The organism is Winogradskyella sp., from assembly GCF_045105575.1.
In the GTDB taxonomy this organism is placed as follows: Bacteria; Bacteroidota; Bacteroidia; order Flavobacteriales; family Flavobacteriaceae; genus Winogradskyella.
Window position 1 is genome coordinate 57672 of record NZ_JBGCDQ010000006.1, and the last position, 57671, is coordinate 115342.

Consider the following 57671-nt stretch of genomic DNA (forward strand, 5'->3'; position numbering starts at 1 on the left):
AACAATTGGTTAGATGTTAGAGACTTTATAAAAACAGATAATTATTACAGACGCTCTAACGTCAATTGGGAACAGACACAAGCAAATGTATCTTCAAAATTTAATCCATCAATTCTTAATATTACGCAAGGCTTCTTGGGAAGTGACGCTAATAATTTCACCACAACCTTAGGAAGAGAGGGGAGTGATTATACGGCTGCAATTTTTGGTTATTGCCTTAACGCAAATAGTGTTACGATTTGGAAAGATGTACCAGGAGTACTCAACGCAGATCCGCGTTATTTTGAAAATGCCCAACTCTTACATCAAATATCTTATAGAGAAGCGATAGAATTAGCATTTTATGGTGCTTCTGTAATTCACCCAAAAACATTACAACCCTTACAACAAAAAGAAATTCCGTTGTATGTGAAATCTTTTTTAGATCCTGAAGGCAATGGTACATGTGTGAGTAAAGGCAAAGCATTAGTGCCAGAAATTCCTTGTTTTATTGTAAAGAAGCATCAAACTTTAATTTCATTATCCTCACTCGATTTTTCATACATCATGGAAGAGAATATCAGCGAGATTTTTAGTTTACTTCATCTGTATAAAATGAAGGTGGATGTCATTCAGAATTCTGCAATTAGTTTTTCAGTTTGTATTGATAACCTTTTCGATAATCTCGAAAAATTACTTCAACATTTAAAAGCAAAATTTAATGTAACATGTCATAAAAATGTCAGTCTATATACCATAAGGCATTATAATGACGTTGCCATACAAGAGCTTGAAAAAGACAAAACCGTTTTATTAAAGCAATTAACGCAAGGCACGGTGCAAATTGTTGTGCAATAATAGGATTTAAACACATTATAGTTATTACTTAAATAGGGCTTAGCAACTTCAAAACGTGCATAGCACGTAAAAGTTATTATATTTGTTTCATGGGTAAATCATCTGATACTGGTTTAGTAACCGCAAAAGAGATCGCTAAAGCAATCCACGCTGATAAGTATGGAATTTTTGGGACGTTTTTTGGTTGGATACTCATGAAGGTTCTTAAAATTTCTACTATAAATAAGTTTTACAAGCGCAATAAACATTTGAGTGATGTTGCCTTTTTAGATGCGATTTTAGAGGAATTTCAGATAAAGTTTGAAATTCCTGAAGAAGATATAAAGCGTCTCCCAAAAGAAGGGCCTTACATTACGGTTTCTAACCATCCTTTAGGAGGAGTTGATGGCATTCTTTTGCTTAAATTAATGATAGAACAGCGCAGCGATTTTAAGATTATTGCTAACTTTTTACTACATCGCATAGAGCCATTAAAGCCCTATATTATGCCTGTAAATCCTTTTGAAGAGCGAAAAGATGCAGCAAGCAGTATCGCAGGATTTAAAAATGCCATTTTACATTTAAGAGCAGGTCATCCTTTAGGAGTTTTCCCAGCAGGAGAAGTTTCCACCTATAGAGATGGCAAATTAGTAGTAGATAAAGAATGGGAAGTGTCTGCCATGAAGCTTATTCAAAAGGCGAAAGTACCTGTGGTGCCTATTTATTTTCATGCTAAAAATAGCCGCTTATTTTACAGACTTTCAAAACTAAGTGATACCCTAAGAACGGCAAAATTACCTTCGGAAGTATTAAGTCAAAAACGTCGAGTCATTAAAGTAAGGGTTGGTAAACCTATTTCGGTAAAAGACCAAAATGAACATGAAACGCTTCCTGAGTTTTCAGAATTTTTAAGACGAAAAACCTATATGTTATCTAAAACCTTTGAGGATAAACCTAAGATTTTAGATAATTTACAGTCGCAATTAAAAGTATCAAAACCACCAAAACGTATTGTGACTCCAATCGCACCAAAAGTGATGATTGCTGAGGTTGATGCCCTTAGAATTGGAGATAGCAGGCTTCTGGAAAGTAAAAATTACGAAGTGTTTTTGGCGTCGCCCAATGATATTCCTAATATTTTGAGAGAGATTGGCCGACTGAGAGAAATTACATTTAGAGAAGTCGGAGAAGGAACCAACGAGGCGATCGACTTAGATAAATTTGATACCTATTACCACCATATGTTTTTATGGGATAATGAAAACAATGTTATTGCAGGAGCTTATAGAATGGGCTTAGGATCTCAAATTTTTGAGCGTTTTGGAATTAATGGTTTTTATCTGCAAGATTTGTTTCGTTTTGAACCCGAATTATACAAAATGATGAGCCAGTCTATAGAGATGGGTCGTGCATTTATTATAAAAGAATATCAGCAAAAACCAATGCCTCTATTTTTACTTTGGAAAGGCATTGTGCACACAACATTGCGTTTCCCGGAACATAAATATTTAATTGGCGGAGTCAGTATTAGTAATCAGTTTTCTAACTTTTCTAAAAGTTTGATGATTGAGTTTATGAAATCTCATTATTACGATCCTTATGTAGCGCAATATGTCCATCCTAAAAAAGAATTTAAGGTAAAGCTACAAGATGCAGATAAGGATTTTGTGTTTGATGCTACAGAAGCCGATTTAAATAAATTTGATAAAATTATAGACGAAGTAGAGCCAGGCGCATTAAGGTTACCTGTATTACTTAAAAAATATATTAAGCAGAATGCAAAACTTGTAGCATTCAATGTGGATCCTTTATTTAACAATGCGGTTGATGGTTTAATGTATATTAAAATTGCAGACTTACCAGAAAGTACCGTAAGACCTGTAATGGAAGAGTTTCAGGCGGAACTAGAACGTAAATTTATAGATAACCATGATAAGTAGAATTGGATTATTATGCTTTTTAATTCTCCCCCTCTTTTGTGTGTCACAAACCCTTACTGGCCGTATTATAGATAAAGCCACACAACAACCTATTGAAACAGTTGCGGTTTATTTTGATAACACAACTATTGGAACCACTACCAACGAAAAGGGTGAATTTTCAATTACGTATACCGATGCCACGCAGTCAACCTTAGTCATTTCTTATCTCGGTTATGAAAAGGTGTTTATTTTAGATTATAGAAGTAAAAAGACCCTAAACATTGAATTGGTTGAAGCCGAAAATACACTCGATGAGGTCTATCTCGATTACGATGATGGCTTAACAAGGCGACAAAAATTACGCTTATTTAGAAAAGAGTTTTTAGGCAGTTCAAAGTTTGGTAAGTCTTGTAAAATCTTAAATGAAGATGATTTGTTTTTGCGTTATGATAAAAAAAACAAAACGATGTCTGCAAGTTCTAAAGCGCCTGTAATGGTCATTAATAAAGCGCTACAATACGAAGTTGCTTTTGATATTAAGGATTTTGAAATTAAGTTTAGATATGTTGAACCTGAAACTAATATTTTCAATATCCATTCCATAGCGTATTTTGGGACGTCTTTTTACAAAGATTTAAAGGATGCTAAAAAAACAAAAACACTTAAAAATAGAGAAGCGGCTTACAATGGGTCTGTACAACATTTTATGCGCGCGTTATATAATAAGAACTTTGAAGAAGAAGGTTACATCTTCGGAAAAAATAAATTTAAGGTAAATTGGAATGATTTCTTTACCATTTATGATACGGATAACTTAGGTTATAAAACTGTGGTGTTAAAAGAAAAGTTAGATATTTTTTATAACCAAGATAAAGGTTCTGTAATAGAGACTGCTGTGGATCAATTTCAAGTAGATCAATATGGAAATTATTTGCCAGTTGTTGCAGTTTACTTTGGAGGTGTTATGGGAACCCAACGCATTGGTGACTTGTTGCCTTCGGATTATGGTTTGAACGAAAAAGAAACAACAAAAAACCCAGAAGATTAATTCTGGGTTTTGATATGTTCTTAAAGGCCTTTAAACCAGTCTTGAAATTGCTTACCTAACAAAAATGTTGGTTTCATTTCTCCGCCTAAAGCTGAAATTAAACTCATAACCCAGGCGACAAGTAAAACAAGCCACATCACTAAATTGATAATTGGAATCCAAGAACTTATCACACCAATAATAACTAAACCTAACATTTGTCTTATATAAAAAGAACCTAGTTCGGTTTTATTACTGCTGTTCATTACAAGCGCAATAATCCATCCAATAAATGTAATATGTGCAATAATAGCCACATTTTTGCCGTCGCTAAATACTTCTTTGGCGTCGTCTGCAAATTCTGAGGCTTTTTCTTTAGCATCACTAGCAAATTCTTTAGCATCTTCGGAGAATTCACTTGCCTTTTGGCTTATTTTATCTCCAGCTTTTTTTGCTCCTTCTTTAGCGTCACCTATCATATCTTCAAGGTCGTCACTTAAATTTTTATTGTCGTCTGACATGTTTTATGGTATTGGTTAGTGTTATAAAGTTAACAAAAATTGTCAATTATGCTTAGTTCTTGCCAAATAACTTCTGAAAGAATCCTTTGGTTTTTTCTTTGGTTTCAGTAAAGGTTTCTTTAGCATCTTCTGCAAAATCCTCTAATTTGTCTTCTGCTGCATCAGCAAACTGAGCTGCTTTTTCCTTGGCGTCATCGGCAAATTCGCTGAGTTTTTCGCTAGCTTCTCCTGCCAATTCTTTTGCTTTTGCCTTAGTTTCGGTGAAAGTTTCCTTAGCATCATCTGTAAATTCACTTATTTTTTCACTGGCTTCTCCTGCAAACTCTTTAGCTTTTGCTTTGGTCTCTGTGTAAGTTTCTTTAGCGTCATCAGCAAAATCAGCTGCTTTTTCTTTTGCCGAAGCCGTAAATTCACCAATTTTTTCGCCTGCTTCATCAGCAAATTCTGAGGCTTTATCTTTTGCAGTTCCAAAGGCTTCTTTGGCATCTCTAGCGAGTTCACTGGCTTTTTCCTTTGCAGAGTCAAAAGCTTCAGAAGTATTTTCTTTTATAGTTTCAGTGGTGTCCGTAACGGTATCTGCAGATGCGTTTACTAGGTCTTCTGTATGTTCTACAGCGTCATTTAAATCGTCATTTAAATTTTTGTCTTCACTCATAATGATTGTCTTTAGTTGTTAGTATAAAAGTAAGTTAAAAAGTTACAGAATTACTTAAAAGCTTGGTCAATAGGTTCCCATAGTTCTATTTTATGGCCTTCGTTATCGAGAATCCAACCAAATTTGCCGTAATCATAGGTTTCCATTTCTCCTACTATTGTGACACCTTCTTCTTTTAAAGTCACTAATAATTCCTCTAAATTTTCCACACGATAATTAAACATGAAGTCTTTTTTAGACGGTTCAAAATAAGTGGTGTCTTTAGGAAAAGGACTCCATTGTGTAGAACAATCTTCTTGATTTTCTTTGTCTTTCCACCAGAAGGTAGAACCATAATCGTCGGTATTAAAACCTAAGTGTTTTTTATACCAATCTTTTGCTGCTTTTGGGTCTTTGGTTTTAAAAAATAAACCACCAATGCCTGTGACACGTTTTTTCATTTTACTTTGAATTCATTTTTATCCTGAATTCATTTCAGGATCTCATACATAATAGACTCATAGAGGTCAATAGATAGTGACTTAAATTAAAGTTCAAATTTGAGCTAAATGTCTGGTTGAGCGCAGTCGAAACCTACTTTTTGTAAACGACTAGTTCTCGACTGCGCTCGAACTGACAACATAACTAAATTTAAAACTTTAAAAATCAATATATTAGTTTTTACTTTGGATAAGTATTTAACTACTAACCTCTATAAACCTAAATTAAATACTTACAAGGTTTCTAAAGCTTATCAGGAAATTGTTATTTTTCATGGACATTTCAGCGACTCACTTCGACTCACTTCGACTTCGCTCAGTGACCATATAAATTAATTTAAAATTTCACATTAAGGATTTTATTTTTTTATGGTAGTTTCATAAATCCCAATCCATTCTTCTACAGACATTTTACCTAAAAGTTGCTCAATTAAATCATACGGAATAGCATCTATTTTCTTAAAACGCACACAACTTTTACCCATATCTAATTTAAACTTGCTATGCTTTGGATATTCAGATACAAACCAATCATACAATTCTTTTTTGGCATACATCCCAGAATGATACAAGGCAACAAAGTTTTTTTGAGAGGCTAAATTAATAAAAGGCAAAGGCGGAAATGGTTTACAATGGTAACCAGCAGGATATATTGATTTTGGCACATAATAAGCTAACATTCCATAAGACATGCCAGCCTCTAAGCCTTTTGGCATGTATTTTAATATTAAAGCGTTTAATTTTGTGATAACCGTTTTTCGGTCTTCGGGTAGTTGATTAATATAGTCTTCTGGTGTAATTTCATTAGAATTCATAAAATATTAATTTTTTCGTTGTAGAATTAGTCCTGAGATTAAAGATATAATAAATCCGATAATTGTTACAAGTACGAGCATAAATAGAGCAGCAGTTGTACTTGTCATTTTTACTATTTCATCGGCTTTCCCTTGGTTTATTAATTGTTGTTCGTAGTTGCTAAAAAATGAAGGATCTATAAATTTAGTATACACAAAATCTGCCATGGCAATACCTAAGCCTACAATTAGAGATATAAGAACACCAATAGCAATGGCTTTTCCTAAAGAGATAATACCGTCGTTAATATGATCTCTGTAATGCTTTATGCCAAAGAAGATAAACGAAAGGGAAAGAAATATTGAAATGTATCCTAATATTTCATTAGTGGAATAATCTAGGTTTTTAATTCCAATAATTAAATGTAATGTAAAAATAGTGAAGCCTGTAATAAGTCCATAAAGCCCAAACCTGATAACTGTGTTTTTCATAATAATTGGTTTAAATTAAGGTGACAAAAGTAAGTTTGCTTTAATAAATTTGACTCATACTAAAGTACCAAAACCCTTCATACTTTGGTGCTAATCTCGTTATTTTAGATAATATTTAGGTCTTTTGCTATTTGTAAGGCTTGTGTACGACGCTTTGCATTTAATTTAGAAAGTAGATTTGAAACGTGTGTTTTTATAGTGCTTTCTGAAATGAAAAGGCGTTCACCTATTTCTTTATTTGATAATCCTTCGGAAATACCTAAAAGAACTTCATATTCGCGTTTGCTGATCTCTAAATCTGATATTTTCTTGTGATTTATTTCTAATGTTGTATTAGTCTGTTTTCGAAGACTTTTTTTATTAATGTATACACCTATAAAGAAAAAAACAATGGCGATTATTGCAATTGCAAATTCTGAATTTAAATCACCAGAGATCACAGCATATTTACTAAACTGAAATAGTAATAATAATGCAAAAATGAGCAATGCAAAAACTAGAATGGTTTTCTTCATGCTTTAAAATTAGCAAAATTTTGCTTTGATCTTATCAACGATGGTTTGCGATAGTTTAATGTTGCTTTCAACCGTCCAGCCAGCAACATGTGGTGAGAGTAAAACGTTTTCGGATTGAATTAAATATTGAAAGGCTTCTGGTATTTTATCTGAAGTAAATAAATTCTCAAAAGATGATTTTTCATATTCTAAAACATCCAAGCCTGCACCTAAAATTTTTCCAGATGTTAAGGCTGAAACCAAATCTTTAGTCACCACACTTTTTCCACGAGCTGTGTTTATGAACCAGAATGATTTTTTAAAGCCATTGATAAAATGAGAGTTGACCATATTTAAAGTGAGTTCGGTTTGTGGTGTATGCAGACTTAAAACATCTGCTTTGGCTTTCAATTCTTCAAGAATAACTTGTTTTGCATTGGCATCACCAACATTTGTTTTTATGTCGTAACACAAAACTTCGACATCAAAACCTTGTAATTTTTTGGCGAATGCTTTTCCCATATTACCATATCCAATGAGTCCAACCGTTTTACCATCTAGTTCTAATCCTCTATTGGCTTCGCGCAACCATTTGCCTTGCCTGACTTCTCGGTCTGCTTTATTGAGTTTATTAAAAAGTGATAGTAACATACCAAGAGCGTGCTCGCCAACCGCATTTCTATTGCCTTCTGGTGCAGAAATGAGATGAATGCCTTTTTTTTCGGCATAATCGCCATCTATATTTTCTAAACCAGCACCAACACGTCCTATAAATTTTAAGTTTTTGGCTGCGTCTAAAAATGGTTGATCTATGCTGAATCGACTTCGTATAATGACACCATCGTAATCTGTGATTTTGGCTTCAATAGCTGCTTTTGAAGACGTATAATCTGTATGATTAGTATAGCCTAAATCGTTGAGTTGATTCAGTAATAACGGATGGTTTTGGTCTAGGTGTAGTATTTTCATATCAATGCCTGCGAAAGGAGGTATCTATTAGTTAAGGTCTGTTAGGTTTTAAAACCTAGAAGGTCTTTTTTTATTGTTTCCAAAGGGAAGCAATGAGTTAATTGTTAGATTCCCATTTTTCCCCTCTGTGGAAATGTCCGAAGGACAAAGGAGCTTTTTATTATATCTTAGGATATTCTGTTTGCGTCAACACATGTTCAACATGTCCTGTATGTGCTGTATTCAATTTTTCAAATAAAAGGACATGCACTTCTTCGTCATTTTTAGTTGTGGGATTGTGTTCAACACCTTTTGGAACAACGATAATTTCACCAGCATTGACAATTTCGGTTTTGTCTCTAAATTGCATATAAAGCGTTCCTTTTATAACTTGAAATAATTCGTCTTCATTATCATGACTATGCCAAACAAATTCGCCTTTTAATTTGGCTAGAATGACTTGCATATCATCCACCACAGCAATTTGATGTGGATGCCAGTTTTTGCTGAATTTTGTGAATTTTTCTGTGATGTTGATTGGTTTCATGTGTTTATAGCTATTGTTTTTAAGTTGTGATCCCGATAGCTATCGGGAGTGTTCGCTATTAATCATTCTCCTGAGTCATAAAACTTTTAGCATGCTCGGTTTCATGAAGTAAAGTTACGAAGTTTTGCGTTAAGGATTATTCGTCTATTCTTATTTTATAAATAGGTTTTCATGATTGCTTCGCAGTTGAACGGCATGTTTGAGCTCTTTTGCTTTTCGCAAAAAGTGAGTAGTGAAAGCCTAATCCTTGTGGTAACGCCCAAAAACTATTAAATACCTAAAATTAATTTGGCGATCCAGAAGTAGATTAAGATGCCGAAAATATCGTTACTTGTGGTAATAAAAGGCCCTGTTGCTATGGCAGGATCGATGCCTCTTTTGTTTAAGAATAGCGGCACAAAAGTACCTATGAGTCCGGCAACAATAATAACGGCAATTAAGGATACTGAAATGGCCAAGGCTGTGTAAAAGTCGCCTTTGGTTATCCAAACAAACAAGAATAGAAAAAGGGCTAGAATGGTTCCGTTAAGAGCAGCGAGTAGCATTTCTTTGATTAATCTGCCATTGACACTGCCTTTAATATCATCGTTGGCTAAACCTTGTACAATAATGGCGCTAGATTGTACACCAACGTTACCAGCCATTGCCGCAATTAGTGGTGTGAAAAAGAATAATACCGCATATTTATTAAAAATATCATGAAAGCCTTCCATAATGAGGAATGCACCAACACCACCAACAAGTCCTAAAAATAGCCATGGTAATCTTGCTCTTGTGAGTTGCAGAATACTATCATCGGCTTCTACATCTTGCGAAATACCTGCTGCTAATTGATAATCTTTATCGGCTTCTTCTTTGATGACATCAATAATATCATCAATGGTAATTCTACCGACTAATATTTGGTTATCGTCAACCACAGGAATGGCTTCTAAATCGTATTTAGCCATAACTTTAGCCACATCTTCAACATCATCATTGACATGAACGGAATCGACATTATCTTTTGCGATATCTGCAATTTTTTGATCGCTTTTTGAAATTATTAAATCTTTTAAAGACAGTCTGCCAATGAGTTTATCTTCTTTGTCTACAACGTAAACGGAATGGACTCTGGTAACGTCCTTGGCTTGGCCTCTAATTCTGCGCAAACAACCTGCAACGGTCCACGTTTCGTAAACCTTAACGAGTTCTTTTGCCATGAGTCCACCAGCGGTATCTTCGTCATAGGCTAAAAGTTCTTGAATTTCTTCTCTATGGTCGTCGTCTTCAATTTGCGAGATAACTTCGGCTTGTCTGGATTCAGGTAGCTCAGAAATCATATCTGCCGCATCATCTGTATCTAGTTCTTCAACTTCTTCGGCAATTTCTTTGGTGGAAAGGTTTTTAAGAATTTTTTCTCTTATGTCCTCATCGAGTTCCATGAGGATTTCTGATGTGGTTTCTGAATCGAGAAGTTTTATAACATAAACCGAATCGTCAACATCTAACTCATCTATAATTTCGGCAATATCTGCATGGTGATACTCATTGAGTAAGGTTGTTAAATCTATGTCGTTTTGATCTTCGACAAGGATTTCTACCTTTTCAACAAGCTCGTCAGTGAGCTGAAATTGTATGTTTTCTTGAGTGTCTTCCACTATAAAGGTTCAGAATTTATGGTTCTGGGTTTAGGGTTTGTTCATTTTGAAAATAATAAAATATATACCTTAATTTTCGTCATTTTCAATGAGCGAGGTCAGTTCAATAAACTGCGAAACGCTTAATTGTTCTGGTCGCTGCCCAAATATAGTATTTGCTTTTAAATTATCCGATAGATTGAAGGTTTTTAAACTGTTACGTAATGTTTTTCTACGTTGTTGAAAGCCCGTTTTTACCACTCTGAAAAATAATTTTTCGTCGCATGCCAAGGTAAAATTTTCTTTTCGCTTGAGGAATAAAACACCAGATTCTACGCGTGGTGGTGGATTAAAAACGGTTGGTGGTACGGTAAATAAATAGTCAGCATCATAAAAGGCTTGTGTTAAAACCGATAAAATACCATAAACCTTAGAGCCTTCTTTTGAACAAATGCGCATGGCCACTTCTTTTTGAAACATCCCTGAAAACTCAGGAATTTGATGCCTCAATTCTAAAGTTTTGAATAATATTTGAGATGAAATATTATAAGGGAAATTACCGATGATCGCGAAGGGCTTATCTTCAAAAACCAGACTTAAATCGTATTTTAAGAAGTCTTTTTCTATGATTCTGTCGGCTAAATTGAGGTAGTTATTTTTGAGATAGTCTACAGATTCTGTATCTATTTCAATAACGTGCGTTGTGGTGTCTTTTTTAAGTAAGTATTTGGTGAGAACGCCCATGCCTGGCCCAATTTCTAACACGTCGTTGTAGCCTTTAAATGATAAACTGTCTGCTATGTCTTGGGCAATAGATTCGTCTTCTAAGAAATGTTGTCCTAGGTGTTTTTTTGCTCTTACTGTCATTTGTTTTTTTCTCGCGAAGGCGCAAAGGCACAAAGCAATTATGATGTAAAGATACGCAGAGCTATTTAGAGTTATAGCGTAAGTTGTTGTTTTATTGCAAAGCCGATAATTCACAAGGCATTGTATAAACATATAGGACTATAAGATGTTTCCTTGGAGATAACACTGCTTGTTTGATTGTATATGCTGCAATCATTAGTTTTGCGTTTCTGTGCCTTTTGTGCGAAACCTTTATTTAAAATCTACAGAATATTCATCCACAATTTCTAATTCCGTTCTAAAGGCTAACATCTTATCTGCAAAACGTTTTAAGCCTTCTTGTTTTAATGTTTCTGCATCTTCTTTGTAATAGGCATCTAAAGCTTCTCTAGAGTGTGCTCTGTACTGCACAGAATAGGTGTCGGTTTCATGATCTTCTACTAGAACTTTGGTGAGTTTGGCTTCTTTAAATTTCCCAGTGGCTAGGACTTGTGGAATGTGTTCTTTAATCCATATTAGCCATTCTTTATGGATGCTTTTGTCTATGTTTAGGGTGACGTTGTAGATTATCATGTTATATTAAAATTCAAATTAAAACATCAAATAACAAATATGCTATTTGGAAATTAGTTTTTGTGTTTTGGAATTTAGTTTATACTATCTCCTCTCAACATTCTAAATTTCTTCCGTGCTTCAATAAAATAGATACTGTCTTGAAATTCAAAAATAATTTTCTCGTAAAGTTCCTTAGCTGCTTCTGGTTTTGCTAAATGCGTATTGTACAGTTCGGCTAAATAGTAGTGTGCATCGTCCGCTAAAATATCTTCTTTATAGTCTTTTATAATTTCGAGATAATTAGCTTCGGCTTTGTTGAATTGTTTCTTTTTTGTATAAAGTTTGGCTTGTTGAAAAAGCGTCTGATCTGTAAGGCTTTCCCCTTTATGTTCCTCTAAAATTTTGTTTAAAAGTGTAATGGCATCCTCTGTTTTGTTCTGAAAGGCATACAGATCTGCTTTAGCATAATATTTTAAAGCGGTTTGCAAACTGTCTTCAAATTTATTGTCTGAAATTAATAATTTTAAGTCCAGTGCATCATTGGCAATGAGTTGCGAGGTTGATGATTTCAAGATTCTAAGTTGCGATTCTGCCCAATCAAAATCCCCTTTGTAATAACTGGTTTTAGCCACTTTGAATCGTGCTTCTTGCGCAATGGTACTGTTTTTAAGGTTGGCTTGAATTTGAGAATAGAAAATCAAAGCTTCGTTAAATTTTTCTTGAAGCACTAAAATATCAGCTAATAGTAATTTTACTTTTGCTTTTCGGTATTCAGAGACATTCAATTTTAAACTTTTCTTAAGAAATTTTGTGGCGGTTTCTGTATCCTTTTGGTCGAAGGCTAAAAATTTTCCATAGGCTAATTGAAGTGGTAAGGTGAGTTCAGATTTACCATAGTCATCAAGTAACTGATTATAGATTTCATCTATCTTTTTTAGTTGTTTGGCATCTGCATTTTCAGTTTCTATTTCTAAAACGTACTGATGTGCATTTAAAGCTGTACCAGAATCTTGTGTTGTTTCTAAGACATAATTAAAAATGGATTTCGCGGTGTCGTCATCATTATCTTTTCTTGCAGTAATGGCCAATTCAATAATACGATCTAAACTTTCAGGATTACGTTTGTAGAGTGCTTTTTCTTGTATAAACGATTTGTTATATGCTTTTTCTTGCACATAGAGCCAACTCAGCATTTCGTACCAATAAGCTTTTGGTTCTTGCTGTATTTTTTTGAGGAGTAACCGTCTTAAATAAATATTGTTTTGATTGTCTTTATTTTCTGAAATAAAATCACTGATAGCACGCTTAATATTGTTGAGGTAGTTAGGCTTATAGTCAACATAATCTATATAGTTGGCAAACATCTGCTCCAGATTACCTTGATCTCCATAAATACGTGCCAATTGTATGGTATAGTCGTTATCTGGAGTTAACAATTTCCCTTTTTCATAAACACGAATGGCTTCTTCTAAAAGCGAATAATCTTCAAATTTTTTAGCTATGGAGTAGATGTAATTTGGTTTTTCATCTAAAGACGTAATGGCTTCTTCGTATAAGGTTTTGGCCTTTTGTAAACTGTCTTTTAATTGAAAATTATAGCCTAGAGCCACCACCATAGCAGGATTTCGTCTTTTCTCTAAGCGCTGAACCAAAATAAATTCTGCTGCTGCATATTGTTCTAATTGTTGATGTATGTCTACTAACTTATAAGTGTAGTTATAGCTGTATGGTTTTTCTTTAGCTAAGTTTTCGTAGATGATAAGTGCTTTTTGAAACTCTCCTTTTTTGTAATAGCTTTCTGCTAGCGATTCGCTGTTTTGTGCGAAGCCAGAATAAAAACTTAAAATAAAAAGTATGGTGAAAAACCGTAACTGCATGTTTGTGATTTAAGTATTGTGCCCATCTAATACTAGCTCAAATATAACAAATGCAGAACCGAGATATTGTAAAAATTGTCACAAAAAAATGCCTAAGCTATACACTTAGGCATTTTACCAGCAAAATAAATGTGCTATTAACCATTATTCTTTGTAAATATGATTCAAATATTCTGTCTTGGTTCTGTTTTATATTTCTAAATGAATAATTAAAACAAAACTTTGCTTACCACAACAATCAATGCAATACGTTTTATATTCTTCATAATGTAGGTTATTAATATTTGGATACTTGAAATATGAGAAAAATAACCAATTAAAACGAAGAAATACACAAATAATCGATAAAATACATATTATTTTAACGATTTGATGAAAATACTATCAATTTATAATTGTTAAGAAATCTTATTAAAACCTGTATATGGGATTAAAACTTCTGGGATTTTTATACCATCTTCAGTTTGGTAGTTTTCTAAAATACCAGCTAAAACTCTCGGCAATGCTAATGAGCTTCCGTTGAGTGTGTGGCATAATTCATTCTTACCATCCTTGTTTTTAAAACGTAATTTTAAACGATTGGCTTGATAAGTTTCAAAATTTGATACGGAGGAAATTTCTAACCAACGATCTTGGGCTGTTGAAAAGACTTCAAAATCGTAAGTCATCGCAGCAGGAAATCCAGTATCTCCACCACACAATTTTAATATTCTGAAAGGTAATTTAAGTTCGCGTAAAATAGATTTAACATGCTCTATCATGCCTTCAAAAGCTTGGTAAGACTTATCAGGATGCTCTACACGGATAATTTCAACTTTATCAAATTGGTGTAGTCTATTTAAGCCACGGACGTGCGCACCATAACTTCCGGCTTCACGCCTAAAACATGGAGTATAGCCAGTAATACTCACAGGTAATTCACTTTCATTTAATAAAACATCTCTAAATACGTTAGTGCCAGGTACTTCCGCAGTTGGGATTAAGTACAAATCGTCTCGAGAATCATGATACATTTGGCCTTCCTTGTCTGGCAACTGACCTGTGCCATAACAAGACGCTTCGTTGACTAAAAGAGGTAGTTGATATTCCGTATAGCCAGCATCTGTATTTTTATCTAAAAAATAAGCGATAAGTGCACGTTGTAATTTGGCACCTTTTCCTTTATAGACAGGAAAACCAGCTCCTGTAATTTTATTACCCAATTCAAAATCTATAATATCGTAAGTTTTGGCAAGTTTCCAATGCGGTTGTGCATTACTAGGTAAGGTAGGAATGTCACCTTCTTTATAAATTTCCTCGTTATCTTCTTCAGATTTTCCTTTTGGTACAGACTCATGCGGCACATTAGGAATCTTATATAACAAAGTGGTTAAATTCTCAATGGTATCATTAAGTTCTTGTTCAAAACCCTTAGCAGCTTCCTTTAAGTGTGTTGTTTTTTCCTTTAAAATCGTAGCTTTTTGCTTTTCTCCAGATTTAAATAAGTTCCCAATTTCTTTAGATAGTGCATTCGATTCTGCTTTTGTATTGTCTAAAGAGGTTTGAATGGCTTTGCGATTTTCATCTAAAGCAATCGCTTCATTAATCATTTCAGTAGCATCAATATTTCGTTTGTCTAAACGTCTTATGATATCTTCTTTATGTTCTCGGATAAAGGCAACTTGTAACATATTTTTAGTTTTGATTAACGCTTACTAGCGCAAGGAATACAAGTGGTAAAAGTAAAAATAAAATGAGCAGAAAAAAATATAAAGCCTTGTATTTTATGGGTGAAATCTGGATTATAAAGATGATGTATTTTTTTTGACATGAATTTCACGAGTTATCACAAATCCGTAACACGATTAAATCCGAAATACTAATCCTTTCCCGAAGGCAAAATCCAATCATGATGTTTAAAGTGCTGCCATTCTTCATTAGCAAGATCAACCGTTGGATCTATAAGTTGTTTTGAAGGTTTGCCGTTGACACTTACGTAAGCTCTCACATAGACTTGTACGGTTTGTCCTTGTTCGGCAAAATTGTGTTTAAGATGCTTGGCAAATTGCCAAATAATATCTGGTTTGGTACTTGCACCTCGTTGTTGTTTTTTTGTGAGATAGTCGTCTAATTTTATAGCAATGGCATTCTTAGTTTCAGTATCAATGACTGAGTATCTTACGTTTCCATTTTTTGCTCGCAACATCATCCGCCAAGATAGGCGATGCCCTTCTTCAGTCCATAACACATTATCTTCAAAAGCATATTGTCGTAGTGGTAAAGCGATATGAATTATAAAATAAATTGAAAATACAACAACTAAGGGTTTGCTATAATTGGGTACTATGAGGTCGTCAGCTTCGTAAAACGGTTTATGTTTTAAAAATATATTCCGAATGGTTTTTGCATCAAAAAAGAACAAGCTAAACGCTAAGGATAAATAGGGAAAAATTCCAATTTGAAATACAATAGAATTAAACAAATGAAAGAAAATGGATGCGAAGAATGCATACTTTCTAGTCGGTTTAAAAAGTAATAGAGGAATAATTAAACCATCAAACAAAATGCCACCATACGCAATCATATAATGCACACTCTGCTGTTGCAATAGATCTCCAATAATGGGATAACTGGCTTTGTTTTGCATCAATATGGCTATAACAGAAGTGTCTAGCCAATCTGGGTATAATTTTGCAATTGAGGCATAGGTATAAAGAATAAATAACTGAATTACAAAAAACCATTTACACCATGCTGGCATCGAAATTCTTTTGAGCGATGGATTTAATTTTACATCTACCGAAGCATAGCGATGCGCAGGTAAAAGCACCATTAAAAAGCTTAGTATAAAGAGTAAATAATAGTGGTTATTATAAGATGATTTTTGCATTAAATAGGTTGCTGTCCACATAAAAGCAAACATTAACATGCTGAAACGGTATTTATAACCCACCATAATGAGCAATCCAAAAACACCCATTACAATGTAATACATGTACATCCAATTTCCTGGAAGCGGTTGTAACCATTCAAAACCAATAAAAGAAAATGTAAATTTTGGTTCTACTAAAGTACGTGTTACCCAACCTGTAATAACAGCACCAACACTTTCTAAAAAGCACAATAGGCCAAAGAAGATTCTAAACACTACAAGTCCAGAATTGTCTATATGTTTGAATAGAAATTTAGTCATGGAGCGCTTCTATATACTGATGTGCATTTGCCATATCTTGTTTCAATTGAATTTTCAATCCTTCAAGATTTTCGAATTTTTGTTCGCTACGTAGGCGCTTTAAAAATTCTATTTTTAGTTCTGCATTGTAGATGTTTTCATTAAAGTTAAAAAAATGCACCTCAATAGAACGTATTTTTCCATTAACCGTTGGGTTGGTACCAATATTCATCATCCCAAAGATGGTCTTATCACCAATTTGAGAAGAGACGACGTACACACCATTACCCGGAATTAACTTGTATGTTGCCGTATTATGAATATTTGCAGTTGGGAAACCTATCGTTCTACCTAAGCCTTTGCCTTTTATAACATGTCCTGTAATAAAAAAGTTATAGCCTAAGTAAGCATTTGCTAAATCCACTTCACCTGCATTTAAAGCTGTTCTAATTTTGGTGGAACTTACAGTAACATCTTCTATGTCTTGCGCTGAAATTTCTTCCACCTTAAAATCATAGCGTTTTGCAAAAGCTTTTAGATCGCTGATGTTTGCACTTCGGTTTTTTCCGAAATGGTGATCGTAGCCTATAACAATATGCTTGGTATTTAATTCGTCTACTAAAATTTGTTTTACGTAATCTTTGGCAGAGAGGTTTGAGAATTCTTTGGTGAATTTTTTAACGATAACGGCTTCAATTCCGAGCGATGTTAATAATGCGACACGCTCTTCAATAGTGTTTAGTAATTTGATAGAATCGTCTTTCTGAAGTACCATTCTAGGATGAGGGAATAAGGTCAGTACTGCAGGCACATAACCTTTGTCTCTTGCAAGTTGTACCACTTGTTTTAATATTTTTTGATGTCCAATATGAATGCCATCAAAGGTACCTATGGTTGTTACTTTTTCCGAAATTGAAGTCAAGCGTTGTGGTTTATAGATCGTTGCTGTTGTCATCAATGTTTGTAAAAAAATTCTTAAATTCAAGGAATTTAATTTTTTACCCAAACAACTATGAAAACAAAACTACATTTTGTTTTGGCATTAACCATATTTTTAACTGTATTTTCAGTAACTGCACAGCAGAATTATTGGCAGAAAACAGATCTAGAAAATTTAAATGCTAACGGAGACAGAACGACTTTAGACCAAAATTTTTATGAAACCTATCAATTAGATATCGATGCATTTAAAGCGCAACTGATTAATGCTCCTTTGCGTTCTGAAATGGTGACGCCTTCTAGTGCTATGATTTACCTTCCAAATACAGAGGGAGAATTAGAACAATTTACGGTCGTTGAAGCTCCTGTTTTATCTGAAGAATTAGCACAGTTACATCCTAATATTAAAACCTATCTAGGCTTTAGTACAGAAAAGCCTGGAGTAAGAGCGCGTTTTAGTGTGACACCACAAGGACTGCAAAGTATGGTGACTTACACAGATGCTCCCATGCATTTTATAGTGCCGTTAAGCAGAACAGATCAAAGTACATATTTACTATATAATAGAGCTGCAAGAACTGAAGTTTTTAAAGATTTTGAATGTTTAACAGAAGACGGTATTGTTTTAGAAAGAGATGCAATGGAATATGCAGGCAGAGACGCTAACGATCAACAATTAAGAACGTTTAGAATTGCAATTTCAACCACAGCAGAATATACCAATTTTTGGGATGATGGTGATGATTTAAATGGCGATGCCCAAGATGATGCTTTGGCTCAGGTGGTTTCAACATTAAATAGAAATAATGAAGTGTTTGAAGTCGATATGGCTGTGACTTTTACCTTAGTTTCAGGAAAAGAAATAATTTATGAAGACGCAGCTACAGATCCTTACGATGATAGTTTTAATTCAGAATTACAAACCACATTAACCAATGTAGTAGGCGAAGCTAATTACGATATTGGTCATTTATTTGCCTTTGGTGGTGGCGGAAATGCAGGCTGTATTGGTTGTGTTTGTGTCGATGGCCAAAAAGGAAGTGGTTATTCTGCGCATCCATTTACCGATAATGATGGTGGTCCTTATATGTCTGACTTTTTTGATATTGACTACGTACCTCACGAAATTGGTCACCAAATGGGAGCCAATCATACCTTTTCTATGAATACAGAAGGTGCTGGAGTTAATGTTGAGCCTGGCAGTGGTACTACCATAATGGGTTATGCAGGTATTACAGGTAGTAATGACGTACAAGATCATTCCGATCCTTATTTCAATTATTTTAGTATTCTTCAAATTTTAGATAATTTAAATAATAGAACCTGTTGGGTTGGTACGCCAATTACAAATAATCCTCCAGTTGCAGATGCAGGTATAAATTATACCATTCCTATAGGAACTGCTTTTGTTTTAAAAGGAACTGCTAGTGATGCTGATGTAAACGACGTGCTTACCTATACTTGGGAACAAATTGATAATGGCAGAACAACATCTGCTAATTTTGGACCTGATAAAGTTGCTGGTCCGCTTTGGAGATCCCGACCACCAAGTACAGACACAGATCGTTATATGCCAATTATAGAACGCGTAATTTCTGGAGATTTAACAGAAACAAATCCTGTTGAAACTCTTGATAATTCATCTTGGGAAACCGTATCGAATGTAGGCAGACCACTAAATTTCGCGCTGACTGTAAGAGATAGAAGCGAAGCAAATGGGTTAGGGCAAATGCCTCAAAGTAGTTATGATACCATGACCGTTACTGTAGATGCAGCAGCAGGCCCTTTTGTTTTAACCTCTCAATTAACAAATGACACTTGGGATGCAGGTTCTAACCAAAGCATCACTTGGAACGTTGCAGGTACTGATGTCGGAGCTGTAAATACACCAACGGTAAATATTTTATTATCTGTTGATGGAGGTTTCACGTACCCTTTTGAATTGGCAACTAACGTCCCTAATAACGGAGAAGCACTAATTACAGTGCCATTAATTGGAGGCGATACTACAACTGCAAGAGTAAAGGTAGAAGGAAATAATCATATTTTTTATGCCATTAATCCTGTTAATTTCATTATTCAAGAATCAGAGTTTGTATTAAATATGGCAGAGGATATCTTAGATGTTTGTTCTCCAGATGATGCTGTATTTATGTTTACGTATAATACATTTTTAGGCTTTAATGGTACCACAACGTTTAGCACATCAGGATTGCCTCCAGAAGTTTCAGCAGATTTTTCAGTACTATCAACAAATACTAATGCTACTGATATTACGCTTACAGTTTCAGGAATTGGTGCGCTGGCAATAGGAAATTATCCGTTTACCATTGTCGGTACATCAGGCACTATAACTAAAACGTTAGATGTAGCATTTAATGTTTTTGATGCTAACTTAGAAACGTTGACGCTGCTAACACCTGAGGCTGATGCTGCAGATGTACCTGCAAATTCAGCTTTGTTTACTTGGGCAACAGATAGTAATGCAACAGCTTACGAAATTGATATTGCAACGGATGCTACGTTCACAACAATTGTTGAAAGCGCAGCGCTTAACGAAGCTATTTATACAGGCACATCTTTAGAAGCCGCGACGGATTATTTTTGGCGTGTAAGAAGTAGTAATGATTGTGGTACAGGTGCTTATGCACAAAGTAGCTTTACAACTGCAAATATCTCTTGTGCCTCTCATAATGCTTTAGATATACCATTTAGTATTCCTGATAATAATGGAACCGGAATTAATTCTATAATCACCATACCTGCAACTACAAATACCATTACAGATCTTAATGTTACGGTTAATTTAACTCATAATTGGACTGAAGATGTCGTTTTAAAATTGATTGCTCCAGACGGAACGGAAGTTGCACTATCAACTAACAATGGCTCCAATGGCGATGATTATATCAATACCGTATTTGATAATGACGCTGACTCATCAATAACCAATGGATCTGCTCCATTTACAGGAAGTTTTCAACCAGAAGGCGATTTGTCTCAGTTTAACGGAAGTAGTGCTGGTGGAGATTGGACATTAAATGTGTCAGATACCATTTTCTTTATCACAGGAAGTTTAGACAGTTGGTCGTTAGATATTTGTGAAGTTGTAACACTTTCTTCGGATACTTATGACATAATTAGTGCATTTAGGCTTTTTCCTAATCCGAATAAAGGGAGTTTCACTATTGCCATGGATAATCCTAACGCTAATAGTATAGAGGTTATGGTTTATGATATGAATGGAAGAGAAATTTTTAAAGAAAAATTCCGATCAGAAGCTAATTTTAATAGATCTATTAATTTGAGAGACGTTTCTTCTGGTGTGTATTTAGTAAAGGTTATGGACGGTAATACGGTTCAGCACCAAAAAATTGTAGTGAATTAAAAGGACGAATTGAATCCTAGTATATGATAAGAAAGGCTGCAAATCGCAGTCTTTTTTATTTTCCATTAAATTGATTCATGGTATTGTTTACTCCTGCTAAAGCAAACGATTTAACGAGTTCTGCGGCTATTTTTAAACGTTCTTTTAATTGAGAATTTTCGTCTTCTGTCCATTCTCCTAAGACGTAATCGACTTGTCTTCCTGTGCTAAATTCATCACTAATACCAAATCTAAAACGGTTGTATTTTACGGTTTGTAATTTGTCTTGCGTATCTTTTAAACCATTATGGCCTCCGTCGCTACCTTTTGTTTTAAGACGAAGCGATCCGAAAGGCAGATTTAAATCGTCTGTAATCACAAGGAGATTTTCTAAGGGTATATGTTCTTTTTCTAGCCAATATTTTATGGATTTACCACTAAGATTCATAAATGTACTCGGCTTCAAAAGAATTAAGGTACGTCCTTTTATTTTTAATGTAGAAACATCACCAAGTTTTACAGTTTCAAAAGTAATGTCACTGGTTTCAGCTAAATAATCGAGAATTTTAAAGCCAATATTATGCCTAGTGTTAGCGTATTTTTCTCCGATGTTGCCTAAGCCAACGATTAAGAATTTTTTCATTTGGTCTTCTGGTGTTAGTTCAATAGGATCAGTAAAACCAAACCATTTTTTTAAATTGAACATCATATATTTCAGATTTGGGTAAAAATAAAAAAAGCATCCTATAGTATAGAATGCTTTTTAATATTTAAAATCTTTGGAATTTATTCCTGAGCTCCTTCTGCTGCTGGTGCATCAGTACCTTCAGTACCTTCAGTTGCTTCTCCTTCTTCTCCTTCGTCTTCGTCATCAGCATCTACAACTGCTAATCTACTACGTCTTACTTGGCAAACAACGGTGTTATCTGGGTGTAAGAATTTATAGTCTTCGTTTTCTAATTCAGTGATATAGAACTTACTTCCAATTTTTAATGGAGTAATATCAATTTCAATAAAATCTGGTAATTTTGAAGGAATTGCTTTTACTCTAAGCTTACGGTAAGGCATTCTTAAGTTACCACCATTCATTACACCTTTAGAAGATCCTATAGTTTTTACAGGAATTTCCATAGTAATTGATTTGTTCTCAAAAATTTGATAGAAATCGACATGTATAATTCTATCCGTTACAGGATGAAATTGAATATCTTGCATTACTGCGTTAATTTCTTTACCACCATCTATAGCAATCACAACTGTGTGTGCGTTTGGAGTGTAAACAAGTTTTGAAAAAGCCAGTTCTGGTGCTGAGAAATGCAATGGCTTGTCTCCTCCGTATATAACGCAAGGAACCTGACCAGCATTACGTAAAGCTTTAGTTGCCTTTTTGCCTACGCTTTCTCTTTGAGATCCGTTAATTGTAATTGATTTCATTTTTAGAAATATTTGTTTAATTAAAATTTAATACCCTCATTTTAAGGGCTTATCCTAAAAAGGATTTTTCCTTTAAAGGGCTGCAAATTTAGACATATTATATGAAAATACTAGTGTTAAAGGCTATTTTTTATTGGAACCTTTTAAAACCTGTTTAGTTGTAGTGGTGTTTTATTTTAAAATCGGATAAAAGTGAGTTTAAAATGACTAGCTTACATAATAAATTTGTTACTAATTGATTCGTTATGATGCACGTTATACATTACTTCTGCAAATAAATTAGCACAACTTAAAACGCGTAGTTTTTTACTTTCTTGCTTTAAAGGAATTGAATTGGTAACAATTAACTCTTCAAGTTTAGAGGCTTCAAGTTTGTCGTAAGCAGAGCCTGATAAAATAGGATGTGTACAAATAGCTCTAACGCTAAGCGCTCCACGTTCCATCATTAAATCAGCCGCTTTAGTCAATGTACCAGCAGTATCGACCATATCATCCACTAAAACTACATTTTTGCCTGTGACGTCTCCAATAAGTTCCATATGAGAAATAACATTTGCTTTTTCACGCTGCTTATAACAAATTACGACATCGCTTTGTAAAGCTTTTGAGTAGGCATACGCACGTTTAGAACCTCCCATATCTGGTGAAGCAATGGTGAGATTGTCTAAATTTAAACTTTTTAAATAAGGTAAAAATATAGTTGAGGCAAATAAATGATCTACTGGTTTTTCAAAGAACCCTTGAATTTGGTCGGCATGTAAATCCATCGTAATGATACGTGTCGCACCTGCAGCTTCGAGCATTTTTGCTACCAATTTTGCAGCAATAGGAACTCTAGGTTTGTCTTTTCGGTCTTGTCTTGCCCAACCAAAATAAGGTAAAACAGCAGTGACGTGTCTTGCTGAAGCGCGTTTAGCGGCATCAATCATCAACAACATTTCCATTAAATTTTTTGGACCTGGATGTGTAGAGCCTATAATAAAAACGCGTGTTCCTCTAATAGATTCTTCGTAAGACGGTTGAAATTCACCATCACTATAAGTAGAGGTAATGACCTTTCCGAGTTTAACTCCGTAAGTTTCGGCAATTTGTTCTGCTAGGTAAGTACTTTGCGAACAGGCAAAAATCTTGGCTTCTTTAGTTTCGTATGGCATTTGTTCTCAGTTATTTAGTTGGTGTAGTGATGGGATTTTTAATTGCTTCAAATTTAGAAAATTATTTTACTACCAAAAGTATAAAATCGACTTATTTTGATGGTCTGCGCGAAATAATTTTCTATTTTTGCATTCCAAAATTGCTCAAGTGGTGGAATTGGTAGACACGTTGGATTCAAAATCCAATGTCGCAAGACGTGCGGGTTCGATTCCCGCCTTGAGTACAGATAAAATCAGGAAGCTTAATCGAAAGATTAGGCTTTTTTTATTGTTTTATTTCTAACTTGAGGTTAAGCTCAATGGTAAATTTCTAGAGGATATATTTCTTACTATTAAAAAATAAGCTTATTTTTGGTTAACCAGATTGGTTGACCAATTTATATTTGTGACAAAAATAGTACCTATCAGTATTTAAGTTTGTAGAATAGTCATAAAAATATTTTTTTTGAATAGCTAAGTTTTTTTTTGATAAAAGCCTTTACGTTAATGAGTGGCTTTTATACTAATTCAATAATTATAATAACAACAAATGAAAAGAGTAGTAGTCGGTATCATTTTTTTAATAATTACGTTAAGTTGTGAAAATGCACCTCTCAAGGAGGTTATTAAGGTGAGTGACAGTATATCACTAACTGATGCCATCAAACAAAGTAAGCCAGGCGATATTATTGAGTTAAAAAACGGTGTTTATAAAGACATTCAAATAAAATTTAGAGGAAAAGGCACAAAAGACAATCCAATAACCTTAAAAGCAGAAACTGCTGGTAAAGTAACTATTGAAGGCCAATCGTATTTAAAATTTGGAGGCGAATATCTAATTGTTGAGGGCTTACACTTTAAAAACGGATTCTCGCCATCTAATGCCGTCATCGACTTTAAAATAAGCCATAAAGATGCGCCAGATGAAATTGCAAATAACTGTAAAGTCACTAATTGTGTAATTGAAGACTTCAATAAACCAAAACGTGATAATAGCGATTTATGGGTGCAATTTCATGGCAGACACAACGAACTTAGTAATTCTTATATTGCCGGAAAAACCAATAGAGGACCAACCGTTAGAGTAAGTATTGCAGGTATTGAAAGTATCAATAATTACCATCAAATCGTCAACAATCATTTTGGACCAAGACCAGTAAAGGGTGGTCCAAGTGGAGAAACAATTCAACTAGGAGATAGCTATACATCAATGTCGCCAAGTCATACTTATGTCGCTAATAATTTATTTGAAGAATGTAATGGAGAAGTCGAAATTATTTCGAGTAAAACTAATTTTAACGTATTTAAAAATAACGTATTTTATAAAAGCGAAGGATCTTTAGTAACACGTCATGGTAATTATGCTATGATTGATGGAAACTATTTTATTGGTGATGGCGTTAACGAAAACTATGGTGGCATTAGAATTATTAATACAGGACATTGGGTCGTCAATAATTATTTCTATGGTTTAAAAGGAAAGAGTTTTAGAAGTCCATTGGCAGTAATGAACGGGATTCCAAAATCTCCATTAAACCGTTACAATCAAGTTACAGATGTTGTGGTTGCTTATAATACATATGTCAACTGTAGCTCGCCTTGGCAATTTGGAGTAGGTACAAATATTGCACAAGCAGATGTATTACCAAAATCCGAAATCCGTTCAGCCAGAGCAATTAGAACAACGGTTGCAAACAATATTATTTACAATGAAAAAGGCCTTAACCGTATTGTTGTGGAAAATGATAAAGCTGATGGCGTAACTTTTAAGAATAATGTCATCAACAATCAAGGTGTAAAGTTCAATAATTTTGATGGAGGTATTGTTGAAGAACAATTAGAACTTAGAGAATTATCAGACCATATTTATATTCCTGTGGGTATACCTGATGATTTTAGTGCTTATAATGGATTCGATTTTAATACGATTGCAACCGATTTGCTAGGTGTATCAAGAAAAGACGATAATAGTCTCGGTGCTATAACGGGTAAGAATGTTTCCAATCCCAACATTTTAGACAAATCTAAATATGGCACTACGTGGTATTCAAACATCGTTGACGCAAAAGAACCGGTAACACATTTGGTAACTAAAGCGGAAGACTTACAAACTAAAATAAATGAAGCAAGTAATGGTGATATTATTGCTTTGTCTGAAGGCTCTTATATGTTAGAGAATTCTTTAATAATCAATAAAACAATTTCCATTCAATCTAAAGGAACTGAAAAAGCCTTAGTCGTTTTTTCAGGAGCTTCAAACACACCATTATTTTCATTACAACCTAAAGGAAAGCTTACCGTAAATAATTTAGCAATAAAAGGGAATCAATCAAATTATGCCTTCGCAAGTTTAAAAGAAAACATGTCTAATCACTTTGGGTTAACCGTTTCAAATTCAGAGATAAGCGAGTTCAATTATGTTTTAAAAGCGTATAAAGAATCATTTGCAGAGCGTGTTACTTTTGAAAACACTTCAATTTCTAATTGCGAAAACGGAATAGAACTGTCAGAGGAAACAAACGATAAAGGAGATTACAATACAGAATATTTAACCATAAACACGTGTAACTTTAACAACGTTAAAACAAATGTTATTGATTATTATAGAGGTGGTTATGACGAATCTACCATTGGTGGAAACCTTTTAGTTACCAATTCAATTTTTACCAATTGTGGTGCAAAAGAGCCAAATAAAAGACTTCTAAACCATAATGGAATTGTCAATGTAAATATTACTAAAAACACATTTAAAAATAATCTAGTACAATTTGTATCTATTCTTTGGGGAGCAAAAAACAATGTAGAATCTGATAATAGCTTCACTAATTCTGGACAAATAAAAACTGAAGAAAATTTAGTGATGACGCTGATGTATTAACAATGTCAAGTATATATTTTGTAAAATGAAAAAATCAGTAATTACGATATGGTGATACATTTAACTCTAGTAGCGTCTAAAAAAAGATGTTAAAGCAATTTCAGACATACTTTTTCTAATCGAAGATGGAATTGATGCTGAAGTTTGGTTAAATCATTCAAATTTAGATTCACAAACAAAACCTAACACTCGTGTTTTTTGTATTAATTAAAACATAAAAGGCGGTTGTTTTTAAGCTATAGTAAAAAGAATAAAAATGAAATTACGAAATACAATTCACAATGAAAAATAGTTACTTTTTAGCATTACTTTTTTGCATTTTTATTGGATCTGGTTCAATATATGGTCAAACTACCTATAATATAAACGATCCAGAACAATTGGAAGACAATACTTATGTCGCTGGTGATGTAATAATTCTAGCAAATGGTGTTTACAATACAGACGAACGTATCGATTTTATTGGTAATGGCACATCAGCTAATCCTATTATTTTTAGAGCAGAATCACCTGGTGGTGTTAAGTTTACAGGTGGTTTACAAATGAATATTGGCGGAGATTATGTCGTTGTTGATGGTTTTCATTGGCAAGGTGGTTTTGGTGCAAGCAATTTCATTCAATTTAGAAACGGTACGGATTATGCCAATCACAGTACAATTCAAAATTGTGTCATTGATGGTTTAGAGATTCATCCAGACGATATCGCTGATGATATCGCAAATAGTTCTATTACAAAACACAGATGGATTGTGCTTTACGGCACGTATAATACTGTAATTAACTGTTCTTTTATGAATAAAGTGAGTGCAGGTGCTTTGGTTTTGGCAGAATATCAATACAACGCAGAAGATGATCCTTGTGCCATAGTTGGTCATACAATTACGAATAACTATTTCTATAATTATGAAAAAATTGATAACACTTTAAGTAATTCTGGTGATAGTGAAACGATTCGTATTGGTTCGAGTGAAAATCAAAATGTAAGTAGTAATGTCACTGTAATTAATAACTATTTTGTAGAAGCAGATGGTGAAAATGAAATCATTACTAATAAGAGTAAAGGCAATCTCTTCATTAATAACACTTTTAGAAGATGCAGAGGTTCTTTAGTGTTGCGTCATGGTTCAGAGGCAACAGTTGATGGCAATTACTTTTTAGGTGAAGATGTTGAAGGCACAGGAGGAATTAGAATATCTGATAGTAACCATGATATTACTAATAATTATATTCAAGATTGTATCACGGTAAACAGTCAGGCAAAATGGAATAATGGCATCACATTTTTAGGTGGTGGAGATGCAAATGCTGTGCCTTGTACAGCTAGTAATACGACGAATGGCTACCAGCAATCTGAAAATATTAACCTATCTAACAATACCATTATAAATACTAATGCACCTTTGTTTTATAACATTGATAAAGGATCAACAGATCCTACAGGAACAGTTACAGACAATTTAATTTATTTTGCTGCAGCTGATCCAAATATAACTAATGTTTTTACAGGTGATACACCAACGTCTTATGTAAATCTAGGCACTGCATTAACCTATACAAGAAATGTGTACACAGGAACCGTTTTAGGTGAAACTAATACAGGATTTTCTGAAGAAACAGGAATTACAGCTACTGCAAATGGTGAAATTTTTACGTTTTCTGGTGCAGGCTCTTCAGGTAAAGGTGCGGATTTAGGAACTTATGAACCAACAACAGATGCTATGGTTGGTTACGGCATAGGTGCTTGTTTTGTAGATTATTTAGGTGGAAGTATAATTGATGGTGATTGTAATATAGAAGTTGTAGAGTCACTAACTGTAGATAGTTTACCCGAGTTTTCTTCTGATGCTGGCAGTAATGATGTTGCTGTATTTGCAAATGTAAGTTGGACAGCAGTTTCTAACGTTGCATGGATATCTATAAATATAACATCGGGTACTGGCGATGCAATGCTTTCTGTTGCTGTAACTGAAAATGTTGATACAAATCCTAGAGCAGGTACTGTAACGTTTACACAAGTTCCTGGAGGTGATGACATTGTTAGAACTTTAAATGTCACACAAGAAGGTGTAGATTTAACAGATTTATATGACCTTATTAACGATGTACCAGGTGGTGGTTCGGTTTCAGTACATTCTTTTTCTCAACAACAAGTAGAACCTGAAAATAATAGATTTAATTACGCAACAAATACATTAGATAAAGTTATTGATTCGCATTGGACAGCTCAAGATGGTGCAATTGTAGCTGGTGATTATAAGGGTGACGGTGAATATGTGATTTTCGATTTAGGAACTGAATACAACCTTGATTTAATACAAATTGCAACTGACGATAAGGATGATCCATATGGATTGCAAATTTGGTTATCAACTTCAGGAACTGATCTTTCAGATTTCTCAATAGTGCTGCCAGCCTCATCAGACGATTTACTAATTACTACAACAACAGGTTCAGATGAAGGTCTTGATCAATATGAAATTACAGCTAACGCACGTTATGTAAAATTAATAGGCTTTGGAAGATTTAATACTGCAGGAACTGCAAGACAAAGTCCATGGAATAATATCACCGAAATCGAATTCTTTGGAAGTCAAGTTTTGTCGGTAAGTGAAGTTAATTTAGAGAATAGTGTTTCGCTTTATCCTATTCCAGCGAAAGATTTTTTAAATATTAAAAGTGTAAATAGCCAAATAGAGCTCATACAAGTCTATAGTTTAGACGGGAGAAAAGTGATTGAAAAACCTGTTGATTCGACCATAGAGGAATTAAGTATAGATACATCAGCCTTGGTTAATGGTGCTTACATTGTTAATTTATCAAATAAAAATCAGAGCATTTCAAAAATGATTGTAATTTCAAAATAAATTGATTTCGTAAATGACAAAGCATAAAAAAACGTTTACCCTAATAATTGTAGCAGTTATATTCTTCATGTTTTCATGTAAAAATGAAGAGACAGCTGTTTCATCAGATGCTAAAAGTGAAATAGCACCTACTCAACAACATCCCAAATTGATTCTTACAGCACAAGGTGTTCAAGCTATCAGAGCACAGTTAGGACGTATTCCAATTTTTGATAGTTCGTTGCAAAAAGTTAAAGAAGAAATAGATGCAGAAATTGCTTTAGGCATCGAAGTACCAATTCCAAAAGATTATTCTGGTGGTTACACACACGTTAGACATAAACGCAATTGGGTTGTACTTCAAAAAGCAGGTCTGTTATATCAAATTTTAGACGACGAAAAATATGCGAAGTATGTCAAAGATATGCTAATGGCTTATGAAGAATTATACAAAACATTACCGCTTCATCCCAAAACAAGATCTTATGCCAGAGGCAAATTATTTTGGCAATGTTTAAATGACTCTAATTGGTTGGTCTATGTAAGTCAGGCTTACGATTGTATTTATAATTATTTAACCGAAGAAGAACGCAATACCCTAGAAACTAATTTGTTTAGACCATTTGCAGATCATATTTCAGTAGACAGTCCACAATTTTACCAACGTGTTCACAACCATAGTACTTGGGGAAATGCAGCAGTTGGTATGATTGGCTTAGTGATGAATGACCAAGAATTAATTGATCGTGCTTTATACGGTATTAAAGATTTGAAGTTAGATACTAAAGAAAAAGATGATGATGGTGGGTTTTTAAATAAAGATGGAAAAGCTGGTTTTTTAGCAAATATAGAAGAACCATTTTCGCCAGACGGTTATTATAACGAAGGACCATATTATCAGCGTTATGCCATGTATCCTTTCTTAGTTTTTGCAGAAGGTTTACTCAATGTAAAACCAGAACTTAATATTTTCGACTATAAAGAAGGTGTTTTACTTAAATCTATTAATGCCTTACTAAATTTGTCTGATGCAGATGGTGAATTCTTTCCGCTTAATGACGGTCAAAAAGGAATGTCCTATTACAACAGTGCTTTAGTAACTGCTGTAAATGTGTCTTATTATCATGGAGACCAAGATGCTGGTTTATTGAGCATAGCCAAGCAACAAGATCAAGTATTGTTAAATGATTCTGGTTTAGCTGTGGCTTTAGGAATTAGAGATGGTAAAGAAAAGCCATTCAACAAAAAATCAATTAATCTTTCAGATGGACCAAAAGGAGAGCAAGGTGGTGTTGCTATATTGCGACATGAAGATATTGAGCTAGTATTTAAATATGCAGCCCAAGGTTCTAGCCATGGGCATTACGATAAGTTGTCGTATTCGTTATATGAAAAAGGTGAAGAAATTCTTCAAGACTATGGGTTAGCACGCTTTGTAAATATTGAGCAAAAAGGTGGCGGCAATTACTTAAAAGAAAATAAAACGTGGGCAAAACAGACGATTGCCCATAATACACTAACTCAAAATGAAACATCTCATTTTAATGGGAAGTACGATATTGGAAGTCAACACCATTCTGTATTAAATTATTTTTCGTCCGATAATGAAAACGTACAAGTAGCAAGTGCTAGAGAAACCAATGCATATCCAGAAACGGAAATGCTTCGCACTATGGCAATCATAAAAGATGAAGATTTTGAAAAACCATACCTGCTAGACATTATGAAGGTGACTTCTAATAAAGCTAATCAGTATGATTTTCCATATTACTTTTTTGGACAAGTAATACAAACCAATTTTGAATATAACACACCAGAAATCTTGAAGCCTTTAGGAACCAAAAATGGGTATCAACATTTATTTGTAGAAGGTATAGCTAAGGCTAATGATAAAAATTCAAAGTTCACATGGATGAATAATCGCAAGTTTTACACCTTAACAACAATTACAGACCGTAAGGACGACTTATTATTCACTAGAATTGGTGCAAACGATCCAGATTTTAATTTACGTAGAGATCCTGCTTTATTACTAAGAAGAAAAAATGCAAAGGGAACAACTTTTGTCTCGGTGATTGAAGCACACGGCAGTTATAGTCCTATTTCAGAATCTGCGGTTAATACAAAAAGTAACATCAAGGAATTAAAAGTTGTTTTAGATACTGCAGCGTATACGGCAATACAAATCACGGATTTAAAAGGCAACATAAAACTATTTATTACTGCAAATATAAATACTTCAAAAGAAGAAAAACATAATTTAAAAATTAACGATAAGAACTATGAGTGGTCAGGTTCTTATTATTTCAAATAAAAAAATTTAAACATATGAAAAGATTTAGTGAAAAATACGTCATTACAAAAGACATGAAATGGGAAGAACTTGGAGGAGGAGTTTCAAGAAAATTTTTAGGCTATGACAACCAAATTATGATGGTACAGGTAAAATTTGAGAAAGGAGCTTTAGGTGCGCCACACCAACATTTCCATACACAAGCAACCTATTGTGTTTCAGGTAAATTTGAATTTGAAATTGATGGAGAAAAACAAATTGTAGAAGCAGGTGATGGAGTTTACATTGAGCCGAACTTGTTGCATAGTGCAGTTTGTTTAGAAGAAGGAATGTTAATTGATACCTTTAGTCCAGTAAGAGAAGATTTTTTAAGTGGCGATGCTGTGTCTTATTTTGGAGATAAGGAGTCTTGATAAAAAGTAATATAAAATAAGTGAGATTTTAGAGAATCACAGTTATATCTAAATTGAAAAGCCCTCGTTTAAATGCGAGGGCTTTTTTTATGTATTTCTGAAACATATCCTATTTTAACTCAAAAGTGTATTCATTTAACATAGATTTTTTCCGAAAACGTTGTATTTAACAAATATTTATATATATTTGGTCAACCAATCTGGTCAACCAGTTTAGGCAATCAAGCAAAAAAATATTTTAAATATAAAATTCTAATTATGAATTTGAAAACTAAGTTGCTATTCGTATTATTAATATTCAATTTGTCGCTATTTGCGCAGGATAGTTATACCTTAAAAGGGGTTGTAACTTCAGCAGAAGATAAAATGCCAATACCAGGTGTTAATATTCTTGTTTTAAATACAACCAGAGGAACTTCCACTGATTTTGATGGTAATTTTACTATAGATGTTACTAAAGACGAGATTTTGCAGTTTTCTTATATTGGCTATAAAACGCAAACTGTAATAATTAGCGGACAAAATACAATAGTTGTTAGTTTAGAATTAGATAATAACACCCTCGATGAAGTCGTCTTAATTGGTTATGGTGATCAAAAAGAGAAAAATGTAACAAGTTCCTTAACAAAAGTGACTAGCAAAGATATTGAAGATTTATCTGTTGCGCGAGTTGAAGATGCACTTAGAGGTAAGGTAGCGGGTTTGAGAATTCAAACCGTAGCCTCTGAGGCAGGTGGAGACCCTAAGATAACGTTAAGAGGTCCTGGTTCAATTACAGGTTCTTCAGCGCCGCTAATAGTGGTTGATGGTATTGTTTTGGGTACAGATGCTGATATTTTGGGATCAATTGATAATAATAATGTAGAATCTATAACAGTTCTAAAAGATGCGTCATCAGTTGCAATTTATGGTTCTAGAGGTGCAAATGGTGTAATTTTGATTACACTCAAAGAAGGTTTTGAAGGTAAAACGCAGTTTTCTTATAATGCATTCACAGGCGTTAGATACACAAAAAATAATGATAATTTCAACACCTCTATTGCAGACGAAAGATCTAGACTAAATGGATTGCAGAGTACGGTTGATGCCATTTCACCTACCAGCCCTAACTTTGACAGAGTTAATAGTAATTACAATACAGCATACGCTGAACTTGAGGCTATGGAATTTATAGCATCTCTTGGTGATGGTGAAAAAAATTGGCAAGATGAAATTTTTGAAGGTGGTACCATTCAAAGCCATTCTTTTTCAGCCAGAGGAGGTTCTGAACTAACAAGTTATACAGCTTCATTAGGTTATCTTGAAGATGAAGGTGTGGCATTAGTTGATAATTTTAAAAAATATAATGCTAGGATTAAAGTAGATAGTAAATCCAAAAACAAGAAGATTAAGTTTGGCGGAAATCTTAGGATAAATTATAATGATCAAAAAAGGTTGCCATCAAGATTTACAGATGCATTAAGGCAATATGGACATTTGCCATTATATCTTAATGAGAATCACCTTGATTACATTACACAAGGCGATCCTGGTGATGCAGGTGCTCAATTTGAAAATATAGGTGTTGGTAGTTATGGATTTTCAAGAGCCTTTGACCATGTGTTTACAGTAGACCCTAATAATCCTAGAGCTATCGCTAGAGATCCAAATACAGGCTTGCCACTTGCGAGTCCTTTAACTTCTGGCGGATTAACGCTGTCAACAACACGAAATGTACATCCATTAGTAAATTTTTTAGAGCGCTCTAGAGAAAAAAGACAGTTTACATTAAATGCAGCTACTTATTTTGATATTAAGTTAGCAAAAGGATTAAGCTTTAGACAAACCGCTTCATCTATTTTTAGACATACAAAAAACAATAATGCAGATTTCTTTTTTGGACAAGAAAATAGAGAACAAGAAGCGTTTAGAGAAGAACGAAGAGATGAGATCAATCAATATGTTTTCGAATCATTAATACGATACAACAAAAGTATTAAGAAGCATAATTTTAAATCCTTATTAGGTTTTGAATTTACGCAAAGAGATTTTTATATACAACAATCTGAAGCCGTAGGTTTTACCGATGATTTCAATAATAATATTGCCTTAGCAGATAACGGTACTACGTTTACTGATAATGCACAAGAAAAATTAGTGTCATATTTTGGTAGGTTAGACTATGATTATGATGGTAAATACTTGCTACAATTATCTGCACGTACAGATGGTAGTACAAGGTTTGGGTCTAATAACCGATTCGGTTTTTTCCCTGCTGCATCTGCAGGTTGGATTCTGTCTGATGAAGAATTCTTATCATCTAGCGACGTTATTACGTTCTTAAAAGTAAGAGCAAGTTATGGTATCTCTGGTTCAAATGAAATATCTAATAACATCTACGAATCTCTATATAGATTTGAGGAAACCTTCAGTACTATTGGGTATAATGGACAACCAGGTGTTAAAGGTACAGCATTAGGTAATTCAAACTTAGGTTGGGAAAGATTAAGAGAATTTAATCCAGGAATCGATGTTACTTTTGGGAGAGGTTTAGTAAATCTTTCTATAGATTATTATACCAGAACAAGTGAAGACTTAATATTATTTGCACCTGTTTCAGGAGTGTATGGTGTTGATAATTGGCTTCAAAATTTAGGTGCAGTAAAAAATGAAGGTTTTGAAATAGAATTAAATTCAAGACTTTATTCTAGTGAGAATGTAAGATGGTCTGCTTCAGGTCAATTTTCTTTAAATAGAAATGAAGTTGTAAGTTTAGGAAGTAACGAACGCATCATTTCAAGAATAGATCAGGATACAAGACCGACAGAGTTTATTGCCCAAGTAGGGCAACCGATAACGTCTTTTTATGGATGGGTTTATGAAAGTGAAATTCCTTTAGAATGGGTTGATAGTCCGTTTAATAGATTTAATAATGACTATGCACGCGTATTTGTAAAAGATTTAAATGGAGATGGTATTATAGATGATGAAGATAGAACTGAATTAGGAAGTCCATATCCAGATTTTACCTGGGGCTTTACATCAGATGTTACATTTTATAATTTTGATTTTTCAGTTCAATTTGAAGGGTCACATGGAGCTGAGGTAAGGGTTGCAGATTTAGATCAATTGTATTTTGCTAGTGAATCAGCGGTTAATCCAGTTTCTAATTTTCCAGATTTTGATTTAACAGTTCATAGACGCTTCACAAATGATCATATTCAAGACGCTTCTTTCGTAGCTGTAAGAAATATGATTTTAGGTTATACTTTTAAAGACTCAGTATTGTCAACACTTAATTTAAGTAAATTAAGACTTTACATGACAGGTGAAAATCTATTTTATTTTACAGCAGCTGGTTATGAAGGTTTTAATCCAGAGGCAGCTGGGCAGACATCAAATAACGCAAACACAGCATTAACTGCGGGTTATCAAAGAGGTGATGGCCCAATAGTAAGAACAATTTCATTAGGACTTAACGTACAATTTTAATTAATTATGAAAAGGATATATATAAAATTATTAGTAGTTTGTTTTTCTATTTCAGCTTTATTTACAAGTTGTGAAGAAGAACTAGACCTTTCTAACCCAACAGCACTTTCTCTAGAAGAGTTGTTGCAAACAGAAAATGGATTTGAGCTATTGGCTAACGGCGTTTTAGATGCGTATCAAAAAGTACCTGCAAACGAGTTTTTATTAGTAGAGTTAAGATCTGATAATTCAAGAGCGAATACTGAAAATGGAAATTTCCCAGAAATTGCCAGATATAATGTGGATCCAAATAATGGAGATGTGGCCACCTATTATTCTAATAATATGGCTACAATTAGGCATGCTAATACAATAATTGATAATAAGTTCTTAGCTCCCGAAGCTTTTCAATATGCTGTTGGAGAAGCTTACTTTATGAGAGCATTATGTCATTTTAATTTGGTAAGAGCGTATCAAAACATACCCTTCGTAGACAAAGTGTTAGATATTAATTCAGATGAAGCGAGAGACTATCCACAATTGCCTGAAGAAGACGTTTATGAAAGAATCATTGAAGATTTTAGAACCTCTATTGCCTTTTTAAATGGAGGAACGCAAAATAAATACAGACCAACTGAAGGCGCTGCTATTTGTTTAGCCGCTAAAGCTTACTTAAGTCAGCCAAACCCAAATTATGCAGAAGCAGAATTGTTACTCGCATCTGTAGTAGAAAATAGTGGGTCTTTTGGTTACAATATATTATCAACAGATAGAGCGAATGCTCAAGATTTTACAGGTGACGGTATAGTATCAGATCCAGAATATTTTGCCAATCTAGCTCTAGATTTTGGTCGTGTATTTGGTAATGATATTCCAGTAGAATTTTCTGATGTACCTGGAGAATCTGTACTTGTAGGCGAATGGGCAAATAACCCAGGATTAGAAATTAATGATGAAATCATTTTTTCTATAGCATACGATTTGGTGAGTAGTGACAACTATGTAACAAGTGATAGTGGTTTAGACGATCAAGTTGAAACCGATTCAGAGTCGCACAGTTTCGCAATGACGTTACAAGGTCCTTCTAATGGTGTTAATATTGCTACGCTCGATTTATTAGGTGTTATGACGCCAGAATTACAACCAGTGAGATTTCCTGTAACATTTAGAGCAATAACTGTAGATGTTACCAATATTACAAACGATACCTATAATTCAAAATTTCCAACAGATGGAGAAATTGGTGATAATGATTGGATTGTTTTAAGATACGCAGATGTATTGTTATTATATGCTGAGGCCATATTAGCAGGTGCGGAAACCACCGCAGATCAGAGAGCTATTGATGCTTTTAATCAAGTTAGAGCAAGAGCAGGACTCGAAGAAGTCTTCGGTTTATTAACCAAACAAGAACTCTTAGAAGAAAGGCGTATGGAGTTTGTTTATGAAAATCAACGTCTATTCGATTTAATTCGATTTGGTGAAGCAGATAATGTGCTACAGCAATTTTCAATTGACAATAGTCTCAGTTATACAGCTGACAGAAAATATCTGCCTTTTCCACAAAGAGAAATAGATAATTTACCTAACTTTTATTCACAAAATAATGGTTACTAAAACGATAAGAATAATGAAAACAAATTTTTTAACCTTAAAGCTGGTTGTATTAACAGGTTTTTTATCACTTAGCGGTTGCGTAAGTGACGATTTAGCAGATATTGGAGATTTAGCAGATATTACAGGACCAACTCCATTTTATAATTTTAGTGAAAGAACTTTTGCTGAGTTCGACTGCGAAGAGAACGAGCTATCGGCTAATTATCAATTTAATTTTCAAGCAGGGTCCAACTTAGCAGTTAACGGTACAAAATATCAATGGAGCGTAACTGATAATTCTGGTGTTAGTGTTGTTATTGATTTGATTAATAAAGATTTACCGATTCTTGAACAACAAATAGAAGGAGTATTAGCTAATGTTATTGCGATCGAAGAAGATATAGCAGATATTCTGTTTAAAATACCATGTGAAGCAGATCCTGCTCGAGTAGTTGTGTTACAAGCTGAATTAGCGGACTTAGAGTTAGCGTTAATAGAAGCAGAAAATGCACTTACCGACGCCGAACTGCAAGCAGTAGCAGATTTAGAAGCTCAGATAACAGCATTAGCGCCTGCTACTTTGCAAGACCAAGAATTAATAATTGAGTTTCCTGGGCCAGGTACTTACAGTGTTGGTCTTACCGTTATTGATAATTTAGGTAAATCGGACGTAACTGAAAGAGCCGTAACAGTGTTGCAAGCAGTGCCGACAATTCCAGTACCAGAAATTGCTGAGCCTAGTTTTGAAGATAATAGCCTATTTGATGGCACAGGTGATGGAAGAGACTCTTGGAGAGCGCCAAGCAATTCGGCTTGGAGTCCTTTAGGTGGTGGTACTACAGTGATACAAATTAATACCGATTCTAGTCCTGGTGAAGGTGCAGATTTACCAGATGGCGTGCAAGCTGCTAAATTCCCTGGAGGCGGAGATCGAGTAGCTTATCAAGAAATTGAAGTGACACCTGGAGCAGAATATGTAATCACATATTTTACTGCATTTGAGGAAACATCGCTAGGTGATATTACAGTGTCTATTTTAACACCTAATACATCAAGTTACACAGAATCATTGTTAGAAGAGAACATTATTGCATCGCGTACTGATACCAATGTGGGTAGGGTTGATAATGTATTTAAACAACATTCCATAAATTTTGAGGCTGGAGAAAATGAATCTGTGATCATTTTTGTTACTAATTCTGGTGTAGAATCTAGATTAGATGCTTTTAATATCGTAGTTAGACAATAAAAAAATAATATTATGAGTCGTATATCAATAAAAAGAAACACACTAACTCTTATAGTCTTAGGTTTAATACTCACGGTTGTATCCTGTTATGATGATGGATTTGAGGAATTTGTTCCTCCTACAGGAAATATAAATAACATTCAACCCAACACGTTGTTTACCACAAGTACAGATGCAGATAATAGTTTAACACTAATATTTAGAAGTTTTTCAACAGACGCCGTCTCTTATTTATGGGATTTTGGTGATGGTAATACATCAACTGAGGCAAATCCAGATTATACTTACGCCACTGGTGGATTGTATACAGTAACTTTAACTACAACAAGTTCAGATGGTCTCGAAGCTACTGCAACAGCCGATGTCGCACCTATTTTTTTAGATTTCGATTTCACCACATTAGATTCACAAGTAACGTTCAATAATTTAACAACTGGTGCGAGCACATTAACTTGGGATTTTGGAGATGGTAATTCGGTAAGTTGGAACAGTGCAGAAGATACCGCAGAAGATCCAGATATTAGTCCGGTACACGGCTACTTAACTGAGGGTACGTTTCAGGCAACACTTACGGCAACTAATTTTCTTGGTAGAGAATTTTCCGTAACCAAAAGTATTACAGGTTTGGTGTTATCAACGATTCCTAACTTTACGTTTACAACATCTTCATTAACCGCTCAATTTACGGACGATTCGTTCTTAGCGGTTTCTCATAGTTGGGATTTTGGTGACGGTAATACATCTTCTGATGTTAACCCTATTCATACCTATGCCATGGCAGGAACTTATGATGTAACCTTAACAACAACGAACGAAGCCGGAGTGGAAAGAGATATTACAAAACCAGTACCTGTTGGAGGTATAGAACCGACGTTTGAAGTTGTGGTATTAAATAGTGACTGTAACGTGCATACAAATGAAACAGGTGATAATGCTGATGCTTGGGATATGACACCTAACGGTACGGTAGTTGATGATGTTTTAGGAGTAATAGATAGTCCTTACAATGCGCTATGGAACAATACCGCATTACAAGATTGGCTTGAAGCTAATTGTGGTGATGACAGTGAACAACCTGGTTCTACAAGTGATGGTAATAAATTTGGACCCGATGCTGGTGGCGGTAGAGGCGTAAAGCTGAATGAAACTTGTCGTCGTCTATATCAAGTTGTAACAGTAGAACCTGGCGTGGAGTATACCTTTACCATTCAATCGCGGTCTGAGGAAGTAGGCATTAACTCAGAAGTATTCATTTTAAACAATGAAATTGCAAGTGAGGATGTTATAAATACAACGGCTGGTATTGAAGCTAATACGGATGGTTATGCTTTAATAGATAATGACTATAATCCAACGAAGTCAACAAGCTCACTCGACACATTTACAACAACGACATTTACATTTGAAGCATCTTCAAATATTGCAGTAATTTATGTAAGAGCCTCAGCTGCTATTGATAGTAGTAATGAAGTGTTTTATGATAATATAGATATCATTACACCAGGATTTTAATTACGGTTTGTATAGATTGTTTTCTGGTATAATTGTTCACTATTGATTATTGAACTAAGTAGGTAGCTTTAATAATCAATAAAAAATTTAAAATGAAGAATTTAAAATTCACCTTTATTAGTTCTTTTCTAATTCTATTTTTAGTTAGTGTTGCTAACGCGCAATCTAATCAAGATAAATCTTCTAAAACGGTAAAAGTTGAAAAGAAGAAGAAAAAGAAAAAGAAAAAGAAAAAGGTGAAGCTACCTAAAATAGATTTGAGTCATTGGAAGGTAACGTTACCAGTAACAAGGGATGATGGAAAACCTTATGAGATAGATCCGCCTGAAATATTAGATTTCGCCTCAAACGAAATCGCTAGGCCATATATGTATATAGATTCAACCAAAGGCGCTATTGTTTTTCATGCAATGCCAACAGCGTCTACGACTAAAAACACAAAATACACCAGGTCAGAATTGAGAGAGCAAATGGTGCCTGGTGAAAATAATGTTAATTGGACGTTTGCTGATGGTGCTTACATGAAAGGTAAGATACAAATGGACGAAGTATCTCGAGATACTGATGGTAAATACCATAGAGTAATTATCATGCAAATCCATGGAAGGTTAACCAATGAACAGCGCGATTTAATTGGCGAAGATGATAATAACGCACCACCAATATTGAAGATTTATTGGGATAAAGGAAAAGTAAGAATAAAAACAAAACTTTTAAAGAATTTAAACGCCGTAGAACCAGAGATACTCCATGAGGATGCTTGGGATAATGATGAAGGTTTTAATTTTGAACAAGAAGTAGGATTTAGAAAATTTACGCTTGAAGTAGAAGTGTCAGATGGAAAAATGGTAGTTATTCTTAACGGTAATGAGTATAAAGTTTATGAAAATATCCACATGAAAAAATGGGGAATCTTTGAAAATTATTTTAAGGCAGGAAATTATTTTCAATCTAGAGATGAAGGTTCATACGCTAAAGTAAGATTTTACGAACTAGAAGTTAGTCATTAAATTGGTTTATTTGAGTTTAGTCGCTTATTGAATTCTGCAATTGTAATGCAAATTCGTGTAGAATTCTTTAAGCACTATTAATAAAATGTTCGTAAGAATTTAATGTATTATTTGCATAAATTTGTATCAATGTGGGTAATCAACTTATAATTTTAGAAATATGAAATTGAAAATATTAGCGAAGAATGATAATAAAAGTGTCCAGAAAACGATAATTTCTAAAATTGGAGATTTAATTAATCATAAAAATCTCGAACCTGGTGATAAGTTGCCATCAGAAAGAATGTTATCTGAAAAATTTGGAGTCACAAGAAGTAATGTTAGAGAGGCAATTCAAAAGTTAGAATTTTATGGATTGCTAGATTCAATTCCGCAAAGTGGAACATTCGTAGCTAATATAGGTGTCATTGCTATGAATGGCATGATTGAAGATATTTTAAGACTAGAAGATCCAGATTTTAAATCGTTAGTTGAAACAAGAATCTTATTAGAACTTAAAACCGTTCGTTTAGCTGCAATTAGAAGATCAGAAGAGGATTTAAATAAAATAAAAGAGGCGTTAGACGCCTATACAGAAAAGGTGTTAGATGGAGAAGATGCAGTCCAAGAAGACTTATTATTTCATTTAGCAATTGCTAAGGCCAGTGGAAATAGTACCATGAATACCTTTATGCTAATTATAACACCTGGAATTATTACAAATTTTGAAAAATATCATGTTTGCGATAAAGGATTGTCGCAACGCGGAATTAAAGAGCACGAAGAGATATTTGATGCTATAAAAAAACAAAAACCGCAACTAGCAAAGGCAAAAATGAAAGAACATTTTGGTGTGTTATATCAATATTGCTATAATGTTTAATTCTTAATAATTAGGGTGTACTAAATTTATATGAAAACTAAAGGATTAAGATGGTGGGTAGTCGGACTTGTGGCTTTGGCTGCAGTTATAAATTATATTGATAGGCAAGCTTTTGGTGCGCTGTGGCCAGAAATAGCTAAAGAGTTATTTCCAGACATGGGACCAGACGATACAAAAGCTATATATGGAACTATATCTGCTATATTTATCTTGGCTTATGCTGCAGGTCAGACAATATTTGGAAAAATTTTCGATTGGATAGGAACTAGAATAGGGTTTGCTTTGTCCATAGGAATTTGGTCTCTAGCAACAATGGTTCATGCATTTGCAAAAGGCATGGTAAGTTTCTCAATATTTAGATCAATTTTAGGAATTGCAGAAGCTGGTAACTGGCCAGGTGCTGCAAAGGCAAATGCAGAATGGTTTCCTACAAAGGAACGTGCTTTAGCTCAAGGTATATTCAATTCTGGCGCAGCTATTGGAGGCATAGTTGCCTATCCAATAATTGGTCTTCTTTCGGTTTATTTATCATGGCAATCCATATTTATATGTGTAGGATTAGTTGGTTTGTTATGGTTGTTACCATGGTTATACATTGTAAAATCACCACCAGAAAAACATCCTTGGCTATCAAAAGATGAAAAGTTGTACATTCTATCTGGACAAAAAAATCAAGACATTGACGAAGATGGTAATTTTGATGAAGGATATGCCCCAGACACAGGAGAATTACTTAAACATAAAGAGAGTTGGGGAGTTATAATAGCCTCAGCTGCTATAGACCCAATTTGGTGGTTATTCATAGTATGGATTCCTATATACCTTAATGAGGTGTTTGGATTAGATGTAAAAGAAATTGCATTTTCTGCATGGGTTCCTTATGTCGGTGCAATGCTAGGAGCATGGTTTGGTGGCCTTTTAGCTCAAAATAGATTGAGTTCAGGATGGGCGGTCAATAAAACACGAAAAATGGTAATTACTTTGGGTTGTTTAATGATGATTCCTTGCTTCTTCCTATTAAAAGCGCCTGGATCAGCTATAAATGCAGTAATGATTATGGCTGTGCTATTATTTGGTTTTCAAACTGCCATCGGTAATGTACAGACATTACCAAGTGATATGTTTAGTGGAAAAGTAGTAGGAACGCTATCTGGATTTGCAGGAACGGCTGCTAAATTAGGAGCGTTTGGATTGACCTTTTTAATACCAACAATAACTAAAGGCGGAAATTACACACCAGCTTTTTTAATAGGTGGAGCTTTAGCTATAATAGCGCTTTTAGCTGTTTGGTTATTGTGCCCAAAAATAGAACCGCTTGAAGCAAAATAATAATATAAATTTTAAATATAATATGAGTAATAATAAAGGAAAAGTAGCAATAATTACAGGTGCTACAGGAGGAATTGGTTTCGAAGTGTCAAGACGTTTAGGTAAAGATGGCTATACCGTTGTTTTAAATGGTATAGATAATGAGGCTGGAGCGGAAAGAATTAAAGAGCTTACTGCAGAAGGTATAACAGCCGAATACTATGGATTCGATGTTACAAAAGAAGACCAAGTAGCGTCAAATATCAAAGCAATTGGTGAGAAATATGGTAAAATTGATGTTTTAGTAAACAATGCTGGTGGACTTGGTGGAAGGTCTCGATTTGAAGAAATGACAACAGATTTTTACAGAAATGTAATGGCGTTAAATTTAGATTCAGTATTCTTTGCTTCAAGAGCAGCTATACCTTTTCTTAAAAAAGGAGAACATCCTTCTATAATTAATTATACATCGAATGCAGGGTGGACTGCTGGTGGACCAGGAGCAGGAATCTACGGAACATCTAAAGCTGGTGTACATGCCATAACTAGAGCCTTAGCAAAAGATTTAGCCGAATACGGAATTAGAGCAAATGCAGTATCTCCAGGAACAATTGATACTCCTTTTCACGCTCAAATTAAATCAACTAAACCAGAAGTTTTTGCATCTTGGGCTAATAACATCATGTTAGGAAGATTAGGTCAGCCAGAAGATGTTGCTGGAGTTATTTCATTTTTAGCAAGTAAAGATGCTTCATTTATAACTGCTGAAACGATTCAGATTGGTGGTGGTCAAGCATTAGGTATTTAATAAGTCTTAAACATATTTTTAGTTTTAATACAAGTAAGTGGTGGAGAGTTGATTTTCTCTACCACTTTTTATTTAATGTGTTTAAAACAGCCTTATTTGGGATGTATCAATTAAAAATAATCCGCTAAAAAAGGTCTTTTTGATTGTCTTTATAGGGTAAATGTAACACTATGAAAAACTTTATCGGTAAGGATTTTTTATTATAAACAGAGGTGGTAGAAATCTTATATCATACGCATACAAAGTCGCTTGCTATAAATAGATTATCATAATCACTTATCTCCAAAACAAATTGCAGAAGACCAGCAATTTGAAAACATTACACAAGTATGGTTAGCTAGTGATCATCATAAATGGCGCGCAATGCCTGCCTTTGGTATAAATGAAAAGCACATTACTGGAAAAGCTTCGGATAAAGACGAGTTTTTAAAATGGGCAGAAGTGCTACCATTTATAATCTGATATCCATTATATCACTGGACACATTTAGAATTAAAGAATTATTCAGATTAATTCTGTATTAAACCTATGTCTGAGTTATCATTGTTAGCTTTTAGTAATGGTGATTTTTCGCTAGGAATATAGTTGTCTTTATCGTCCCATTTCGGATTCTTATAAACCATATTTACTTTCTGAGCTCCTTGGCTCACTTTAGGGAAACCACTGTCATGAAATAAACAATCTTTAATGATGTTTTTTAAACCTTTTATTTCAATGGGTTTAAGTGCTTTGTAGCTATTTATAAATACAGAATTAGCGATCGTCACCTCATTGATTCCTTTAGTTCGTATAATTTTACCTTTTTCAGTATTGGCAATAGCGTCAAACACACTATTATTAATCGTAATCTTACCACCTTCAATATCAACGTTAGGAATGTTTCTGGTGTAGTTAATAGCATATTCCTCAATATTTTTAAAGATACAGTTGTCGATGTTAATCGCTAAGGCATTGTATTTACCTATTTCTTTTTCATAAGATAAATTTAGCCCTCTATAACTATCTAAAAATTGACAATTTTTAAATACTAACTCTGATGCTAGCGTGCCTAAATACGCTTTAAAGATGCTGCCTCCATTGGTATTTGTAAAGTTTTTAAAAGTGCAATTTTCTGCATAAAAGGTATAACTACCAGATGCCATTTCGTCTGGAGAAACAACTGCATACTTCGGTTTTTCGCTATGATCTCCATCTACAATGATGTGTTTCAATCTTAACGATGCACCTTCATTTATTCTAAAGAAATAATTGAAGCCTTTCTCAATTCCGTCTTCCATCTTTAGAATGGTACCACCATTAGAATCGCCGTTAAGTATAATATTTTTGCTAATTTTCAAGCTTTTGCCAAATTCATAAACACCGGGTTTTAGTGTAATTTCGTCTCCATCTGTAGCTTTTTTTAATGCGTTTGATAACGTGTTTACACCTGGTTCTACAATTAAGTCTTTAGGATCTGTGGCAGGAGGCACAATATTAGGTCTCCAACCTGGCCCTGTGCGTAATCTTAAAGCAATAGGTAGTTCTGTACTATTTAGGTTAAACGCACCTGCAACATACGTGTTTCGGTCTGAAAGTAATATATCCTTATCAGGACTTTTAGCTGTTTTTGAAACTGCCTTTAAGGCCGGATTATTCTCCGTAGGAAGCGGTAAAGATTTTACAATTGCCCAATTAATAGAGGTTTGAGTAAAATATTTGGTGTCAACTGTAGAAGGACTATCAACGATATTTCCACTAAACGTAATGCCCTCCGCAGTGTCTAATATATTTAAAATAGTGCCTTCTTGGGTATTAGAAATTACATTATTTGCAAAGACTGTATTGATAGGTGGTAAGGTTTTTTCATCATCTTTGCCAGCACCAAAAGTCATAGGTCCGCAATTGATAAGGGTATTATTTTGAATATCAACATTGTTAACTTGATGATATCTATTTAAAGGAGAATTTGGGACACCATTCATAATAACAATAGGGCCTCTATAACCATCACCTGCTAATCCTAAAAAAAGATTATTTCTTATAATATGATTAGCGTTTATAACTCTAACACCACCAGTACCAGATACATTATTTCCTAAAAACACATTATGCTCTACTAAGGCGCCATTGCCATGTCTTAACGTTAAAGTCCCTTTACTCTCAATAAAAATGTTATTTCTAAAAATGTTATCTCCAGATTTGTTGGAAATAATTTCTATTTCACCATTACATTGTTTAAAGGTGTTACTTTCCACAATAGTTTTAGATGATTTCATAGAATTGTCGCTGGTGCCTATTCTAATAGTTTCACCTCCATTTTCACCAAGTTCTGGTCGTGGTCCAAAATAATTATAGTCTATTTGATGGTTGTTTTCTATATGCTCATCACCTTTTAGCCAAACCACCAGTGTAGTACCCGAAGACATTTTTCCGGTAAAATTATTATGATCAACACGATTATTTTTTCCCATAAATCTACCCAATGGTTTTTAATGCCATCTTCTACACTAAAATAAGAGATAGTAGAATTTGTAAAACGGCAATTATTAGCAAATTCCTTAGAATCTTTTCTAAATTGAACCACATATTTTGAGGTCGATTTACCGTCTTTAAACCATAATCCACTCACAATAACGTGGCTGCCGTAAATACTTAAGCTAGAGTCTCCTGTAAGTATCACTTCACCAGCAGTTTCTGCCTTAACGATAATAGGGTTTTCTTTTGTGCCATTGCCATAAGCATTTAGTTTTGTGTCTTTCCATTCTCCATTTTTTAGAATGATTGTGCCACCCTCTGAAACTGTTTTTATGGCTTCATTATATTCCGAAATATTTGCAACTACTAAATCTTGTGCAAAGCTGAAGTTTATAAATAAAAATAAACCTGAAATTAGAAGTATGTGTTTTGTTCTCATGTTAAAATGTTGTTTTCCTAGGTGTTGTTACCAAAAATGATTCCAATTTTAGTGCTGAATAATTTTTTATTGAATCAGTTCTTTAGCATTTTAAATCTTGTTTGTTGTCTTAATAAGACGATGCCCTTACTATAAGTTCGGCTTCAAGAATTATTTTATTTAAAGTTTGTTTTGTTTCAGGATTTGCAACTCTATTCAGAAATGCTTCAGCCGCAAGACGTCCAATAGCTTTACTATTCTGATCTACACTTGTAATTGAAGGTGTTACTAAAGCCGTGAAAGGTTCATTACCAAAACCAACAAGTCTCATATCTTCAGGAACATTAAGTTGGTGTTCTTTTAGCACTTGCAATGCACCTAAGGCAGCATAATCACCAGCAACGTATACAGCGTCGGGTCTTTTATTTAGGTTTAATAATTTTGTCATTTGGTGCCTGCCATCCTCTAATGTTAAAGAACTTTCAATAATTAAATCATTATCTAAAGGAAGATTATATGTTTTAATCGCATCGATATAACCTCTAATTCTATTATTAAAAATTCGTGTGCGTCTAAAACCACCGATATGCGCAATCCGCTTGCAACCTTTTGAAACCAAATGTTTAATAATCATTTGGCTACTATCATAATCATTTATGCCAACGTAATCTACATTAAGGTTATTCTCACCGCGATCAAATAAAATTAACGGTATCCCTTTAGTTTTAATTTTTTCATAAAACGATAAATCGACTGTTTCGTTCGCCATCGAAGCAATGATACCATCAACTTGAGTATATAAAAGTGTGTCAATATTAGTGCACTCTTTTTTAAACGATTCATTAGATTGGGTAATAATTACATTGTAACCAGCTTTATGAAGCACTTCTTCCATATGCTCTAAAACGGAAGAGAAAAAATTGCTATTTGTACGCGGCACAATGACACCAACTAAATTACTTTTTCCTTTTCTTAGGGCACTTGCCAAGTGATTGGGTTGGTAATTTAATTCTTTAGCAATACGCTTAACTTCTGCTTTTGTTTTAGCACTAATCCTTGAGTCATTGTGCATGGCTTTAGAAACTGCTGCAGTTGAAATATTGAGCACATTTGCAATGTCTTTTAGAGTCGTTCTTTTTTTATTCGCCAAGTTTTTATATATTTGCTTAATCGTTTAAGCAAAATTAAGGTTTTAACTATAAAAATCAAAGCAATACTGTTTTGATTTCTTTTTAAATGTTTTGCTTAATCGATTAAGCTGTTAAAAATTATTTATAAATAAAACTTATATTCAGAATGAAAAAAGTAGTCACTTTTGGAGAGATTATGCTAAGATTAGCACCTCAACAATTTTTAAGATTTTCGCAGGCATCAAGTTTTGATGTGGTTTATGGCGGAGGAGAATCTAACGTAGCAGTATCACTAGCCAATTACGGTGTACCAGTGGATTTTGTAACGCGTTTACCAAAAAATGATATTGGTCAGTGTGCCATGATGGAAATGCGTAAAAGAGGTGTTGGTGTAGATAAAATTATTTATGGTGGAGATCGTTTAGGGATTTATTTTTTAGAAACAGGTGCTGTAAGTAGAGGAAGTAAAGTGGTTTATGATCGCGCACATTCAGCAATTTCTGAAATTAAGCCAGGTATGGTCGATTGGAAATCTGTTTTTAAAGATGTGGCTTGGTTTCATTGGACAGGTATTACACCAGCAATTTCTCAAGGAGCAGCAGATGCTTGTTTAGAAGCGGTGAAAGTGGCTAGCGAAATGGGAGTTACGATTTCTACAGATTTAAATTATAGAGCTAAACTTTGGACATTTTGTGACGAAGCGCATAGAGAAAAAATAATGACAGAACTAACGTCTTATTGTGATGTTGTTCTAGGAAACGAAGAAGATGCTGAAAAGCATTTTGGAATTCATCCTGAAGGTTTAGATGTGCACAAGCATGGACATGATGTAAAAGCAGAAGCATTTTTATCGGTTTGTAAGCAAATGATGGAGAAATTCCCACGAGCTAAAAAAGTAATTACAACACTTAGAGGATCCATTTCTGCATCTCACAATACTTGGGCAGGAGTTTTATACGATGGTAAAAAAATGTACGAAACACGTCAGTATCAAATCACAGATATCGTGGATCGTGTTGGTGGAGGAGATTCATTTATGGGAGGTTTAATTTATGGTTTATTAAAATACCCAGAAAATGATCAAAATGCTCTAGATTTTGCTGTTGCAGCATCGTGTTTAAAACATACCATTAAAGGTGATGCTAATTTAGTAACCGTTGCAGAAGTAGAAAAATTAATGGGTGGAGACGCTTCAGGACGCGTGGCGCGTTAAAAATGCTCCTTTTATTTTCTCAAGAGAGGAAAGAAAATGGATAACTAAATAATTAACTAAAAAAAGTCCTTCCGAAAGGAAGGATTTAAGATGCGAATATGGCAAATTATACAAGAATAGAAGTGGCAAACGTTATGAAGCAAACAGGTTTAGTGCCTTTGTTTTATAATTCGGATTTAGAAGTAGGTAAAAAAGTAATTAAAGCGACTTACGATGGTGGTGCGCGTTTATTAGAATTTACAGCAAGAGGTGATTTTGCTCACGAAGTTTTTGGTGAACTTAATAAGTGGGTACTTAAAGAATTACCAGGAATGATAATGGGAGTTGGTTCTGTAACTGATGCAGCATCAGCATCTCGTTTTATGGCTTTAGGCGCAAATTTTATTGTGACTCCAGTACTAAGAGAAGATATTGCACTTGTTTGTAATAGACGTAAAGTGGCATGGTCTCCAGGCTGTGGGTCTCTAACTGAAATATGCCGAGCAGAAGAGTTAGGTTGTGAGGTTGTGAAGTTATTTCCAGGAGGTATTTATGGACCCGATTTTGTAAAAGCAATTCGTGGACCTCAACCTTGGACAAGCATTATGCCTACAGGTGGAGTATCGCCAACGCGCGAAAATCTTGAAGGCTGGTTTAAAGCTGGTGTAACTTGCGTTGGTATGGGATCTAAGCTTATTGCCAAAAATGCGGAAGGCAATTATGATTTAGCTAAAATTGAGTCTGATACCAGAAATGCATTAGCTATAATAGATGATTTAAAATCATAAGCATTGAAGTCGTCGGTTGTTACTATAAAACAAATTTCGTCTTTATCGGGATATTCCATATCTACGGTATCTAAAGCGTTAAATGATAAATTTGAAATAAGTACAACCACAAGAGAAAAAATAAAAGCAATAGCAAAGCGGCATAATTATGTTCCTAATAATTATGCCGTTTCTCTTAGAAACAGAACAACAAAATCTATTGCCGTAATATTGCCTAAAGTTACTGAAGAATGTTACAGTCATGCACTTTGTCATCTTCAAAAGTCAGCTGAACGTTTAGGCTATAGAATATTATTTTTTCAATCGTTTGATTCTAAAAGCAAAGCGTTAAATTACATTAAGAAATTTAGTGACGGTTCTATTGATGGGATCATTATGATATCAAAAGATCATATAGAAGCAAACGCTTATACACACAATTATATTCCTGTAGAAGCGCTGCATATAACAAGAAATGAATCTCTTGAAAATATAAAAGGGCGTTGTATAAATAGTTTGGCTAAATTATTACAACGAGCTGAGGTTTAGTATAATGTATCTTAAAACTCACCTCTATTCTTTTGCATGAAGGCTTATTTTATAAGACATTTTAAGACTTTAATTTGGCGTTTGTTTTTTGTAAAAACGATATAATATAATCCTGAAGTTAATTCCGATACATCTAGTTTATTTTCAGTCAGGCGTTTTTCAATAGGAATTATTTCACCTAAAGTATTGTACAAAATAATAGCATCGTAATCCTCTTTATTAGCATTTTTAAAAGTGATACTATTTTTTGCTGGGTTAGGCACTAGTGTAATTTCATCTGGTGCTATTTCGAAATCAGAAATGGATAATTCGTCAATCTCTTCAATACTAAAATTATTAAAAAGAACTTCTTCGTCCCTTAGGTCATCGATATTAATCAGACTTCTATAAATTCCCCATTTAGGCCGTGCAAAATCTGCACCATCTTGCCAAGTATCGATAGCATTGTTGTTGTAACTTAAAAGTATGGAATCGTCGGAAACACGTTTAAGTTCAATAGTATAGCTTCCTGTATCACTAAAGGTGATTATTTCGGTCGCTTCTACCCAATGACCTCTAAATAAATCAAGATTTGCAGTTTGTATCGTGGATTGGTTGTTGGTTGGTGTATATCTTAGTTCAATACGATCTGGTGTTGCTTTTCTTGCAGTAATAGTAATCATAGGAATAGAGGCAAATGAGCCACCTACAGATTTTATTTGATGAAGATGCGTAAAATTAGGAGACACCTGAAATCCAACAGGAAGTTTAAACCTCCATTTATATTCAACGGTTTCTCCAAGAGTCGCTTTGAGATCATCTGGAGATTGACTATAGGTTTTAATTTCGGTACGTTGTCTATCAAAATTTTGACAACGATCGTTATCAGGAATTTTGTGAGCAAAAAAACGAAAGACGTTTTCATTTAACTCAGTATCAAATATTTCATCTATATGCCTTCCAAATGCGTTATGAACGCAATCAGGTACCTCTACAACATTGTAGTTTGGTGCTAAAACCGCATTAATATCTTCATAGGTGTTTCCAGTGCCATTAGCATTCAAAATGGTTTGAGACCAAATAAAAGGAAACATTGCAAGTAAGAGATATAAGGTAAAAATTATTTTTTTCATAAGTTCAAGCATTTAGAAGTTAATAGTTTGACCACAAGTTTTAGCACGAATCTCTTCAATAAGTAAAATTATTTTTTATATTTGGTAAACCAGTTTGGTAAACCAATTCAAATTTATTAAAAAAGGTATTAATAAAAACTAAAAACAGACTAATTATGAAAACAAAATTACTTTTTACTTTATTATTTGTAACGGCTTTGGGATTTTCTCAATCGTTTAGTAATATTCCTACAGGGACAGGGTATTACATTAACAAATTAATGGTGAGTCCTAATGGTTCTGACTTAACTAATGAGTTAATAGAAGTTAGAGGGCCAGCAAATGAGATTATTCCTTCCGACTTATGGTTAATTGTTATCGACGGAGACGGTAATGCTAGTAATTATGGTAAATCTACTGCAGAAATTCAACTTGGAGATGGTACCAGAACATTTGGTGCAAATGGTATATTTGCTATTGTTTGTAACTATACTGATGAAAACACCAATGAAGTTACCACAAATCCTTACGGAGCATTGATGGATTCTGATGCTACTGTACTAACAATTGAATTAACAGGTAATGATGTTACAGGTGGTAGTTCTAGTAACGTGTCTTCTCAAACACCTGATATAGGTTACAATGGTAATTTTGCTGATGCTTCAGGAACTTACATGTTAATTCAAAGTACTAACGATCCTGATGGTGTTGCCATAGATGGACCAGAATCAGGTGATGGTTTGGCATTTGATGGTAATATCGATGCCACTGGAGAACACACCTCTTGGATCCTTTACGATTCAGTATCTTATTTAGATGATGATAATGAAAATGGTTTAGATGAAAGAGGTTATGGACAGATTGTATTTGCTCAAGATATGGCTGCTAATGGCTCTTTTCAAACAGCTACTGCAGGAGCTACTGTAGTTGATTTTCCATTTTCAGATCCACATATCATCATAAGACAAGGTACTAACACAGGTTATACTACTGATGATTGGGCTATTGCAGATACAGATGGTAGTTCACCTGATTGGGAATTTAAATCAGATGCTGCATTACCAGCTGCTTTTCAAGATTGGGCAGGTATTAATACGGTTTATGGAGCTTTAAATCCAACAGCAACGACCTTATCGGATACTGATTTTGAGATTTCAGACGGATTTAGTATCTATCCAAACCCTGCAAAAACAAACCTTTATATCAAGGCAACTGACAATGCACAAATCGATGCGGTTGAATTTTACAATATTCTTGGTAAAAATGTTTTAACAACATCGCTTTTAGTTAATGATGCTATTGATATCTCTGAATTAGCTTCAGGTATTTATTTAGTTAAAATAAATGCTGGTAATAATTCGGTAACGAAACGTATTATAGTAGAATAATTATTTACACTAGATTGATTGATGAAAAGGACAACTTTATTTTTAAGCTGTCCTTTTTTTCTTGAATAAAATATGTTTAATTGGTTAGTTTTATTGTTTTAATTAACCCTAAATATTTAAGAGACTTACAATTTGAAAAAAGCGATACCATATATGATAATTAGTGCTTTGGCATTTACATTTTTAAATGTATTTGTGAAGTCTCTAAATAGCTTTAGCGTTTATCAAATTGTGTTTTTTAGATCTGTAGGGTCTTTATTTTTTACCATACCTTTTTTATTAAAAAATAGGATTTCTCTTTTAGGCAATCAGAAAGGTTTACTAGTAATACGAAGTGTAGTGGGTCTTATTTCAATGACCTTATTCTTCTTGTCTTTAAAATATATTGCTATGGGAACTGCAGTTTCCATACGCTACATAGCACCAATTTTTGCTGCTTTTTTTGCTTTGATAATCCTTAAAGAAAAAGTAAAATTGATACAATGGATGTTTTTTGCTATTGCTTTTTCTGGAGTTGTAATTCTTAAAGGCTTTAATACCGACATGCAAATAGAAGGTATCCTTTTCGCTTTGGTTTCTGCTGTTTTTGCAGGTTTAGTTTATATTACCATTAGAAAGATAGGAAATCGCGATCATCCTGTCGTTGTGGTTAATTATTTTATGGTCATTTCTGCGGTTGTAGGAGGACTTCTTTCTATCAATGGTTGGATAAATCCTAAAGGCCAAGAATGGTTAATTTTATTGAGCCTTGGTGTTTTTGGATATTTCGCACAACTTTACATGACAAAAGCCATGCAAGTAGGAGAGACCAATCAAGTGGCTCCGTTAAAGTATCTCGAAGTTATTTTTACTATTATAATAGGCTTAATCTGGTTTAAAGAGATTTATACACTTTGGAGTTTGGTAGGAATTTTACTGATTGTTTTAGGTTTAACCTTGAATGTTGTTACTAAGTCTTCTAAAAAATAAAAGTCCATATAGTTCTAAAACAACTCAGCAGCAACAGCCTGTATATTATCACTCTTTCCCATAGAGTAATAATGTAATACTTCGATACCTGCTTTTTGAAGCTCTTTTGATTGTTCAATACACCATTCAATTCCCACTTGTCTCACTGCTTTATTGTCTTTACATTTTACGATATCTATGATAAGATCTTCTGGTAAATCCACGTGAAAACGATGCGGAATGAGATTCAATTGTTTTCTGGTAGCAATAGGTTTTAAACCAGGTATTATAGGAATTGTAATCCCTTCTTTTCGGCATTTGGCAACAAAATCAAAATATTTTTGGTTATCAAAAAACATCTGTGTTACAATATATGTGGCTCCGTTTTTAATTTTCTTTTTTAAGAAATGAATATCACTGTCTAAACTTGGCGCTTCCATGTGTTTTTCTGGATAACCTGCGGTACCAATACAAAAATTTGTTGCCGAACTGTTTTGTAAATCTTCATCTAAATAGCAACCATTATTCATGTCATTAATTTGCGCAGTCAGTTCGCTCGCAAAAGAATGCCCTTCTTTTTCAGGTTTAAAATACGTCTCGCTTTTTACGGCATCTCCACGCAAGGCCATTACATTTTCAATACCTAAAAAATCAAGGTCAATTAAGAAATTTTCTGTGTCTTCTTTAGTAAAACCACCACACAAAATATGAGGAATCGCATCGACTCCATATTTATTTTGAATAGCGGCACAAATACCAACCGTTCCAGGTCGTTTTTTAACCACTTGCTTTTTTAAAAGTCCGTTTTCTACTTCCTTAAAAACATATTCTTCTCTGTGATAGGTGACATCAATAAATGGCGGTTTAAATTCCATTAAAGGGTCAATATTATCAAAAATAGATTGAATGTGTTGCCCTTTTAAAGGTGGCAAGATTTCGAAGGAAAATTGTGTTTTTCCTTTAGCGTTTTCTATGTGTTCTGTTACTTTCATACATATGCCTGCGAAAGCAGGTATCTTTTTAATTAAAACTCAATTTGTTTTTCATTTTGGCGTTATTTTTTACTCATACCTGCCAGGTTTTAGAAACCTTGCAGGATCGCAAAAAGTAAGGCTTTCACTACGCGCTTTTTCCAAAAAAGCAAAAGAGCTCAAACATGCCGTTCAACTGCGAAGCAATCACGATTTCCTATTTAATTAAATAGAAATAAATGAGTAATCCTAACGCAGTAATCACGATCTAAAAGACCTCAAAGGTTTTTAAAACCTTTGAGGTCTAACCAAACGAGAAAATCAGTCACTGATATTTGGATTTAGCCATTTTTCAGCCGCTTCAATTGAAATATGTCTACGTTTACTGTAATCTTCAACTTGATCTTTAGTTATTTTTCCTAGTCCAAAATACCTAGCTTCAGGATTAGCAAAATAGTAACCACTTACGCTTGCAGCAGGCCACATGGCTAAACTTTCAGTAAGTTTTACTCCGATGTTTTCTTCAACATTTAAAAGTTTCCAAATGGTGTTTTTTTCTAAATGATCTGGACAAGCAGGATAACCAGGTGCTGGTCGAATACCTTTGTAATTTTCCTTAATTAATTCTTGATTAGAAAGATTTTCATTTTGAGCATAATTCCAATGTTTGGTTCGTACTTCCTTATGTAAATACTCTGCAAAAGCCTCTGCTAAACGATCTGCTAATGCTTTTATCATTATAGAATTATAATCATCAAGGTTCGCTTCAAATTGTGCTGCTAATTCTGCGGTTCCAAATCCGGTTGTTACACAAAAGCAACCCATATAATCTTGTTTTCCGGTCGCTTTTGGTGCAATGAAATCTGCTAAGGCAATGTTTGGCTTTCCTTCCGATTTTTTGGATTGTTGACGAAGGGTTAGGAATTGTAATTTGTCTGGTTGAGCGTAGTCGAGACCTTCGTTTTTTGACCTAGAATTCGAGACCTCTCGACTGCGCTCGAGGTGACAGCCTTCTATATTTATTTCAATATCATCATCATTAATGGTATTCGCTTCAAACAATCCGAAAATGGCTTTTGCTTTCAGAAGTTTTTCATCAAAAATACGTTTCAGTAAGTCTTGTGCATCAGCAAATAAATCTGTGGCTTGTTCGCCAACAACATTGTCCGTTAAAATTTCTGGATATTTTCCGTGCAAGTCCCAACTTCTAAAAAAGGGTGACCAATCGATAAAATCTTCAAGTTTTGTAATGTCGAAGTCTTCTAAAATTTGAATGCCTAGTTGCTGAGGTTTTACAATTTCAGAAGTATTCCAATCAATTTTAAATTTGTTTTTCCGAGCCTCTTTTATCGTTAGATATTCTTTCTTTCTGGTTCGTTTTAAAAATTGCTCTCGGAAGGCATCATAATCTTCACGAATCTGATTTTTATAGAGTTTACTGTCTTCCTGAAGTAAATCTCCAACCACAGTAACTGCTCGTGAAGCATCATTAATATGAACCACAGTATTGCTATAATGTGGTGCAATTTTTACGGCAGAATGTGCTCTAGATGTGGTTGCTCCACCAATGATAAGCGGTATTTTTACGTTTTGTTTTTCGAGTGCTTTAGAGACGTAAACCATTTCATCTAAAGACGGTGTAATTAAACCACTCAATCCTATAATATCAACATTTTCTCTAATCGCAGTTTCAATAATTTTTTCCGGAGGCACCATAACGCCAAGGTCAATAATTTCGTAATTATTACAGCCTAAAACGACACTGACAATATTTTTTCCAATATCATGCACATCACCTTTAACGGTTGCCATTAAAATTTTACCTGCAAATTCTTGTTTACCGTCTTTTTCAGCTTCAATAAATGGTTGCAAATAGGCAACAGCCTTTTTCATCACACGAGCTGATTTTACAACTTGCGGCAAAAACATTTTACCGCTTCCAAATAAATCGCCTACCACATTCATACCAATCATTAAATGCCCTTCGATAACATGGATGGGTTTATCAGAAGCCAATCGTGCTTCTTCAACATCTTCTATGATAAATTTATCAATACCTTTAACCAAACCATGCGTGATGCGATCTTGCAATGCATTATTTCGCCATTCCAATGCCGCCAAATTTCGTGCGGACAATTCGCGTACGGACAAGTCGCGACTTGTCCCTACCGATTCCGCAAATTCCATCAATCGCTCCGTGGCATCATCCCTCTTATCAAACAACACATCTTCAACCCTTTCCAACAAATTCTTATCAATTTCATCATAAATCTCGAGCATAGTCGGATTTACAATGCCCATATTCATGCCATGTTTAATAGCATGATATAAAAATGACGAATGCATAGCTTCACGAACCGTATTATTTCCTCTAAATGAAAAGGACACATTACTTACTCCTCCAGAAACATTAGCATAAGGTAAATTTTCTCGAATCCATTTGGTGGCTTCAAAAAAGTCGATAGCATTTCTGCGATGTTCATCCATTCCTGTTGCGACAGGGAAAATATTAGGATCGAAAATAATATCTTGAGGTGGAAAATTAAGTTCGTTAACCAGAATATGGTACGAGCGTTTACAAATTTCTATACGTCTGTTGTAATTATCTGCTTGGCCATCTTCATCAAAAGCCATCACCACAACGGCTGCGCCATAACGTTTAATGAGTTTGGCGTGGTGTTTAAATTCGGCTTCGCCTTCTTTTAAACTGATAGAATTAACGACGCATTTTCCTTGAGCCACTTGCAAACCAGCTTCAATGATTTCCCATTTAGAGCTATCGATCATGAGAGGAATTCTGGAAATATCAGGTTCTGAGGCGATGAGATTTAAGAAGGTGGTCATGGCATAAACACCATCGAGCATGCCTTCATCCATGTTTACATCTAGAATTTGCGCGCCACCATCGACTTGGTCTCTGGCGAC

The 57671-nt window shown here is 34.2% G+C and carries 45 protein-coding genes, 1 tRNA gene and 1 pseudogene (2 of these 47 cut by a window edge); 24 read left to right on the forward strand and 23 right to left on the reverse strand.

Going from position 1 to position 57671, the window contains the following annotated elements:
* The 3 genes from AB8B52_RS01245 to AB8B52_RS01255 form a co-directional block, all read left to right on the forward strand.
* Nucleotides 1–837: the 3' portion of an aspartate kinase gene (locus AB8B52_RS01245; RefSeq protein ID WP_406024434.1), read on the forward strand. 414 nt of this gene lie to the left of the window's left edge; only the last 837 of its 1251 coding nucleotides appear in the window; the start codon falls outside the window, past its left edge; the stop codon is at nt 835–837.
* A gap of 89 nt (nt 838–926) precedes the next feature.
* A complete protein-coding gene (locus tag AB8B52_RS01250) occupies nt 927–2756 on the forward strand; it encodes a GNAT family N-acyltransferase (protein ID WP_406024436.1) in 1830 nt (609 codons plus the stop codon).
* The gene (locus AB8B52_RS01255) at nt 2746–3786 is read left to right on the forward strand and encodes a carboxypeptidase-like regulatory domain-containing protein (protein WP_406024438.1); all 1041 of its coding nucleotides are present in this window, start codon (nt 2746–2748) and stop codon (nt 3784–3786) included. Before AB8B52_RS01250 ends, AB8B52_RS01255 begins: the two co-directional genes overlap by 11 nt.
* Before the next feature lie 20 nt (nt 3787–3806).
* On the opposite strand, the gene AB8B52_RS01260 is transcribed toward AB8B52_RS01255, so the two are convergent.
* From AB8B52_RS01260 to AB8B52_RS01330, 15 genes are all read right to left on the reverse strand, one after another.
* The gene (locus AB8B52_RS01260; RefSeq protein ID WP_406024440.1) at nt 3807–4286 is read right to left on the reverse strand and encodes a YtxH domain-containing protein; all 480 of its coding nucleotides are present in this window, start codon (nt 4284–4286) and stop codon (nt 3807–3809) included.
* Nucleotides 4287–4338: 52 nt separating this feature from the next.
* A complete protein-coding gene (locus AB8B52_RS01265; protein WP_406024442.1) occupies nt 4339–4941 on the reverse strand; it encodes a hypothetical protein in 603 nt (200 codons plus the stop codon).
* A 50-nt stretch (nt 4942–4991) separates the two neighbouring features.
* Complete coding sequence (locus tag AB8B52_RS01270) at nt 4992–5381, reverse strand: VOC family protein (protein WP_406024444.1); 390 nt, start codon at nt 5379–5381, stop codon at nt 4992–4994.
* 398 nt (nt 5382–5779) lie between these two features.
* Nucleotides 5780–6235: a DUF1801 domain-containing protein gene (locus AB8B52_RS01275; protein WP_406024445.1), complete on the reverse strand. Its 456-nt coding sequence runs from the start codon at nt 6233–6235 to the stop codon at nt 5780–5782.
* A gap of 6 nt (nt 6236–6241) precedes the next feature.
* A complete protein-coding gene (locus AB8B52_RS01280; RefSeq protein WP_406024447.1) occupies nt 6242–6706 on the reverse strand; it encodes a DUF4199 domain-containing protein in 465 nt (154 codons plus the stop codon).
* A 104-nt stretch (nt 6707–6810) separates the two neighbouring features.
* Nucleotides 6811–7221: a response regulator transcription factor gene (locus AB8B52_RS01285; protein WP_406024449.1), complete on the reverse strand. Its 411-nt coding sequence runs from the start codon at nt 7219–7221 to the stop codon at nt 6811–6813.
* Nucleotides 7222–7230: 9 nt separating this feature from the next.
* Nucleotides 7231–8169, reverse strand: coding sequence for a 2-hydroxyacid dehydrogenase (locus AB8B52_RS01290; protein ID WP_406024451.1), 939 nt, complete (start codon nt 8167–8169; stop codon nt 7231–7233).
* Nucleotides 8170–8329: 160 nt separating this feature from the next.
* Nucleotides 8330–8695, reverse strand: coding sequence for a cupin domain-containing protein (locus AB8B52_RS01295; protein WP_406024453.1), 366 nt, complete (start codon nt 8693–8695; stop codon nt 8330–8332).
* A 269-nt stretch (nt 8696–8964) separates the two neighbouring features.
* The gene (mgtE, locus tag AB8B52_RS01300; protein WP_406024455.1) at nt 8965–10335 is read right to left on the reverse strand and encodes a magnesium transporter; all 1371 of its coding nucleotides are present in this window, start codon (nt 10333–10335) and stop codon (nt 8965–8967) included.
* Nucleotides 10336–10404: 69 nt separating this feature from the next.
* Entirely contained in the window at nt 10405–11181 is a 777-nt protein-coding gene (gene rsmA / locus AB8B52_RS01305) for a 16S rRNA (adenine(1518)-N(6)/adenine(1519)-N(6))-dimethyltransferase RsmA (RefSeq protein WP_406024457.1), read from the reverse strand.
* 231 nt (nt 11182–11412) lie between these two features.
* Nucleotides 11413–11733: a DUF4286 family protein gene (locus AB8B52_RS01310; protein WP_406024459.1), complete on the reverse strand. Its 321-nt coding sequence runs from the start codon at nt 11731–11733 to the stop codon at nt 11413–11415.
* A gap of 74 nt (nt 11734–11807) precedes the next feature.
* Entirely contained in the window at nt 11808–13592 is a 1785-nt protein-coding gene (locus AB8B52_RS01315) for a hypothetical protein (RefSeq protein WP_406024462.1), read from the reverse strand.
* Nucleotides 13593–13990: 398 nt separating this feature from the next.
* Nucleotides 13991–15262, reverse strand: coding sequence for a serine--tRNA ligase (gene serS / locus AB8B52_RS01320; protein WP_406024465.1), 1272 nt, complete (start codon nt 15260–15262; stop codon nt 13991–13993).
* A 188-nt stretch (nt 15263–15450) separates the two neighbouring features.
* On the reverse strand, nt 15451–16764 hold the full coding sequence (locus tag AB8B52_RS01325) for an HTTM domain-containing protein (RefSeq protein WP_406024467.1): 1314 nt from the start codon (nt 16762–16764) through the stop codon (nt 15451–15453).
* Nucleotides 16757–17728: a bifunctional riboflavin kinase/FAD synthetase gene (locus AB8B52_RS01330; protein ID WP_406024469.1), complete on the reverse strand. Its 972-nt coding sequence runs from the start codon at nt 17726–17728 to the stop codon at nt 16757–16759. The genes AB8B52_RS01325 and AB8B52_RS01330 overlap by 8 nt, the downstream gene beginning before the upstream one ends.
* A 27-nt stretch (nt 17729–17755) precedes the next feature.
* Between AB8B52_RS01330 and AB8B52_RS01335 the strand changes: the two genes are divergently transcribed.
* On the forward strand, nt 17756–21070 hold the full coding sequence (locus AB8B52_RS01335) for a reprolysin-like metallopeptidase (protein WP_406024471.1): 3315 nt from the start codon (nt 17756–17758) through the stop codon (nt 21068–21070).
* A 55-nt stretch (nt 21071–21125) separates the two neighbouring features.
* Here AB8B52_RS01335 and pth read toward each other — a convergent pair whose 3' ends face one another.
* The 3 genes from pth to AB8B52_RS01350 all read right to left on the reverse strand — a co-directional run bounded on the left by pth (nt 21126) and on the right by AB8B52_RS01350 (nt 23637).
* Nucleotides 21126–21758, reverse strand: a complete 633-nt coding sequence (gene pth / locus AB8B52_RS01340; RefSeq protein WP_406024473.1) for an aminoacyl-tRNA hydrolase — start codon at nt 21756–21758, stop codon at nt 21126–21128.
* Between the two features lie 77 nt (nt 21759–21835).
* Nucleotides 21836–22483, reverse strand: a complete 648-nt coding sequence (locus AB8B52_RS01345) for a 50S ribosomal protein L25/general stress protein Ctc (protein WP_406024475.1) — start codon at nt 22481–22483, stop codon at nt 21836–21838.
* Between the two features lie 212 nt (nt 22484–22695).
* Entirely contained in the window at nt 22696–23637 is a 942-nt protein-coding gene (locus AB8B52_RS01350) for a ribose-phosphate pyrophosphokinase (RefSeq protein ID WP_406024477.1), read from the reverse strand.
* A 142-nt stretch (nt 23638–23779) separates the two neighbouring features.
* On the opposite strand from AB8B52_RS01350, the gene AB8B52_RS01355 reads away from it, so the two are divergent.
* The 14 genes from AB8B52_RS01355 (at nt 23780) to AB8B52_RS01420 (ending at nt 44300) form a co-directional block, all read left to right on the forward strand.
* Nucleotides 23780–23861: transfer RNA gene (locus AB8B52_RS01355), tRNA-Leu, on the forward strand.
* Between the two features lie 305 nt (nt 23862–24166).
* Complete coding sequence (locus AB8B52_RS01360; protein ID WP_406024479.1) at nt 24167–26494, forward strand: chondroitinase-B domain-containing protein; 2328 nt, start codon at nt 24167–24169, stop codon at nt 26492–26494.
* A gap of 281 nt (nt 26495–26775) precedes the next feature.
* Nucleotides 26776–29358: a chondroitinase-B domain-containing protein gene (locus tag AB8B52_RS01365; protein ID WP_406024481.1), complete on the forward strand. Its 2583-nt coding sequence runs from the start codon at nt 26776–26778 to the stop codon at nt 29356–29358.
* 13 nt (nt 29359–29371) lie between these two features.
* The gene (locus tag AB8B52_RS01370; protein ID WP_406024483.1) at nt 29372–31651 is read left to right on the forward strand and encodes an alginate lyase family protein; all 2280 of its coding nucleotides are present in this window, start codon (nt 29372–29374) and stop codon (nt 31649–31651) included.
* Between the two features lie 14 nt (nt 31652–31665).
* Nucleotides 31666–32043 (forward strand): cupin domain-containing protein, encoded by a 378-nt coding sequence (locus tag AB8B52_RS01375; RefSeq protein ID WP_406024485.1) that lies wholly within the window; start codon nt 31666–31668, stop codon nt 32041–32043.
* 258 nt (nt 32044–32301) lie between these two features.
* Nucleotides 32302–35514: a SusC/RagA family TonB-linked outer membrane protein gene (locus AB8B52_RS01380; protein WP_406024487.1), complete on the forward strand. Its 3213-nt coding sequence runs from the start codon at nt 32302–32304 to the stop codon at nt 35512–35514.
* A 6-nt stretch (nt 35515–35520) separates the two neighbouring features.
* A complete protein-coding gene (locus AB8B52_RS01385) occupies nt 35521–37110 on the forward strand; it encodes a RagB/SusD family nutrient uptake outer membrane protein (RefSeq protein WP_406024489.1) in 1590 nt (529 codons plus the stop codon).
* A gap of 13 nt (nt 37111–37123) precedes the next feature.
* A complete protein-coding gene (locus tag AB8B52_RS01390; RefSeq protein ID WP_406024491.1) occupies nt 37124–38338 on the forward strand; it encodes a hypothetical protein in 1215 nt (404 codons plus the stop codon).
* Nucleotides 38339–38350: 12 nt separating this feature from the next.
* Nucleotides 38351–39850 carry a PKD domain-containing protein gene (locus tag AB8B52_RS01395; protein ID WP_406024493.1) on the forward strand — a complete coding sequence of 500 codons (1500 nt, stop codon included), beginning with the start codon at nt 38351–38353 and terminating at the stop codon, nt 39848–39850.
* Between the two features lie 92 nt (nt 39851–39942).
* Entirely contained in the window at nt 39943–40860 is a 918-nt protein-coding gene (locus AB8B52_RS01400; RefSeq protein WP_406024495.1) for a polysaccharide lyase family 7 protein, read from the forward strand.
* A gap of 160 nt (nt 40861–41020) precedes the next feature.
* Nucleotides 41021–41722 (forward strand): FadR/GntR family transcriptional regulator, encoded by a 702-nt coding sequence (locus AB8B52_RS01405; protein WP_406024497.1) that lies wholly within the window; start codon nt 41021–41023, stop codon nt 41720–41722.
* A 30-nt stretch (nt 41723–41752) separates the two neighbouring features.
* Entirely contained in the window at nt 41753–43051 is a 1299-nt protein-coding gene (locus tag AB8B52_RS01410; protein WP_406024499.1) for an MFS transporter, read from the forward strand.
* A gap of 22 nt (nt 43052–43073) precedes the next feature.
* Nucleotides 43074–43838, forward strand: coding sequence for an SDR family NAD(P)-dependent oxidoreductase (locus tag AB8B52_RS01415; protein ID WP_406024500.1), 765 nt, complete (start codon nt 43074–43076; stop codon nt 43836–43838).
* 318 nt (nt 43839–44156) lie between these two features.
* Nucleotides 44157–44300 carry a glucuronate isomerase gene (locus tag AB8B52_RS01420; RefSeq protein WP_406024532.1) on the forward strand — a complete coding sequence of 48 codons (144 nt, stop codon included), beginning with the start codon at nt 44157–44159 and terminating at the stop codon, nt 44298–44300.
* Between the two features lie 47 nt (nt 44301–44347).
* Here AB8B52_RS01420 and AB8B52_RS01425 read toward each other — a convergent pair.
* Nucleotides 44348–46731, reverse strand: a pseudogene (locus tag AB8B52_RS01425) (polysaccharide lyase 6 family protein).
* A 109-nt stretch (nt 46732–46840) separates the two neighbouring features.
* On the reverse strand, nt 46841–47860 hold the full coding sequence (locus AB8B52_RS01430; protein ID WP_406024502.1) for a LacI family DNA-binding transcriptional regulator: 1020 nt from the start codon (nt 47858–47860) through the stop codon (nt 46841–46843).
* 146 nt (nt 47861–48006) lie between these two features.
* Between AB8B52_RS01430 and AB8B52_RS01435 the strand changes: the two genes are divergently transcribed.
* The 3 genes from AB8B52_RS01435 (at nt 48007) to AB8B52_RS01445 (ending at nt 50348) form a co-directional block, all read left to right on the forward strand.
* Nucleotides 48007–49053 (forward strand): PfkB family carbohydrate kinase, encoded by a 1047-nt coding sequence (locus tag AB8B52_RS01435; protein WP_406024504.1) that lies wholly within the window; start codon nt 48007–48009, stop codon nt 49051–49053.
* 98 nt (nt 49054–49151) lie between these two features.
* Entirely contained in the window at nt 49152–49820 is a 669-nt protein-coding gene (locus tag AB8B52_RS01440) for a bifunctional 4-hydroxy-2-oxoglutarate aldolase/2-dehydro-3-deoxy-phosphogluconate aldolase (RefSeq protein WP_406024506.1), read from the forward strand.
* Nucleotides 49821–49823: 3 nt separating this feature from the next.
* Entirely contained in the window at nt 49824–50348 is a 525-nt protein-coding gene (locus tag AB8B52_RS01445) for a LacI family DNA-binding transcriptional regulator (protein ID WP_406024508.1), read from the forward strand.
* A gap of 44 nt (nt 50349–50392) precedes the next feature.
* Here AB8B52_RS01445 and AB8B52_RS01450 read toward each other — a convergent pair whose 3' ends face one another.
* Nucleotides 50393–51460, reverse strand: coding sequence for a T9SS type A sorting domain-containing protein (locus tag AB8B52_RS01450; RefSeq protein WP_406024510.1), 1068 nt, complete (start codon nt 51458–51460; stop codon nt 50393–50395).
* Between the two features lie 155 nt (nt 51461–51615).
* Between AB8B52_RS01450 and AB8B52_RS01455 the strand changes: the two genes are divergently transcribed.
* Both AB8B52_RS01455 and AB8B52_RS01460 read left to right on the forward strand, forming a co-directional pair.
* Nucleotides 51616–52827 (forward strand): T9SS type A sorting domain-containing protein, encoded by a 1212-nt coding sequence (locus AB8B52_RS01455; RefSeq protein WP_406024512.1) that lies wholly within the window; start codon nt 51616–51618, stop codon nt 52825–52827.
* 132 nt (nt 52828–52959) lie between these two features.
* Nucleotides 52960–53796, forward strand: a complete 837-nt coding sequence (locus AB8B52_RS01460) for a DMT family transporter (RefSeq protein ID WP_406024514.1) — start codon at nt 52960–52962, stop codon at nt 53794–53796.
* Nucleotides 53797–53810: 14 nt separating this feature from the next.
* Here the strand turns inward: AB8B52_RS01460 and metF are convergent, their stop codons facing one another.
* Nucleotides 53811–54767: a methylenetetrahydrofolate reductase [NAD(P)H] gene (metF, locus tag AB8B52_RS01465; protein ID WP_406024516.1), complete on the reverse strand. Its 957-nt coding sequence runs from the start codon at nt 54765–54767 to the stop codon at nt 53811–53813.
* 4 nt (nt 54768–54771) lie between these two features.
* On the opposite strand from metF, the gene AB8B52_RS01470 reads away from it, so the two are divergent.
* Nucleotides 54772–54975: a hypothetical protein gene (locus AB8B52_RS01470; RefSeq protein WP_406024518.1), complete on the forward strand. Its 204-nt coding sequence runs from the start codon at nt 54772–54774 to the stop codon at nt 54973–54975.
* 92 nt (nt 54976–55067) lie between these two features.
* Here AB8B52_RS01470 and metH read toward each other — a convergent pair whose 3' ends face one another.
* Nucleotides 55068–57671: the 3' portion of a methionine synthase gene (gene metH / locus AB8B52_RS01475; protein ID WP_406024520.1), read on the reverse strand. It continues 165 nt past the right edge of the window; the window shows 2604 of its 2769 coding nt (coding positions 166–2769); its start codon lies off the right edge, out of view; its stop codon occupies nt 55068–55070.

What these genes read in the sequence shown, in the direction of transcription:
- AB8B52_RS01250 (WP_406024436.1), top strand. Translation starts at nt 927, where the DNA reads ATGGGTAAATCATCTGATACTGGTTTAGTAACCGCAAAAGAGATCGCT.
- AB8B52_RS01255 (WP_406024438.1), top strand. Translation starts at nt 2,746, where the DNA reads ATGATAAGTAGAATTGGATTATTATGCTTTTTAATTCTCCCCCTCTTT.
- AB8B52_RS01260 (WP_406024440.1), bottom strand. Translation starts at nt 4,286, where the DNA reads ATGTCAGACGACAATAAAAATTTAAGTGACGACCTTGAAGATATGATA.
- AB8B52_RS01265 (WP_406024442.1), bottom strand. Translation starts at nt 4,941, where the DNA reads ATGAGTGAAGACAAAAATTTAAATGACGATTTAAATGACGCTGTAGAA.
- AB8B52_RS01270 (WP_406024444.1), bottom strand. Translation starts at nt 5,381, where the DNA reads ATGAAAAAACGTGTCACAGGCATTGGTGGTTTATTTTTTAAAACCAAA.
- AB8B52_RS01275 (WP_406024445.1), bottom strand. Translation starts at nt 6,235, where the DNA reads ATGAATTCTAATGAAATTACACCAGAAGACTATATTAATCAACTACCC.
- AB8B52_RS01280 (WP_406024447.1), bottom strand. Translation starts at nt 6,706, where the DNA reads ATGAAAAACACAGTTATCAGGTTTGGGCTTTATGGACTTATTACAGGC.
- AB8B52_RS01285 (WP_406024449.1), bottom strand. Translation starts at nt 7,221, where the DNA reads ATGAAGAAAACCATTCTAGTTTTTGCATTGCTCATTTTTGCATTATTA.
- AB8B52_RS01290 (WP_406024451.1), bottom strand. Translation starts at nt 8,169, where the DNA reads ATGAAAATACTACACCTAGACCAAAACCATCCGTTATTACTGAATCAA.
- AB8B52_RS01295 (WP_406024453.1), bottom strand. Translation starts at nt 8,695, where the DNA reads ATGAAACCAATCAACATCACAGAAAAATTCACAAAATTCAGCAAAAAC.
- rsmA (WP_406024457.1), bottom strand. Translation starts at nt 11,181, where the DNA reads ATGACAGTAAGAGCAAAAAAACACCTAGGACAACATTTCTTAGAAGAC.
- AB8B52_RS01310 (WP_406024459.1), bottom strand. Translation starts at nt 11,733, where the DNA reads ATGATAATCTACAACGTCACCCTAAACATAGACAAAAGCATCCATAAA.
- AB8B52_RS01315 (WP_406024462.1), bottom strand. Translation starts at nt 13,592, where the DNA reads ATGCAGTTACGGTTTTTCACCATACTTTTTATTTTAAGTTTTTATTCT.
- serS (WP_406024465.1), bottom strand. Translation starts at nt 15,262, where the DNA reads ATGTTACAAGTTGCCTTTATCCGAGAACATAAAGAAGATATCATAAGA.
- AB8B52_RS01325 (WP_406024467.1), bottom strand. Translation starts at nt 16,764, where the DNA reads ATGACTAAATTTCTATTCAAACATATAGACAATTCTGGACTTGTAGTG.
- AB8B52_RS01335 (WP_406024471.1), top strand. Translation starts at nt 17,756, where the DNA reads ATGAAAACAAAACTACATTTTGTTTTGGCATTAACCATATTTTTAACT.
- pth (WP_406024473.1), bottom strand. Translation starts at nt 21,758, where the DNA reads ATGATGTTCAATTTAAAAAAATGGTTTGGTTTTACTGATCCTATTGAA.
- AB8B52_RS01345 (WP_406024475.1), bottom strand. Translation starts at nt 22,483, where the DNA reads ATGAAATCAATTACAATTAACGGATCTCAAAGAGAAAGCGTAGGCAAA.
- AB8B52_RS01350 (WP_406024477.1), bottom strand. Translation starts at nt 23,637, where the DNA reads ATGCCATACGAAACTAAAGAAGCCAAGATTTTTGCCTGTTCGCAAAGT.
- AB8B52_RS01360 (WP_406024479.1), top strand. Translation starts at nt 24,167, where the DNA reads ATGAAAAGAGTAGTAGTCGGTATCATTTTTTTAATAATTACGTTAAGT.
- AB8B52_RS01365 (WP_406024481.1), top strand. Translation starts at nt 26,776, where the DNA reads ATGAAAAATAGTTACTTTTTAGCATTACTTTTTTGCATTTTTATTGGA.
- AB8B52_RS01370 (WP_406024483.1), top strand. Translation starts at nt 29,372, where the DNA reads ATGACAAAGCATAAAAAAACGTTTACCCTAATAATTGTAGCAGTTATA.
- AB8B52_RS01375 (WP_406024485.1), top strand. Translation starts at nt 31,666, where the DNA reads ATGAAAAGATTTAGTGAAAAATACGTCATTACAAAAGACATGAAATGG.
- AB8B52_RS01380 (WP_406024487.1), top strand. Translation starts at nt 32,302, where the DNA reads ATGAATTTGAAAACTAAGTTGCTATTCGTATTATTAATATTCAATTTG.
- AB8B52_RS01385 (WP_406024489.1), top strand. Translation starts at nt 35,521, where the DNA reads ATGAAAAGGATATATATAAAATTATTAGTAGTTTGTTTTTCTATTTCA.
- AB8B52_RS01390 (WP_406024491.1), top strand. Translation starts at nt 37,124, where the DNA reads ATGAAAACAAATTTTTTAACCTTAAAGCTGGTTGTATTAACAGGTTTT.
- AB8B52_RS01395 (WP_406024493.1), top strand. Translation starts at nt 38,351, where the DNA reads ATGAGTCGTATATCAATAAAAAGAAACACACTAACTCTTATAGTCTTA.
- AB8B52_RS01400 (WP_406024495.1), top strand. Translation starts at nt 39,943, where the DNA reads ATGAAGAATTTAAAATTCACCTTTATTAGTTCTTTTCTAATTCTATTT.
- AB8B52_RS01405 (WP_406024497.1), top strand. Translation starts at nt 41,021, where the DNA reads ATGAAATTGAAAATATTAGCGAAGAATGATAATAAAAGTGTCCAGAAA.
- AB8B52_RS01410 (WP_406024499.1), top strand. Translation starts at nt 41,753, where the DNA reads ATGAAAACTAAAGGATTAAGATGGTGGGTAGTCGGACTTGTGGCTTTG.
- AB8B52_RS01415 (WP_406024500.1), top strand. Translation starts at nt 43,074, where the DNA reads ATGAGTAATAATAAAGGAAAAGTAGCAATAATTACAGGTGCTACAGGA.
- AB8B52_RS01435 (WP_406024504.1), top strand. Translation starts at nt 48,007, where the DNA reads ATGAAAAAAGTAGTCACTTTTGGAGAGATTATGCTAAGATTAGCACCT.
- AB8B52_RS01440 (WP_406024506.1), top strand. Translation starts at nt 49,152, where the DNA reads ATGGCAAATTATACAAGAATAGAAGTGGCAAACGTTATGAAGCAAACA.
- AB8B52_RS01450 (WP_406024510.1), bottom strand. Translation starts at nt 51,460, where the DNA reads ATGAAAAAAATAATTTTTACCTTATATCTCTTACTTGCAATGTTTCCT.
- AB8B52_RS01455 (WP_406024512.1), top strand. Translation starts at nt 51,616, where the DNA reads ATGAAAACAAAATTACTTTTTACTTTATTATTTGTAACGGCTTTGGGA.
- metF (WP_406024516.1), bottom strand. Translation starts at nt 54,767, where the DNA reads ATGAAAGTAACAGAACACATAGAAAACGCTAAAGGAAAAACACAATTT.
- AB8B52_RS01470 (WP_406024518.1), top strand. Translation starts at nt 54,772, where the DNA reads ATGCCTGCGAAAGCAGGTATCTTTTTAATTAAAACTCAATTTGTTTTT.